Annotated in this window: 50 protein-coding genes (1 of these 50 running past the window's edge); 29 read left to right on the top strand and 21 right to left on the bottom strand. The window is 58.6% G+C overall.

Features of this window, described 5'->3' with window-relative positions:
• The 9 genes from rpsA to DW58_RS07020 form a co-directional block, all read left to right on the top strand.
• A protein-coding gene (gene rpsA / locus DW58_RS07060) for a 30S ribosomal protein S1 (RefSeq protein WP_024548373.1) crosses the window boundary here: on the top strand, positions 1 to 46 show its final stretch. Its footprint begins 1628 nt before the window's first position; 46 of the gene's 1674 nt are visible here — the last part of the coding sequence; the start codon falls outside the window, past its left edge; it ends in the stop codon at positions 44 to 46.
• A gap of 115 nt (positions 47 to 161) precedes the next feature.
• Entirely contained in the window at positions 162 to 446 is a 285-nt protein-coding gene (gene ihfB / locus DW58_RS07055; RefSeq protein WP_024548372.1) for an integration host factor subunit beta, read from the top strand.
• 208 nt (positions 447 to 654) lie between these two features.
• Entirely contained in the window at positions 655 to 2919 is a 2265-nt protein-coding gene (locus tag DW58_RS07050; protein WP_024548371.1) for a ComEC family protein, read from the top strand.
• Between the two features lie 36 nt (positions 2920 to 2955).
• Positions 2956 to 4704, top strand: a complete 1749-nt coding sequence (msbA, locus tag DW58_RS07045; RefSeq protein ID WP_024548370.1) for a lipid A ABC transporter ATP-binding protein/permease MsbA — start codon at positions 2956 to 2958, stop codon at positions 4702 to 4704.
• Positions 4701 to 5678 (top strand): tetraacyldisaccharide 4'-kinase, encoded by a 978-nt coding sequence (lpxK, locus tag DW58_RS07040; RefSeq protein WP_024548369.1) that lies wholly within the window; start codon positions 4701 to 4703, stop codon positions 5676 to 5678. Before msbA ends, lpxK begins: the two co-directional genes overlap by 4 nt.
• Before the next feature lie 47 nt (positions 5679 to 5725).
• Positions 5726 to 6967, top strand: coding sequence for a winged helix-turn-helix domain-containing protein (locus tag DW58_RS07035; RefSeq protein WP_024548368.1), 1242 nt, complete (start codon positions 5726 to 5728; stop codon positions 6965 to 6967).
• 42 nt (positions 6968 to 7009) lie between these two features.
• Positions 7010 to 7192, top strand: coding sequence for a Trm112 family protein (locus DW58_RS07030; RefSeq protein ID WP_024548367.1), 183 nt, complete (start codon positions 7010 to 7012; stop codon positions 7190 to 7192).
• Positions 7189 to 7935 carry a 3-deoxy-manno-octulosonate cytidylyltransferase gene (kdsB, locus tag DW58_RS07025; protein WP_024548366.1) on the top strand — a complete coding sequence of 249 codons (747 nt, stop codon included), beginning with the start codon at positions 7189 to 7191 and terminating at the stop codon, positions 7933 to 7935. The genes DW58_RS07030 and kdsB overlap by 4 nt, the downstream gene beginning before the upstream one ends.
• Before the next feature lie 145 nt (positions 7936 to 8080).
• Positions 8081 to 8974: a YcbJ family phosphotransferase gene (locus tag DW58_RS07020; protein ID WP_024548365.1), complete on the top strand. Its 894-nt coding sequence runs from the start codon at positions 8081 to 8083 to the stop codon at positions 8972 to 8974.
• Here DW58_RS07020 and elyC read toward each other — a convergent pair.
• The gene (elyC, locus tag DW58_RS07015) at positions 8951 to 9730 is read right to left on the bottom strand and encodes an envelope biogenesis factor ElyC (RefSeq protein WP_024548364.1); all 780 of its coding nucleotides are present in this window, start codon (positions 9728 to 9730) and stop codon (positions 8951 to 8953) included. The two genes, DW58_RS07020 and elyC, sit on opposite strands and share 24 nt — an antisense overlap.
• Before the next feature lie 135 nt (positions 9731 to 9865).
• Between elyC and cmoM the strand changes: the two genes are divergently transcribed.
• The 7 genes from cmoM (at position 9866) to DW58_RS06980 (ending at position 20573) form a co-directional block, all read left to right on the top strand.
• Positions 9866 to 10645 (top strand): tRNA uridine 5-oxyacetic acid(34) methyltransferase CmoM, encoded by a 780-nt coding sequence (gene cmoM, locus DW58_RS07010; protein WP_024548363.1) that lies wholly within the window; start codon positions 9866 to 9868, stop codon positions 10643 to 10645.
• Positions 10646 to 10648: 3 nt separating this feature from the next.
• On the top strand, positions 10649 to 11971 hold the full coding sequence (gene mukF / locus DW58_RS07005) for a chromosome partition protein MukF (RefSeq protein WP_024548362.1): 1323 nt from the start codon (positions 10649 to 10651) through the stop codon (positions 11969 to 11971).
• The gene (gene mukE / locus DW58_RS07000) at positions 11952 to 12662 is read left to right on the top strand and encodes a chromosome partition protein MukE (RefSeq protein ID WP_071789235.1); all 711 of its coding nucleotides are present in this window, start codon (positions 11952 to 11954) and stop codon (positions 12660 to 12662) included. Before mukF ends, mukE begins: the two co-directional genes overlap by 20 nt.
• The gene (gene mukB, locus DW58_RS06995) at positions 12655 to 17109 is read left to right on the top strand and encodes a chromosome partition protein MukB (RefSeq protein WP_024548360.1); all 4455 of its coding nucleotides are present in this window, start codon (positions 12655 to 12657) and stop codon (positions 17107 to 17109) included. The genes mukE and mukB overlap by 8 nt, the downstream gene beginning before the upstream one ends.
• 202 nt (positions 17110 to 17311) lie before the next feature.
• Positions 17312 to 19162 (top strand): L,D-transpeptidase, encoded by a 1851-nt coding sequence (ldtD, locus tag DW58_RS06990; protein WP_024562549.1) that lies wholly within the window; start codon positions 17312 to 17314, stop codon positions 19160 to 19162.
• 178 nt (positions 19163 to 19340) lie between these two features.
• Positions 19341 to 19889 carry a YcbK family protein gene (locus DW58_RS06985; RefSeq protein WP_024548704.1) on the top strand — a complete coding sequence of 183 codons (549 nt, stop codon included), beginning with the start codon at positions 19341 to 19343 and terminating at the stop codon, positions 19887 to 19889.
• Between the two features lie 36 nt (positions 19890 to 19925).
• Entirely contained in the window at positions 19926 to 20573 is a 648-nt protein-coding gene (locus DW58_RS06980; protein ID WP_024548705.1) for an MBL fold metallo-hydrolase, read from the top strand.
• A gap of 44 nt (positions 20574 to 20617) precedes the next feature.
• On the opposite strand, the gene DW58_RS06975 is transcribed toward DW58_RS06980, so the two are convergent.
• The 4 genes from DW58_RS06975 to pncB form a co-directional block, all read right to left on the bottom strand.
• Entirely contained in the window at positions 20618 to 21808 is a 1191-nt protein-coding gene (locus DW58_RS06975; protein ID WP_024548706.1) for an amino acid aminotransferase, read from the bottom strand.
• A 174-nt stretch (positions 21809 to 21982) separates the two neighbouring features.
• On the bottom strand, positions 21983 to 23083 hold the full coding sequence (gene ompF, locus DW58_RS06970) for a porin OmpF (RefSeq protein WP_024548707.1): 1101 nt from the start codon (positions 23081 to 23083) through the stop codon (positions 21983 to 21985).
• Between the two features lie 567 nt (positions 23084 to 23650).
• Complete coding sequence (asnS, locus tag DW58_RS06965) at positions 23651 to 25051, bottom strand: asparagine--tRNA ligase (protein ID WP_024548708.1); 1401 nt, start codon at positions 25049 to 25051, stop codon at positions 23651 to 23653.
• Between the two features lie 164 nt (positions 25052 to 25215).
• Positions 25216 to 26418: a nicotinate phosphoribosyltransferase gene (gene pncB / locus DW58_RS06960; protein ID WP_035885537.1), complete on the bottom strand. Its 1203-nt coding sequence runs from the start codon at positions 26416 to 26418 to the stop codon at positions 25216 to 25218.
• Positions 26419 to 26740: 322 nt separating this feature from the next.
• On the opposite strand from pncB, the gene pepN reads away from it, so the two are divergent.
• Entirely contained in the window at positions 26741 to 29353 is a 2613-nt protein-coding gene (gene pepN, locus DW58_RS06955) for an aminopeptidase N (protein ID WP_024548710.1), read from the top strand.
• Positions 29354 to 29405: 52 nt separating this feature from the next.
• Here pepN and ssuB read toward each other — a convergent pair whose 3' ends face one another.
• The 6 genes from ssuB to DW58_RS21120 are packed head-to-tail and all read right to left on the bottom strand — an operon-like array spanning position 29406 to position 33838.
• On the bottom strand, positions 29406 to 30173 hold the full coding sequence (gene ssuB / locus DW58_RS06950; protein WP_024548711.1) for an aliphatic sulfonates ABC transporter ATP-binding protein: 768 nt from the start codon (positions 30171 to 30173) through the stop codon (positions 29406 to 29408).
• A complete protein-coding gene (ssuC, locus tag DW58_RS06945) occupies positions 30170 to 30961 on the bottom strand; it encodes an aliphatic sulfonate ABC transporter permease SsuC (protein WP_024548712.1) in 792 nt (263 codons plus the stop codon). Before ssuC ends, ssuB begins: the two co-directional genes overlap by 4 nt.
• A 9-nt stretch (positions 30962 to 30970) precedes the next feature.
• Positions 30971 to 32116, bottom strand: a complete 1146-nt coding sequence (gene ssuD, locus DW58_RS06940; RefSeq protein ID WP_024548713.1) for an FMNH2-dependent alkanesulfonate monooxygenase — start codon at positions 32114 to 32116, stop codon at positions 30971 to 30973.
• On the bottom strand, positions 32113 to 33090 hold the full coding sequence (locus DW58_RS06935) for a sulfonate ABC transporter substrate-binding protein (protein ID WP_024548714.1): 978 nt from the start codon (positions 33088 to 33090) through the stop codon (positions 32113 to 32115). Before DW58_RS06935 ends, ssuD begins: the two co-directional genes overlap by 4 nt.
• Positions 33083 to 33655, bottom strand: a complete 573-nt coding sequence (gene ssuE, locus DW58_RS06930; RefSeq protein ID WP_024548715.1) for an NADPH-dependent FMN reductase — start codon at positions 33653 to 33655, stop codon at positions 33083 to 33085. Before ssuE ends, DW58_RS06935 begins: the two co-directional genes overlap by 8 nt.
• 9 nt (positions 33656 to 33664) lie before the next feature.
• Positions 33665 to 33838 (bottom strand): hypothetical protein, encoded by a 174-nt coding sequence (locus DW58_RS21120; protein ID WP_155889600.1) that lies wholly within the window; start codon positions 33836 to 33838, stop codon positions 33665 to 33667.
• Positions 33839 to 33904: 66 nt separating this feature from the next.
• On the opposite strand from DW58_RS21120, the gene pyrD reads away from it, so the two are divergent.
• Both pyrD and DW58_RS06920 read left to right on the top strand, forming a co-directional pair.
• On the top strand, positions 33905 to 34915 hold the full coding sequence (gene pyrD / locus DW58_RS06925; RefSeq protein WP_024548716.1) for a quinone-dependent dihydroorotate dehydrogenase: 1011 nt from the start codon (positions 33905 to 33907) through the stop codon (positions 34913 to 34915).
• 325 nt (positions 34916 to 35240) lie between these two features.
• Positions 35241 to 35780 carry a cell division protein ZapC gene (locus DW58_RS06920; RefSeq protein WP_024548717.1) on the top strand — a complete coding sequence of 180 codons (540 nt, stop codon included), beginning with the start codon at positions 35241 to 35243 and terminating at the stop codon, positions 35778 to 35780.
• A gap of 16 nt (positions 35781 to 35796) precedes the next feature.
• Here DW58_RS06920 and DW58_RS06915 read toward each other — a convergent pair whose 3' ends face one another.
• Complete coding sequence (locus DW58_RS06915; protein WP_024548718.1) at positions 35797 to 36909, bottom strand: YcbX family protein; 1113 nt, start codon at positions 36907 to 36909, stop codon at positions 35797 to 35799.
• Positions 36910 to 37011: 102 nt separating this feature from the next.
• Here DW58_RS06915 and rlmKL point away from each other — a divergent pair, with 102 nt between their 5' ends.
• The 6 genes from rlmKL to rmf all read left to right on the top strand — a co-directional run bounded on the left by rlmKL (position 37012) and on the right by rmf (position 44946).
• Entirely contained in the window at positions 37012 to 39129 is a 2118-nt protein-coding gene (gene rlmKL / locus DW58_RS06910; protein ID WP_024548719.1) for a bifunctional 23S rRNA (guanine(2069)-N(7))-methyltransferase RlmK/23S rRNA (guanine(2445)-N(2))-methyltransferase RlmL, read from the top strand.
• A 2-nt stretch (positions 39130 to 39131) separates the two neighbouring features.
• Positions 39132 to 41051 carry an ABC transporter ATP-binding protein gene (locus DW58_RS06905; protein ID WP_024548720.1) on the top strand — a complete coding sequence of 640 codons (1920 nt, stop codon included), beginning with the start codon at positions 39132 to 39134 and terminating at the stop codon, positions 41049 to 41051.
• A 14-nt stretch (positions 41052 to 41065) separates the two neighbouring features.
• Positions 41066 to 42334 carry a membrane integrity-associated transporter subunit PqiA gene (pqiA, locus tag DW58_RS06900; protein ID WP_024562524.1) on the top strand — a complete coding sequence of 423 codons (1269 nt, stop codon included), beginning with the start codon at positions 41066 to 41068 and terminating at the stop codon, positions 42332 to 42334.
• Positions 42324 to 43970, top strand: a complete 1647-nt coding sequence (gene pqiB / locus DW58_RS06895) for an intermembrane transport protein PqiB (protein ID WP_024550538.1) — start codon at positions 42324 to 42326, stop codon at positions 43968 to 43970. The genes pqiA and pqiB overlap by 11 nt, the downstream gene beginning before the upstream one ends.
• Positions 43967 to 44533: a membrane integrity-associated transporter subunit PqiC gene (gene pqiC, locus DW58_RS06890; RefSeq protein WP_024550537.1), complete on the top strand. Its 567-nt coding sequence runs from the start codon at positions 43967 to 43969 to the stop codon at positions 44531 to 44533. The genes pqiB and pqiC overlap by 4 nt, the downstream gene beginning before the upstream one ends.
• Before the next feature lie 245 nt (positions 44534 to 44778).
• Positions 44779 to 44946, top strand: coding sequence for a ribosome modulation factor (gene rmf / locus DW58_RS20005; RefSeq protein WP_071789303.1), 168 nt, complete (start codon positions 44779 to 44781; stop codon positions 44944 to 44946).
• 73 nt (positions 44947 to 45019) lie between these two features.
• Here the strand turns inward: rmf and fabA are convergent, their stop codons facing one another.
• Together fabA and DW58_RS06875 are read right to left on the bottom strand one after the other, a co-directional pair.
• Positions 45020 to 45538 (bottom strand): bifunctional 3-hydroxydecanoyl-ACP dehydratase/trans-2-decenoyl-ACP isomerase, encoded by a 519-nt coding sequence (fabA, locus tag DW58_RS06880; RefSeq protein WP_024550535.1) that lies wholly within the window; start codon positions 45536 to 45538, stop codon positions 45020 to 45022.
• Positions 45539 to 45606: 68 nt separating this feature from the next.
• Positions 45607 to 47364: an AAA family ATPase gene (locus tag DW58_RS06875; RefSeq protein ID WP_024562523.1), complete on the bottom strand. Its 1758-nt coding sequence runs from the start codon at positions 47362 to 47364 to the stop codon at positions 45607 to 45609.
• A 185-nt stretch (positions 47365 to 47549) separates the two neighbouring features.
• Here DW58_RS06875 and matP point away from each other — a divergent pair, with 185 nt between their 5' ends.
• Entirely contained in the window at positions 47550 to 48005 is a 456-nt protein-coding gene (gene matP, locus DW58_RS06870) for a macrodomain Ter protein MatP (RefSeq protein ID WP_024550612.1), read from the top strand.
• An 89-nt stretch (positions 48006 to 48094) separates the two neighbouring features.
• On the opposite strand, the gene ompA is transcribed toward matP, so the two are convergent.
• Together ompA and sulA are read right to left on the bottom strand one after the other, a co-directional pair.
• Entirely contained in the window at positions 48095 to 49171 is a 1077-nt protein-coding gene (gene ompA, locus DW58_RS06865) for a porin OmpA (protein WP_106876149.1), read from the bottom strand.
• Between the two features lie 352 nt (positions 49172 to 49523).
• A complete protein-coding gene (sulA, locus tag DW58_RS06860) occupies positions 49524 to 50027 on the bottom strand; it encodes an SOS-induced cell division inhibitor SulA (protein WP_024550614.1) in 504 nt (167 codons plus the stop codon).
• 219 nt (positions 50028 to 50246) lie between these two features.
• On the opposite strand from sulA, the gene DW58_RS06855 reads away from it, so the two are divergent.
• The gene (locus DW58_RS06855; protein ID WP_024550615.1) at positions 50247 to 50873 is read left to right on the top strand and encodes a TfoX/Sxy family DNA transformation protein; all 627 of its coding nucleotides are present in this window, start codon (positions 50247 to 50249) and stop codon (positions 50871 to 50873) included.
• Here the strand turns inward: DW58_RS06855 and yccS are convergent.
• Both yccS and DW58_RS06845 read right to left on the bottom strand, forming a co-directional pair.
• Positions 50858 to 52993, bottom strand: coding sequence for a YccS family putative transporter (yccS, locus tag DW58_RS06850; protein WP_024550616.1), 2136 nt, complete (start codon positions 52991 to 52993; stop codon positions 50858 to 50860). The genes DW58_RS06855 and yccS overlap by 16 nt on opposite strands.
• A gap of 18 nt (positions 52994 to 53011) precedes the next feature.
• Positions 53012 to 53458: a YccF domain-containing protein gene (locus DW58_RS06845; protein ID WP_024550617.1), complete on the bottom strand. Its 447-nt coding sequence runs from the start codon at positions 53456 to 53458 to the stop codon at positions 53012 to 53014.
• 128 nt (positions 53459 to 53586) lie between these two features.
• On the opposite strand from DW58_RS06845, the gene helD reads away from it, so the two are divergent.
• Entirely contained in the window at positions 53587 to 55641 is a 2055-nt protein-coding gene (helD, locus tag DW58_RS06840) for a DNA helicase IV (RefSeq protein WP_024550618.1), read from the top strand.
• Between the two features lie 15 nt (positions 55642 to 55656).
• Here helD and mgsA read toward each other — a convergent pair whose 3' ends face one another.
• The gene (gene mgsA, locus DW58_RS06835; RefSeq protein ID WP_024562522.1) at positions 55657 to 56115 is read right to left on the bottom strand and encodes a methylglyoxal synthase; all 459 of its coding nucleotides are present in this window, start codon (positions 56113 to 56115) and stop codon (positions 55657 to 55659) included.
• 257 nt (positions 56116 to 56372) lie between these two features.
• Here mgsA and DW58_RS06830 point away from each other — a divergent pair, with 257 nt between their 5' ends.
• On the top strand, positions 56373 to 56789 hold the full coding sequence (locus DW58_RS06830; RefSeq protein WP_024550622.1) for a CoA-binding protein: 417 nt from the start codon (positions 56373 to 56375) through the stop codon (positions 56787 to 56789).
• Positions 56790 to 56814: 25 nt separating this feature from the next.
• Here DW58_RS06830 and hspQ read toward each other — a convergent pair whose 3' ends face one another.
• Complete coding sequence (gene hspQ, locus DW58_RS06825) at positions 56815 to 57132, bottom strand: heat shock protein HspQ (protein WP_024550623.1); 318 nt, start codon at positions 57130 to 57132, stop codon at positions 56815 to 56817.
• Between the two features lie 62 nt (positions 57133 to 57194).
• The coding region (locus DW58_RS21355) for a class I SAM-dependent methyltransferase (protein WP_035894747.1) at positions 57195 to 57671 on the bottom strand (477 nt) is incomplete at its 5' end.

The raw sequence follows: 57671 nt of genomic DNA, 5'->3' as shown, positions 1-57671 counted from the left end.
CTCTAACGCAATGGCTGAAGCGTTCAAAGCAGCTAAAGGCGAATAATCGTCTTGACAGATTAAGGGCTTAGGCCTGTAATCTAGCGCTAAGGGCGGCTCCGGCCGCCCTTGTTCAATCTTAGCTGTACGATAATGTTGCCTTAAAGGATACCGGAGGAATCATGACCAAGTCAGAACTCATTGAAAGACTTGCAAGCCAGCAATCTCACGTTCCCGCGAAAGCGGTTGAAGACGCTGTAAAAGAGATGCTGGAACATATGGCCTCTACCCTTGCCCAGGGCGAGCGTATCGAGATCCGCGGCTTCGGCAGCTTCTCGTTACACTATCGTGCACCTCGCACCGGACGTAACCCAAAAACCGGCGATAAAGTTGATCTGGAAGGGAAGTACGTTCCCCATTTCAAACCGGGTAAAGAGTTGCGTGACCGCGCCAATATTTATGGCTGAGCCCAGCGGGCCCGGTCAGGAAAAACGGTACCTTCGGGTGCCGTTTTTTTTCGCCTGAAGGTTCTCGCTGGAAATCTCCTCGCAAACCGTAATGTAATGCTGTAATCACCTGAACTTCCCTTCGTCGCGCCTCGCATACTGATTAACGCCTTGCAGACATTGTCACCTCTTCAGCGCACGCTTCGCCTGTGCCCAGGGAGGAGGACGAATGACATTACCTGCTTTAGCGCTGTGCGCCATAGTCGGCCTGCTGCCGCTGCGCGTTTTAGCCATGTTGCCACCCGGCGAGTGGATCGCCGGCGGCGCGCTGATGGCTTTGCTGTTGCTGCTGCGTGGGCCGCAGGCGATGCGCTATGGCTGCGTTACGGTTCTTTGTCTGTGCTGGGGCCTGGCGATGGCGCATTTCACCCTGGCGCCGATCGCTGACCTGACAGGACGGCATCAGTCGGTAGAAGCGGTGGTCAGGGCGACGGACGGCGCTACAACGCATACCGTCACGATCGTTAAAGCCGAGGGGAAATGGCTCCCGGGCGGGGTTAATGTGACGCTGTACGGCAGCTACCTGCCGGCGGCGCCCTGTCCGGGGCAGCGCTGGTCACTCTTACTGGCGCTTCGCCCGGTACACGGCCAGCTCAACGAAGGGGGATTTGATAACCAGCGTCATTCGCTCTCACAGGGCAAGGTGCTGACGGGGCGGGTGCTGCGCGCAACGATACTGAATAATCACTGCAGCCTGCGCGGAAAATACATCGCCTCCGTCACCCGGTCGCTCAATGGCTATCCCTGGCGGGATGTCATTCTTGCGCTGGGTTTCGGGGAGCGTCTGAACGTCAGCGACAGCATCAAAAATCTGATGCGCGCTACCGGGACCGCGCACCTGATGGCGATATCGGGCCTGCATATTGCGCTGGCGGGGGCGATTGGCTGGGGGATGGCGCGCCTGACCCAGCGTGTCCTGCCGGCTCAGCGTATTGGTCACTGTTTACCGCTAATGCTGAGCCTGCTCGTGGCAGCAATGTATACCTGGCTTGCTGGCGCTAACCCGCCGGCGGTCAGAACGCTGCTGTCACTGTCGATCTGCGCGGCGATAGGCCTGAGCGGGCGGCGCTGGCACCCGTGGCAGATCTGGCTGTGCTGCATTGGTAGCATCGTCATCGCTGACCCTCTGGCGGTGCTGTCTGATAGCCTGTGGCTATCCGCATTTGCCGTGGCCGCGCTGATTTTCTGGTATCAGTGGATGCCGTTCCGACCGCGCACGCCGTGCCGCCCGCTGCGCATGCTGTACGGCATGGTGCATCTCCAGGCGGGCATCACGCTTCTGCTGCTTCCGCTACAGATAAGCCTGTTTCACGGTATCAGCACCACCTCGCTTGTCGCGAATATGTTTGCCGTTCCGGCGATAACCCTGATAAGCGTCCCGCTGATTCTGGCTGGCATGGTGCTGCATCTTCTGCCGCTGAGCGGCATCGAGCAGGCAGTCTGGTGGCTTGCCGATCGTTCGCTGGCGGTTACCTTTTCGACGCTGGAGGCTTTACCTGACGGGTGGCTTGAGGTTGACCAACGCTGGCAGTGGCTGGCGCTGGTACCCTGGCTTGCCATCGCCTGCTGGCGGCTGCGGCTGCATGTCGTCGTGCCTTTTACGGTAGCAACCATGCTGGCCGCAACGCTGTTTCCCTTTCTTCCGCGACCGGCAGAGAAGGGCTGGGCGGTACACATGCTCGACGTCGGGCATGGGCTCGCTTTGGTGATTGAACGTCATGGACGGGCCATGCTGTACGACACCGGCGGTGCCTGGCCCGGTGGGGACAGCGGGCGGCAGACCATCATCCCCTGGCTACGCTGGCATCATCTGACGCCGGAGGGGGTGATAGTGAGCCATGAGCACCTCGATCACCGCGGCGGGCTGGCGTCTGTCCTTACCGCCTGGCCCGGGCTACCGGTACGCAGCCCGATGGGTTGGGAAGGGCACAGCCCCTGCGAGCGCGGTCAGACGTGGCGCTGGCAGGGGCTGCGTTTTACGGCGCTCTGGCCGTTACCCGGCCATAAGCAGAGCGGCAACAACCGCTCCTGTGTGGTCAGGATCGACGACGGGCACCAGAGTGTCCTGCTTACCGGTGACATTGAAGCTGACGCAGAGTTAGCTATGCTCAAACATCACTGGCAGTTTATGCGCGCCGATGTCATTCAGGTGCCGCATCACGGCAGCAGAACCTCGTCCGGTGGGGCGCTGTTAGGGCAGGTAGCGGGCCGGGTGGCGATAGCCTCGGTGGCGCGCTACAACGCCTGGCACCTGCCGTCCAACAAGGTGGTCGAGCGCTATCGATCCCGGGGTTATCGCTGGTTCGATACGGCGCACGCCGGGCAAATTTCGGTGGTTTTTACGGCGCACGGGTGGCACGTACGGCGCTATCGGGAGCAAATTTTACCTCGCTGGTACCATCAGTGGTTTGGCGTGCCCGCGGATAGCAGGTAGAATATGCGGCTATTTCAACACAAGCTGGTTTTTTGAATGCATAACGATAAAGATCTCTCCACATGGCAGACCTTCCGCCGCCTTTGGCCGATGATTGCCCCTTTTAAAGCAGGTCTGATAGTGGCTGGGGTAGCGTTAATCCTCAATGCGGCCAGCGATACGTTTATGCTGTCGCTTCTGAAACCGTTGCTGGACGATGGGTTCGGGAAAGCCGACCGCTCCGTGCTGATCTGGATGCCGCTGGTGGTGATCGGCCTGATGGTGCTGCGCGGCATTACCAGTTATATCTCAAGTTATTGCATCTCATGGGTCTCCGGCCAGGTTGTGATGAACATGCGCCGTCGGCTGTTTGGCCACATGATGGGCATGCCGGTCGCGTTCTTTGACAAGCAGTCCACCGGCACGCTGCTGTCGCGCATTACCTACGATTCCGAACAGGTGGCGTCCTCCTCTTCCAGCGCGCTGATCACCGTGGTGCGTGAAGGGGCATCGATCATTGGTCTGTTCGCGATGATGTTCTATTACAGCTGGCAGCTGTCGTTAATCCTTATCGTGATCGCGCCGCTGGTCTCCTTTGCTATTCGCTTCGTTTCGAAGCGTTTCCGTAACATCAGCAAAAACATGCAGAACACCATGGGGCAGGTGACCACCAGCGCCGAGCAAATGCTCAAAGGCCATAAGGAAGTGCTGATCTTTGGCGGCCAGGACGTGGAGAACGAGCGCTTTAACAAGGTGAGCAACCGCATGCGTCATCAAGGGATGAAACTGGTGTCAGCCACCTCGATCTCCGATCCGATCATTCAGCTTATTGCCTCCCTGGCGCTGGCGTTTGTGCTCTATGCCGCGAGCTTCCCGAGCGTGATGGAGACGCTGTCAGCCGGTACCATTACCGTGGTGTTCTCGTCGATGATCGCCCTGATGCGTCCGCTGAAATCCTTAACCAACGTCAACGCGCAGTTCCAGCGCGGAATGGCGGCCTGTCAGACGCTGTTCTCGATTCTTGATACCGAGCAGGAGAAGGATGAAGGGACGCGTGTTATTGAGCGTGCCAAAGGCGATCTGGAATTCCGCAATGTGACCTTCACCTACCCGGGTCGTGATATTCCGGCCCTGCGGGATATCAACCTCGCCATCCCGGCCGGTAAGACGGTCGCGTTGGTGGGGCGTTCAGGCTCGGGCAAATCGACCATCGCCAGCCTTATTACGCGCTTTTATGACGTGGACTCCGGTGAGATCACTATGGACGGCCACGACCTGCGGGAGTACACCCTCTCATCGCTGCGTAATCAGGTCGCGCTGGTGTCGCAGAACGTGCATCTGTTTAACGATACCATTGCCAACAACATCGCCTATGCGCGCAATGAGGTGTATACCCGCGAGCAGATCGAGCAGGCGGCCCGTATGGCCTACGCCATGGACTTTATCAATAAAATGGACCACGGCCTCGATACGGTCATCGGTGAAAACGGCGTGCTGCTTTCCGGCGGCCAGCGTCAGCGTATCGCCATTGCTCGTGCCCTGCTGCGTGACAGCCCGATTCTGATACTGGATGAAGCCACTTCCGCGCTGGATACTGAGTCTGAGCGCGCGATTCAGGCGGCGCTGGATGAACTGCAGAAGAACCGTACCTCGCTGGTTATCGCCCATCGTCTCTCCACCATTGAGCAGGCGGATGAAATCGTTGTTGTGGAAGACGGGCGGATCGTTGAGCGCGGCTCCCACAGCGATCTGCTGGCGAAAAGCGGCGTTTACGCGCAGCTTCACAGAATGCAGTTTGGCGAATGATAGACGCCATCTGGTCAGGCAAATCACCGCTCTGGCGGCTGCTGCTGCCGCTCTCCTGGCTCTATGGCCTGGTGAGTGGCCTGATTCGCCTCAGCTATCGGGCGGGCTGGCGGCGCGTCTGGCGCGCACCGGTGCCGGTAGTGGTGGTGGGTAACCTGACCGCCGGCGGCAACGGGAAAACGCCGGTGGTTATCTGGCTGGTCGAGCAGCTTCGGCTGCGCGGCATTAACGCAGGCGTGGTGTCACGCGGCTACGGCGGCAAAGCGGCGCACTATCCGCTGGTGCTGACGCCGCAAACCACCACCGCAGAAGCGGGGGATGAGCCGGTACTGATTTACCAGCGTACCGGTGCGCCGGTTGCGGTCTCTCCCCAGCGCGCGGCGGCGGTGAAGGCGCTTATCGCCGCCAGCGCGCCGGATATCATCATCACCGATGACGGCCTGCAGCATTACGCCCTGGCGCGTGACAAAGAGATCGTGGTGGTAGATGGCGAACGGCGTTTCGGTAACGGCTGGTGGTTACCCGCCGGGCCGATGCGCGAACGCGCCGGGCGTCTGACGAGCGTGGATGCGGTGATCACCAACGGCGGCACGGCACAACCGAATGAGATCGCGATGCGGCTTGAGCCGGGGCTGGCGGTGAATCTGGCTACGGGCGAACAGCGCCCGGTGGCAAGCCTCACCGAGGTGGTGGCGATGGCCGGTATTGGTCATCCACCGCGCTTTTTCGCCACGCTGCGTAACAGTGGCGTTACGCCCGTGAGCTGTATTGGTCTTGCCGATCATCAGGCGCTGACTGAAGCCGACGTCGCTGCGCTGGCACGTGATTCGCAAACGCTGGTGATGACGGAAAAAGACGCCGTGAAATGCCGCGCGTTCGCCCGTCAAAACTGGTGGTATTTGCCGGTCGAGGCGACGCTGAGTCAGCCCCAGGCCGATAGATTAGTAAACGACATCGCGGCGCTGGTTCGCTGAAATCAGGCGGCGCGGCGTAGTCGGACACTCCCTGACAGGATGCTGAAATGACCGTACCGCACCTTTCGCTTCGCGCCGCTCGCCATCTCCACCTCGCCGCCCAGGGCCTGCTTAAAAAACTGCGCCACACCGCGCGTCCTGCTGACATTCTGGCGACCATCACCCGCATGTCGCTCCTGCAAATCGATACCATCAATATTGTGGCGCGCAGCCCTTACCTGGTGTTATTCAGCCGTCTCGGTAGCTATCCACCGCGCTGGCTGGATGAGGCGCTGGCGCACGGTGAGCTGATGGAGTACTGGGCGCACGAAGCCTGTTTTTTACCGCGCAGCGACTTTGCACTGGTGCGCCATCGCATGCTTAACCCGGAACAAATGGGCTGGAAATATCGTGCCGGGTGGATGCGCGAAAACGCAGAGGAGATCGCGCAGCTCATCGCCCACATTACGCAGCATGGTCCGGTGCGTTCGGCGGATTTTGAACATCCGCGTAAAGGCGCCAGCGGCTGGTGGGAGTGGAAGCCCCACAAGCGTCATCTGGAGGGGTTGTTCACCGCCGGCGAGCTGATGGTGGTTGAACGGCGTAACTTTCAACGCGTCTACGATCTCACCTCGCGCGTCATGCCCCACTGGGACGATGCGCTGCACCTGCCGGACGCCGCCGAGGCGCAGCGTGCCATGCTGGAAAACAGCGCCCGCAGTCTGGGGATTTTTCGCCCGGAGTGGCTTGCTGATTACTACCGTCTTAAAAAGGTGGATGTAAAAAGCACCCTGCTTCGCTGGCAGGAGCAGGGCATCGTCCTGCCGGTGACGGTGGAATCGCTCGGCACGATGTGGGTTCATCAGGCCTGGCAGCCGGAGCTGGCGCTGGCCGCGCTGGGTAAACTGAACGCCACCCACAGCGCCGTGCTGTCGCCGTTCGATCCGGTGGTCTGGGACCGACGACGCGCCGAACAGCTATTTAATTTCTCTTATCGTCTCGAATGCTACACCCCGGCGGCAAAGCGTAAATATGGCTACTTTGTCCTGCCGCTGTTGCACCGCGAGGCGCTGGTCGGGCGCATGGATGCCAAAATGCATCGTAAAACGGGCACCCTTGAGGTGATTGCGCTTTACCTGGAAGAGGACGTTGCGGTGACCTCAGGGCTGGCGGCGGGGTTGGAAACCGCGCTCAACGATTTTGCCCGCTGGCAGTCGGCGGGGCGCATTATCTTTCAGCGGCTTCCCGAGGCGCTGGCAGCGCAGTGGGGAGAGGGGTGGGAAATTACATCCCCCGCGAGCGGGTTATGATATTCTCATCCCACTGACTTATCGGGTCCATCCGGAGGATTTATGGATCATCGCTTACTCGAAATCATTGCCTGCCCCGTCTGTACCGGCAAACTCTATTTCAATCAGGAAAACCAGGAACTTATCTGCAAATCCGACGCACTTGCTTTCCCGCTGCGCGATGGCATTCCTGTGCTGCTGGAGAATGAAGCCCGCCCGTTAAACCTGGAAGAGAGCAAGCCATGAGTTTTGTGGTCATTATTCCTGCCCGCTATGCCTCCACCCGTCTACCGGGCAAACCGTTGGTGGATATCAACGGTAAACCGATGGTTGTGCACGTGCTGGAGCGCGCCCGCGAATCGGGTGCCGGACGCATCATCGTTGCCACCGATCACCCTGACGTCGCGCGCGCGGTGGAAGCCGCCGGGGGCGAAGTCTGCATGACCCGCGCCGATCACCAGTCCGGTACTGAACGTCTGGCGGAAGTGATTGAAGCCTGCGGCTTCAGCGATGATACCGTCATCGTTAACGTACAGGGCGATGAGCCAGCCATCCCGCCGGTGATTATTCGCCAGGTCGCGGAAAATCTCACCGCCAGCAAAGCGGGCATGGCAACGCTGGCTGTACCGGTGCACTCGGCGGAGGAGGCGTTCAACCCCAACGCGGTGAAAGTGGTAACCGATGCGAACGGCTATGCGCTCTACTTCTCGCGCGCCACCATTCCCTGGGATCGCGATCGTTTTGCCCAGTCGCGTGACACCATCGGTGACAGCTTCCTGCGCCATATCGGTATCTACGGTTACCGTGCCGGGTTTATCCGTCGCTACGTGACCTGGCAGCCGAGCCAGCTGGAGCAGATTGAGATGCTCGAGCAGCTGCGCGTGCTGTGGTACGGCGAGAAAATCCACGTCGCGGTCGCGAAAGCGGTGCCGGGAACCGGCGTCGATACGCCGGAAGATCTGGAACGTGTCCGTCTCGAAATGCAGTAATACCTTCCGGCACCCCCTCCGCCTGGGGTGCCGCATTTTCCCCGCCGCGCCGCTCGTTTTCTACGTCGATCTTGATCTCCCCGGGTGACATCCCTGCCTGACGCGCTCATAGTAAAGGCATTGTGATTTGTAAGGGTAACGGCAAATGGATCGACTTCGTGCGGAGCTCAGCCATCTGTTAGGCGAAAAGCTCAGTCGCCTTGAGTGCATCAATGAGAAAGCGGATAGCACGCTCTGGTCGCTGTACGACAGCGAAGGGCACGCGATGCCGCTGCTGGCGCGCAGTTTCAGCACCCCGGGGGTGGCGAAGCAGGTGGCGTGGAAAATTTCCATGCTGGCCCGTTCAGGCACGGTGCGCATGCCGGTGGTGTACGGCGTCATGACCCATGAAGATCATCCCGGACAGGACGTGTTGCTGATTGAGCGGCTGCACGGCGTGCCGGTCGAGGCGCCGGCCCGGACGCCGGCGCGCTGGGAGCAGTTGAAAGAGCAGATTGTGGAAGCGCTGCTGGCCTGGCATCGGGTAGACAGCCACGGCTGCGTTGGGGTGGTGGACAGCACACAGGAAAACATCTGGCCGTCATGGTATCGCCAGCGCGTTGAAGTGCTGTGGAGCACGCTGAACCAGTACCATAACACCGGCCTGACGATGCAGGATAAACGCATGCTGTTTCGCACCCGGGAGTGCCTCGACGGACTGTTTGCCGGGTTCAACGATAACAGCGTGCTGGTCCACGGTAATTTTACCCTGCGCAGTATGCTGAAAGACGCGCGCAGCGATCAGCTGGTGGCGGTAGTTAACCCCGGCGTCATGCTCTGGGCGCCGCGTGAGTATGATCTGTTCCGCCTGCTGGACGACGGGCTGGGTGAGAGCCTGTTCTGGTCCTATCTGCAGCGCGCCCCGGTGGCGGAATCCTTTATGTGGCGGCGCTGGCTCTATGTGCTGTGGGATGAGGTGTCGCAGCTGCTTCAGACCGGGCGGATGAACCGCCAGGCCTTCGACAGCGCCTCAAAATCACTGCTTCCCTGGCTCTCCTGACGATCCTTTCAGCCACTGCCAGACGCGTCCCAGCGTCTCATATCCGACCCGGTCGCTGTGCATCAGCCAGTTTGGCGACGGGATCATCCGCTCCCAGAAGTTGAGCGGGGAGTCGATCGCCAGCTGGTTAGCGGGTGCCGGAATCGGGTTAAGCCCCTGCTGACGGAAAAAGATCATCGCCCGCGGCAGGTGCGAGGCTGACGTCACCAGGATAAACGGCTGGGAGCCAATTGTGGCGGCCACTGCCGCCGCTTCCTCTTCGGTATCCTTTGGCGTATCCAGCGTCACGATACGGCTGCGCGGCACGCCGAGGCTTTCCGCCACCCGTGCCCCCGCTTCGGCGGTGCTGACCGGGTTGGTACGGGCCGGCGCACCGGTGAAGATCATCGTCGCCCCAGGGTTAGCCAGCCAGAGGCGGACGCCTTCGGTGACGCGCGGCAGGCTGTTGTTGATAAGATTGGAGCTGGGTGCCCAGTCGGGGTTCCAGGTGTAGCCGCCGCCCAGCACCACGATGTGCTTCACCGGCTCGCTGGTATGCAGTGTCGGATAGCGATCCTCAATCGGTCGGAGCAGCCCGTCTGCCACCGGCTGAAGGCTCAGCAGCAGCAGTATCAGCCAGGAGACCGTCAGCAAGCCTTTCGCGGTTTTCTGAAAACGGCTAAACCAGAGCAGGCAAATAGCCAGACCAATCATAAACAGCAGAAATGGCAACGGCAGCAACATGCCGCCAATCACTTTCTTCAGCGTGAAAAGCATCTTATCCGGTTCCTTTTTTAACCATACGGCGGGTAAACAATGCTGATATTACACCAGATGGGTTCATTCTCCGTCTGGCTGTGCCAAAATAGCGCTTTTGCCATTCTCCCCCCATTACGTTGTGGAGTTGTACCCATGCGGGATCGCAATTTTGATGACATCGCGGAAAAATTTTCGCGCAACATTTACGGTACAACGAAGGGACAGCTGCGCCAGGCCATTCTGTGGCAGGACCTTGATGCGCTGCTGGCAACGCTGCCGGCGGGCCCGCTACGGGTGCTTGACGCCGGCGGTGGAGAAGGGCAAACCGCTTGCCGCATGGCGGAGCGCGGGCATCACGTCACGCTGTGTGACCTCTCCGGTGAAATGATCCTCAGGGCACAGCAGCTCGCTGCCGATAAAGGTGTGAGCGGTAACATGCATTTTATACAATGCGCCGCGCAGGAGATCGGTCAGCATTTGGAAAGACCGGTTGATCTGATATTGTTTCACGCGGTGCTCGAATGGGTCGCCTTGCCGGAAGCGATGCTTGAGGTTCTGTGGCAGCATCTGAACCCCGGCGGCGCGCTGTCGCTGATGTTCTACAACGCCAACGGTCTGCTGATGCACAACATGGTGGCCGGGAACTTCGCCTACGTCGAGCAGGGTATGCCCAAGCGCAAAAAGCGTACGCTGTCGCCGGACTACCCGCGCCAGCCGCAGGATGTGTATCGCTGGCTTGAACAAACAGGCTTTCATATTACGGGCAAAACCGGTGTACGCGTGTTTCATGATTATCTGCGCGAAAAGAATAAGCAGAAAGAGTGCTATGACGATCTGCTGGAGCTGGAAACTCGCTATTGCCGGCAGGCGCCCTGGGTCGATCTCGGGCGCTACATCCACGTCACCGCGTTGAAGCCGCAGAGCCAAGGATAAGTTATGAGTGATTTTTCCCAGACAGTCCCCGAACTGGTTGCCTGGGCCAGAAAGAATGATTTCTCCATCTCGTTGCCGGTCGACCGACTGGCGTTTCTGCTTGCTATCGCCACCCTCAACGGTGAGCGCATGGACGGCGAGATGAGTGAAGGCGAGCTGGTTGACGCGTTTCGTCACGTCAGCGACGGCTTTGAACAGACCAGCGAGACCATCGCGGTGCGCGCCAACAACGCCATTAACGACATGGTGCGTCAGCGTCTGATCAACCGTTTCACCAGCGAGCAGGCGGAAGGCAATGCCATTTACCGCCTGACGCCCCTCGGTATCGGCATTACCGACTACTACATCCGCCAGCGTGAATTCTCGACGCTGCGCCTGTCGATGCAGCTGTCAATTGTGGCAAGCGAACTTAAGCGCGCCGCGGACGCCGCCGACGAAGGCGGGGACGAATTCCACTGGCACCGCAACGTCTTCGCGCCGCTGAAATACTCGGTGGCTGAGATTTTTGACAGCATCGATCTCACCCAGCGCGTGATGGACGAACAGCAGCAGCAGGTGAAAGACGATATCGCCCAGCTGTTGAATAAAGACTGGCGTGCCGCTATCTCCAGCTGCGAAATGCTGCTCTCTGAAACCTCCGGTACGCTGCGTGAACTGCAGGATACGCTCGACGCGGCGGGGGATAAGCTGCAGGCAAACCTGTTACAGATTCAGGAAGCGACGCTTGGGCGCAGCGATCTCGATTTCGTCGACCGGCTGGTGTTTGACCTGCAAAGTAAGCTTGATCGCATCGTGAGCTGGGGTCAGCAGGCGATCGACCTGTGGATTGGCTATGACCGCCACGTACACAAGTTTATTCGTACCGCCATCGATATGGATAAAAACCGCGTCTTCGCTCAGCGTCTGCGGCAGTCGGTACAGACGTACTTCGACGCGCCCTGGACGTTAACCTACACCAGCGCCGAGCGTCTGCTCGATATGCGCGACGAAGAGATGGCGCTGCGCGACGATGAGGTCACCGGTGAACTGCCGCCGGATCTGGAATATGAAGAGTTCAACGAAATCCGTGAACAGCTGGCCTCGATGATCGAAGCCCAGCTGGCGATATTTAAAACGGAACAACGTCCGCTGGATCTCGGCATCGTGGTGCGTGACTATCTGGCGCAGCATCCGCGCGCGCGTCACTTCGACCTCGCGCGTATTGTCATCGACCAGGCCGTGCGCCTCGGGGTGGCAGAAGCAGATTTCTCAGGCCTGCCGGCTAAATGGCAGGCCATTAATGATTACGGAGCCAAGGTACAGGCGCATGTCATTGACAAATATTGAACAAGCGATGCCGGTAAAACTGGCACAGGCGCTGGCAAACCCGCTGTTTCCCGCACTGGATAGCCAGCTGCGCGCCGGGCGCCATATCGGCCTCGACGAGCTGGATAACCACGCGTATCTGATGGATTTCCAGGAGTATCTGGAAGAGTTCTATGCCCGCTATAACGTGGAGCTGATCCGCGCCCCGGAAGGGTTTTTCTATCTGCGTCCGCGCTCAACGACCCTGATCCCGCGCTCGGTGCTCTCCGAGCTGGATATGATGGTCGGTAAAATCCTCTGCTATCTCTACCTCAGCCCGGAACGCCTGGCGAACGAAGGCATCTTTACCCAGCAGGAGCTGTACGATGAGCTGCTGAGCCTGGCCGACGAAAGCAAGCTGCTGAAGCTGGTGAACAACCGCTCCACCGGTTCGGACCTCGACCGGCAGAAGCTGCAGGAAAAAGTACGCTCCTCCCTGACGCGCCTGCGCCGTCTGGGGATGATCTGGTTTATGGGCCACGACAGCAGCAAGTTTCGCATTACCGAGTCGGTGTTCCGCTTCGGTGCCGATGTGCGCGCCGGCGACGATGCGCGTGAAGCGCAGCTGCGCATGATTCGCGATGGCGAAGCGATGCCGGTAGAAAACCATCTGCAGCTCAATGATGAGAGCGATGACCAACAGGCGGAAAACGCGGAGGATGACAATGATTGAACGCGGTAAATTCCGTTCCCTGACGCTGGTCAACTGGAACGGCTTCTTTGCACGCACCTTCGACCTTGATGCGTTGGTGACCACGCTCTCCGGCGGTAACGGGGCAGGGAAGTCCACCACCATGGCGGCCTTCGTCACGGCGCTGATCCCGGATCTGACGCTGCTGCACTTCCGTAACACCACGGAAGCCGGTGCTACCAGCGGCTCACGCGATAAGGGCCTGCACGGTAAGCTGAAAGCGGGCGTATGCTACTCGGTGCTGGATGTGATCAACTCGCGCCATCAGCGCGTGGTGGTTGGGGTGCGCCTGCAGCAGGTCGCCGGTCGCGATCGCAAAGTGGACATCAAACCCTTCGCCATTCAGGGGCTGCCGACGGCCATTTTGCCGACCGAGCTGTTGACCGAGACGCTGAACGAGCGCCAGGCGCGCGTGCTGTCGCTGCAGGAGCTGAAAGACAAGCTCGACACCATGGAAGGCGTACAGTTTAAGCAATTCAACTCCATCACCGACTACCACTCGCTGATGTTCGATCTCGGCGTGGTGGCGCGTCGTCTGCGTACCGCCTCCGACCGTAGCAAATACTATCGCCTGATCGAGGCCTCGCTGTACGGCGGGATCTCCAGCGCCATTACCCGCTCGCTGCGCGACTATTTGCTGCCGGAAAACAGTGGCGTGCGCAAGGCGTTCCAGGACATGGAAGCGGCGCTGCGCGAAAACCGCATGACGCTGGAGGCGATTCGCGTCACCCAGTCTGACCGCGACCTGTTCAAGCATCTGATCTCCGAAGCCACCAACTATGTGGCCGCGGACTATATGCGCCATGCTAACGAGCGCCGTATCCACCTTGATAAAGCGCTGGAGTACCGTCGCGATCTGTTTACCAGCCGTCAGCAGCTGGCCGCCGAGCAGTTTAAGCATGTCGATATGGCGCGCGAACTGAGCGAGCACGCCGGTGCGGAAGGGGATCTGGAAGCCGATTATCAGGCGGCAAGCGATCACCTGAATCTGGTGCAAACCGCCCTGCGCCAGCAGGAAAAAATCGAACGCTATGAAGCGGATCTCGACGAGTTGCAGATCCGTCTCGAAGAGCAAAACGAGGTCGTTGCCGAAGCCTCCGAGCTGCAGCATGAGAACGAAGCCCGCGCGGAAGCCGCGGAGCTGGAAGTGGACGAGCTGAAAAACCAGCTGGCCGACTACCAGCAGGCGCTCGACGTGCAGCAGACCCGCGCGATTCAGTATCAGCAGGCGATTCAGGCGCTGGAACGCGCGCGTGAACTCTGCCACATCGCCGATCTGACCGCAGACAGCGCCGAAGGCTGGCTCGACACCTTCCAGGCGAAAGAGCAGGAAGCGACGGAACGACTGCTGTCGCTTGAGCAAAAAATGAGCGTCGCCCAGACTGCGCACAGCCAGTTTGAACAGGCGTATCAGCTGGTGGCCGCGATTAACGGGCCGGTGAGCCGCAGCGAAGCCTGGAGCGTCGCCCGGGAACTGCTGCGCGATGCCAGCAACCAGCGCCATCAGGCCGACCAGGTCGCCTCGCTGCGCGGTCGTCTGAACGAGCTTGAACAGCGCTTGCGCGAGCAGCAGGAAGCAGAACGCCTGCTCTCCGAATTCTGTAAGCGTCAGGGCAAACAGATCGATCCTGAGATGCTGGAAGCGCTGCAGCAGGAGTACGAAGAGCGTATCGCCTCGCTCTCTGACAGCGTGGCGAAGGCCGGCGAGCAGCGCGTGGCGCTGCGTCAGGAGCTGGAGCAGGTACAGGCCACGATTAAAACCCTGACCCAGCGCGCGCCGGTATGGCTGGCGGCGCAGAGCAGCCTGTCACAGCTTAGCGAACAGAGCGGGGAAACCTTCGAATCCTCTCAGGACGTCACCGAATACCTGCAGCAGCTGCTGGAGCGCGAGCGCGAAGCCATCGTTGAGCGAGACGAAGTCGGGACGCTCAAACGCGCCGTCGATGAAGAGATCGAGCGCTTAAGCCAGCCGGGCGGCTCGGAAGATCAGCGTCTCAACGCGCTGGCCGAACGTTTTGGCGGCGTGCTGCTCTCTGAAATTTACGACGACGTCAGCTTCGAAGACGCCCCGTACTTCTCCGCCCTCTACGGTCCGTCGCGTCATGCGATCGTGGTGCCGGATCTGTCGCGGGTGCGCGATCTGCTCGACGGTCTGGACGAATGCCCGGAAGATCTCTATCTCATCGAAGGGGATCCGCAGTCGTTCGATGACAGCGTGTTTGCCGCCGAAGAGCTAGAAAAAGCCGTAGTGGTGAAAGTGGCCGACCGCCAGTGGCGCTACTCCCGTTTCCCGGCGGTACCGCTGTTTGGCCGTGCGGCGCGTGAAAGCCGCATCGAAAGCCTGCACAGCGAACGTGAAGCACTCTCGGAACGCTTTGCCACGCTCGCCTTTGACGTTCAGAAAACCCAGCGTCTGCATCAGGCGTTCAGCCGCTTTATCGGCAGCCATCTGGCCGTCGCCTTTGATGCGGATCCGGAAGCGGAAATCCGTACCCTGTCGGCCCGCCGCGGGGAGATTGAACGCGCCATCAGCAACCACGAAAATGATAATCAGCAGCAGCGTACCCAGTACGATCAGGCGAAAGAAGCGGTCGCACAGCTTAACCGCCTGCTGCCGCGTCTCAATCTGCTGACCGACGACACCCTGGCCGACCGCGTTGACGAAATCCAGGAGCGACTGGACGAGGCGCAGGAAGCCGCGCGCTTTATCCAGCAGCATGGCAACCAGCTGGCGAAGCTGGAGCCGATGGTGTCGGTACTGCAAAGCGACCCTGAGCAGTATGAGCAGCTGAAAGCCGACTACGAGCAGGCGCGTGTGACCCAGCGCGAAGCGCGCCAGCAGTCCTTCGCGCTGAGCGAAGTGGTACAGCGCCGCGCGCACTTCAGCTATACCGACTCGGCGGAGATGCTCAATGGCAACAGCGACCTTAACGAGAAGCTACGCCAGCGTCTGGAGCAGGCCGAAACCGAACGCGCCCGCGCCCGTGATGCGCTGCGTACCCATGCGGCACAGCTTGGGCAGTACAACCAGGTGCTGGCATCGCTGAAAAGCTCCTTCGATACCAAGAAAGAGCTGCTCAACGATCTGCATAAAGAGCTGCAGGATATCGGCGTGCGCGCCGACAGCGGGGCGGAAGAGCGTGCCCGTCAGCGTCGCGACGAGCTGCACACCCAGCTCTCCGGCAACCGCAGCCGCCGCAATCAGCTGGAAAAACAGCTGACCTACTGCGAAGCGGAGATGGATAACCTGACCCGTAAGCTTAAACGCCTGGAGCGCGATTACCACGAGATGCGCGAGCAGGTGGTAACGGCGAAAGCGGGATGGTGCGCGGTAATGCGCATGGTGAAAGACAACGGCGTCGAGCGCCGTCTGCATCGCCGTGAACTGGCCTATCTCTCCGGCGACGAGCTGCGCTCGATGTCGGATAAGGCGCTGGGGGCGCTGCGCCTGGCGGTGGCGGACAACGAACACCTGCGCGATGTGCTGCGCCTGTCTGAAGATCCGAAACGGCCGGAGCGTAAGATTCAGTTCTTCGTCGCGGTCTATCAGCATCTGCGCGAGCGTATTCGTCAGGACATCATTCGTACCGACGATCCGGTCGAAGCCATCGAGCAGATGGAGATCGAGCTGGGCCGTCTCACCGAAGAGCTGACCTCCCGCGAGCAGAAGCTGGCGATAAGCTCCCGCAGCGTGGCGAACATCATTCGCAAAACCATTCAGCGCGAGCAGAACCGTATCCGCATGCTGAACCAGGGCCTGCAGAGCGTCTCCTTCGGCCAGGTCAACAGCGTGCGCCTCAACGTGAACGTGCGTGAAAGCCATGCCACGCTGCTCGACGTGCTCTCCGAGCAGCATGAGCAGCATCAGGATCTGTTCAACAGCAACCGCCTGACCTTCTCCGAGGCGCTGGCGAAGCTGTATCAGCGCCTGAATCCGCAGGTGGATATGGGGCAGCGTACGCCGCAGACCATCGGTGAGGAGCTGCTCGACTACCGCAACTATCTGGAAATGGAAGTGGAAGTTAACCGTGGCTCCGACGGCTGGCTGCGTGCGGAGAGCGGCGCGCTCTCCACCGGTGAGGCGATCGGTACCGGGATGTCTATCCTGGTAATGGTGGTTCAGAGCTGGGAAGACGAGTCCCGTCGCCTGCGCGGCAAGGATATCTCACCGTGCCGTCTGCTGTTCCTTGATGAAGCAGCGCGTCTGGATGCCCGTTCTATCGCCACGCTGTTCGAGCTGTGCGAACGTCTGGATATGCAGCTCATCATCGCGGCGCCGGAAAACATCAGTCCGGAGAAAGGCACCACCTACAAACTGGTGCGTAAAGTGTTCCAGAACACCGAGCATGTGCACGTGGTCGGCCTGCGCGGTTTTGCCACCCCGCAGCCTCAGCCACAGGCGTTGCCCGGCGAGGCGGAAGTCTCCTGACCGACACCAGTGACAACAAGCGCGGCATGGCCGCGCTTTTTTTTGCCTGCTCTCCAGATTCCCTGACGGCAGGCCGATAACCTTCACCGTGCTGCTTGAACTTTCTTTACACAAGGTAAAGCAAAGGGCGTGCAGAATTTATATACTGGAGAAGCGTTCCGCGTTAAACGGACACCATACTATGAAGAACAGGGGGCAAGGGATGTTGCTTAAGAATTTACAGGGTCGCCAACTGCTGGCCGTCAGCATGTGCCTGGCGCTTGGTGTTGCTCCGCTGTTTACCGTACAGGCCGACGAGCCTGAAGCTGTGCCGATGGACAGCTCTGCGCAAAGCGTTGAGCAGCCCGCCGTGCTGGTGCAGCCGCTGGCGTCCTCGACGGCCATGGTGGCGCTCTCCGGCGCCGAACCGGTGCAGAACAGCGACGCCGCTCAGCATCGCGGCGACCTGACCGCACTTCTGCCTGCGGGCTACACGCCGGTCTATATGAACGCGCTGGTGGCGCTGTACGGCGAACGAGAGCTGAAGCCGATGTGGGAGAGCCGCGAAGCGGTGCAGGCGTTCCAGCAGCAGCTGGCGGAAGTGGCGATCGCTGGCTTCCAGCCGCAGTTTACCCGCTGGGTTGAGTTACTGACCGATCCGGCCGTCAGCGGCATGTCGCGCGACGTGGTGCTCTCGGACGCCATGCTCGGCTATCTGCACTACGTCTCCGGCCTTGCCACCAAAGGCACCACCTGGCTCTACAGCAGCAAACCCTACAAGCTGGTGACGCCGCCGCTCTCGGTCATCAACCAGTGGCAGGTCGCCCTTGATAACGGCAGTCTCGCTGCGTTCGTGACATCGCTGGCCCCTGCGCACCCGCAGTATGAGGCGATGCACGCCTCGCTGCTCCAGCTGGTGGCGGATAATCGCCCGTGGCCTGAGCTGAAAGAGAGCGCGAAGCTGCGTCCCGGCCAGTACAGCAACGATATTGGCGCGCTGCGCGAGGTGTTGCAGCGTACCGGCATGATGGAGAGTACGCCGGACATCGTGTTGCCTGATGCCACCGTCTCTCGCGCCCGCGACGAGGTGGTGAGCCCATCGGCAGCCATCGTTACCCCACGCGACACGCCGCGCGCCGCGCCTAAAGCGAAAACTGCGGCCACCCGTGGCATCTATGACCGCGAGCTGGTGGCCGCCGTGAAGCGCTTCCAGAAGTGGCAGGGGCTGACGGCAGACGGCGTCATCGGCACCTCAACCCGGGAGTGGCTGAACGTCACTCCGGCGCAGCGCGCCGCGCTGCTGGCGCTGAATATTCAGCGTCTGCGTCTGCTGCCCGGCAAGGTTAACACCGGCATTATGGTAAACATCCCGGAATACTCGCTGGTCTACTATCTCAACGGCAGCCAGGCGCTGGCTTCCCGCGTTATCGTTGGTCGCCCGGACCGCAAAACGCCGCTGATGAGCAGCGCGCTGAATAACGTGGTGGTCAATCCGCCGTGGAACGTGCCGCCGACCCTTGCGCGTAAGGATATTCTGCCTAAAGTGTGGAACGACCCCGGCTATCTGGAGCGCCACGGCTATACCGTGCTGCGTGGCTGGAACAGCGCCGAAACGATCGATCCGTGGAGAGTGGACTGGGCCACGATTACCGCTTCCAACCTGCCGTTCCGCTTCCAGCAGGCACCCGGCGCGCACAACTCGCTGGGACGCTATAAATTCAACATGCCGAGTTCAGATGCCATCTATCTGCACGACACGCCAAACCACACGCTGTTCCAGAAGGACGAGCGGGCGCTCAGTTCGGGCTGTGTCAGGGTGAATAAGGCGTCGGAGCTGGCGAATATGCTGCTGCAGGACGCAGGCTGGAACGACACGCGGATTTCCGATGCGCTCAAGGAAGGGAATACCCGCTATGTGAATATTCCGCAGAATATCCCGGTGAACCTCTACTACCTGACGGCGTTCGTGGGTGAGGATGGGCGTACGCAATATCGTACCGATATTTACAATTATGATCTGACCGCACGCAGCGGGGCACAAATCCTCGAAAAAGCGGAAAAGCTGATCCGGTAAATACAACATTTCTAATGTATTAGCGGAAAACGCGTGATGACAGCACAGGCTCGATCAATCGATCGGGCCTGTTTGTTTTGTGAGCGCCGTGCCTTGACTCACCGGAGAGGGGCAGTTAATGTGCCTGGGTCGCGCCAGACGCGCATCTTGTTTTCACTTACCAGTAGACCTGAATATTATGGACCAATTTAATGCTACTCGCCGCAAACTGCTGGCGTTAGGCGGTGCTGCTCTGGGCGCGTCTATGCTCCCCGGCACGGCATTCGCCACTCTCTCAACGCCGCGCCCACGTATTTTGACGCTCAGCAATCTGAATACCGGTGAATCCATTAAAGCCCAGTTTTTTGATGGCAAAGGCTATATTCAGGAAGAGTTAGCAAAGCTTAATCATTTTTTCAGGGATTATCGTTCTAATAAAATTAAAACGATTGATACGTCACTTTTCGATCAGCTGTATCGCCTGCAAGGCCTGTTAGGCACCCGAAAACCCGTCCAGTTGATTTCCGGTTATCGCTCCGTTGATACCAATAAAGAGCTGCGTGCGCACAGCCGCGGTGTGGCCAAAAACAGCTACCACACCAAAGGCCAGGCGATGGACTTTCATATCGAAGGCATCTCTTTAAGCAATGTTCGCAAAGCGGCGTTATCTATGCGCGCCGGTGGTGTAGGATACTATCCCAGCAGCAACTTTGTGCATATTGATACCGGGCCTGTTCGGCACTGGTAAGTACGGTATCCTGCTCAGGCAGGCTAAAGGAGTGGCATGAATTACCATCTTATTCCCGTCACGGCGTTCGCCCAGAACTGCTCGTTGATTTGGTGTGAAGAAACCCTTCAGGCGGCGCTTGTGGATCCCGGCGGTGATGCGGCACGCATTAAGCAGGAGGTTGCCAGTAAAGCGGTAACGGTTACGCAGATCCTGCTGACCCACGGGCACCTCGATCACGTTGGTGCGGCCGCGGAGCTGGCGCAGCATTATGGCGTGCCGGTGATTGGCCCGCAGAAAGAAGACGAGTTCTGGTTGCAGGGTCTGCCAGAGCAGAGCCGGATGTTCGGCCTCGCCGAATGCCAGCCTCTGACGCCGGATCGCTGGCTGGAAGAGGGCGACCAGGTGGAGCTTGGCAACATCAGGCTACAGATCCTGCACTGTCCGGGCCATACGCCGGGCCATATCGTGTTCTTCGATGAGGCATCGCGGCTGCTGGTGTCGGGTGACGTGGTGTTTAAAGGCGGCGTGGGGCGCAGCGACTTCCCGCGTGGCGACCACGGTCAGCTGATTGACAGCATCAAGCGCAAGCTGTTGCCGCTTGGCGACGACGTTACCTTCATCCCCGGTCACGGCCCGATGTCTACCCTGGGCTACGAGCGGCTGCATAATCCGTTCTTGCAGGATGAACAACCCGTCTGGTAATAAAAAAGGGCCGCTCAGAGCGGCCCTTGTTGTATCTGCACCTGTTACAGCACAGCGACAATCGCTTCGCACAGCGGTGACATATTATCCGGCGTCATACCCGCCACGTTAACACGGCCTGAGGCGACCGCGTAAACGCCAAACTCTTCGCGCAAACGCAGCACCTGCTCTTTCGTCAGGCCGCTGAAAGAGAACATGCCGTTCTGACGAATAATAAAGCTGAAGTCGCGGTTAGCGCCTTTCTCTGCCAGCGTGTTAACGAACAGCTGACGCATACGCTGAATGCGCTGACGCATGTCATTCAGCTCCTGCTCCCAGATTGCGCGCAGGGCGTCATTGCTGAGGATAGTCGCGACCACCGCCGCACCGTGGGCCGGTGGGTTGGAGTAGTTGGCGCGAATGCAGGATTTCATCTGGCTGAAGGCGCGATCGGCGGCGTCGGCGTCGGCGGCGACCAGGGTGCAGGCCCCAACGCGCTCGTTGTAGAGACCGAAGTTTTTCGAGTATGAACTGGCGACAATCAGCTCCTGATGCAGCGCGGCGAAGGCACGCAGGCCTTCTGCATCCTCTTCCAGACCGCGGGCAAAGCCCTGATAGGCGAAGTCGAACAGCGGCAGCCAGCCTTTCTCAACCGACAGCTTCGCCAGCTGTTCCCACTGGTCGAGCGTTGGATCGATACCGGTCGGGTTGTGGCAGCAGCCGTGGAACAGAACAACATCGCCCGCCTGGGCGTCGTTCAGGCTCTTCACCAGCCCATCAAAGTCCAGCGCGTGGTTTTCGGCGTCGTAGTATGCATACTCGCGCACTTCCAGACCGGCGGAATTGAACACGCCTTTGTGGTTCGGCCAGCTTGGGTTAGAGACCCAGACGCGCTTCACATCGGTGTTTTTAGCAAGGAAATCTGCTGCAACGCGCAGGGCACCGGTACCGCCTGGGGTTTGTGCGGTGCGGGCACGCTTCGCCTCAATCAGCGCGCTGCCTTTGCCAAACAGCAGCTCCTGGGTGCAGCGTCCAAATTCAGGGATACCGTCGATGCCGAGGTAGTTTTTGGTGGTTTCATTTTCCAGCAAATATTGTTCTGCTTTTTTTACGCTGGTGAGCACCGGCGTTTTACCGGTTTCATCTTTATAAACCCCAATACCCAGGTTGATTTTGGTCGGGCGATCGTCGGCACGAAACAGATCGGCCAGACCCAGGATAGGATCGGCCGGCGCGGCAGTTATGTTCTCAAACATGACGAGGTTCCATTGTGATTGCAGAAGGGAATTCCGCTATCAGGTTAACGGGTGTAACAACAAATGCCAACCGTTTGCCACGAAAAGAGCGGGATTCATCATCATTCAAATTTCAGGCGTAAAAAAACAGGGCCGAAGCCCTGTTTCTTAGTATCAACTATCGAGGGATAGTGATTAGAACTGGTAGGTCAGACCTACAGCAGCCTGGTCGTCAGTACCGATACCGTAGGAATCGCTGTAATCGTTAGTGTCGAGCAGGTTGAAGCGGTAATCGAAGAACACGTTCATGTTCTTGTTGAAGTAGTAAGTCACGCCAGCCTGGATGTATTTAGCCAGGTCTGCGCTGCTGTCAGCGCCATTCAGGCTCTTGCCTTTGCTCTGAACATAAGAGATTGCCGGGCGCAGACCGAAATCGAACTGGTACTGAGCAGCAACTTCGAAGTTCTGAGTTTTGTTAGCCATCTCAGTAGTATCAGTCGCTGAGTTATCAACGATAGTCATGTTGCGGGTTTCAGAGTATACGGTTGCCAGGTAGATATTGTTGGCATCGTATTTAGCACCTACAGCCCATACTTCTGCACGCGGACCATTGCCATCACGACGTTCCTGATCATCAGTACGATCGGAGTTACTGTACGCAGCGGTAACACCGAAGCCTTCAGCGAAATCGTATGCCATGGTGTAACCTACGCCATCGCCGTTCTGAGCATTGATGCTGTGTTTAGACTCGTTTTTACCCTGGTACTGAATACCAAATGACAGACCATCAACCAGACCAAAGAAGTCGGTGTTGCGGTAAGTCAGCAGGCCACCGGCACGGCTGGTCATGAAGTTATCAGTGTAAGCGCCACCCCAGGTTTCACCTGAGAAGTACGGGGCCATATCGGTGTAAGCTTCTACGTCGTAAACCACGCCATAGTTACGGCCGTAATCGATGGAACCCGCGTCAGCAACTTTCAGACCCGCGAATGCGAGACGAGTTACATTAGAGTCCTGCTGTTCGCCTTCTGCACGATCAGCCTTGGTACGGTATTCCCACTGACCGAAACCAGTCAGGTCGCTGTTGATCTGAGTTTCGCCTTTAAAACCGATCTGAGCGTAAGTGGCATCACCATTGGAGGTGTTATCGCCAGAAGTTGTCCATACGTGACGGCCAACAGCTTTACCGTACAGGTCCAGTTTGTTGCCGTCTTTGTTATAGATTTCAGCAGCGTTTACGGAACCTGCAGCCAGCAGTGCAGGGATAACCACTGCCAGAATATTGCGCTTCATCATTATTTATTACCCTCATTGGTTTTTATGAACACCTGCCACTGCCGCCAATGAATTCCGTCAATAAAAGTTTACGGAACTATTGATGAAAGTTTGGTGTCTTTCTGTGTCTGAGAGGCATCTTTCCATTCAAAACTCTGTTCCGCTACCATGAAAGTGCTACAAATGTCTAAAACAGGTAACCAAAAGCAATAATGTGTAACATTGTGTGAATTTTAGGGAACTTTGTGAACCACCTCAAATTTCGCTACTCCGCTGCGTATAAATCGCTCGAACCATTCTTATATATATGAATTGCTTATGATTAATTTCGCTAACCCCTTTTCTTATGCTCCAGTGGGTCACCGGTCGGGTTTTCTTATATTGTAAATTTCGCGCCAGCACGCATCAGTGAAAGTTAGTCAAAATGTGCTAAGTCAACACCGACGCGCAACACGCAACAGGAACCAGTCTGAAAGCAGGTGACAGGAGAATTATCAGAAGGAAAGGGCCAGAAAGGCGTCAGGATTTTTTGACGGGCAGGTGAGCCCGTTAAATAAAAAAGGCCAGCGCTATGCTGGCCTTTTGCTATCAGAAGCTCGCGTTGCGCGGCGTTCTCGGGAACGGAATCACGTCACGTACGTTTTGTACGCCGGTGACGTAAGCGATAAGGCGTTCAAAGCCAAGACCAAAGCCGGCGTGTGGTACGGTGCCGTAACGGCGCAGATCGCGATACCACCAATAGTCTTCTTTATTGAGGCCCATCTCGGCCATACGCGCATCCAGCACGTCCAGACGCTCTTCACGCTGGGAGCCGCCGATGATCTCGCCGATACCCGGTGCCAGCACGTCCATCGCCGCCACGGTTTTGCCGTCATCGTTAAGGCGCATATAGAACGCCTTAATGTCTTTAGGATAGTTTTTGACCACCACCGGCGCTTTGAAGTGTTTCTCGGCCAGGTAGCGCTCGTGCTCGGAAGAGAGATCGACGCCCCAGTAGACCGGGTTTTCAAACTTCTCACCGCATTTCTCAAGGATGGCCACCGCATCGGTGTAATCCACCTGGGCGAAATCGGCGGAGATAAAGCGCTCCAGACGCTCAATCGCCTCTTTGTCCACGCGCTGGGCGAAGAACTGCATATCGTCCATACGCTCTTCCAGCACCGCTTTGAACACGTATTTGAGCATCGCTTCTGCCAGGCCCGCGGCGTCGTTCAGATCGGCAAACGCCACCTCCGGTTCCAGCATCCAGAATTCCGCCAGGTGGCGGCTGGTGTTGGAGTTTTCCGCGCGGAAGGTCGGACCGAAGGTGTAGACCTTCGACAGCGCGCAGGCGTAGGTTTCGCCGTTAAGCTGGCCGGAAACCGTCAGGAAGGCTTCTTTGCCGAAGAAATCCTGATCGTAATCCACTTTGCCCTGGTCGTTACGCGGCAGGTTTTCCATGTCGAGCGTGGAGACGCGGAACATCTCGCCGGCGCCTTCGGTATCGGAAGCAGTGATCAGCGGAGTGGAGACCCAGAAGTAACCCTGCTCGTGGAAGAAGCGATGCAGCGCCTGAGCCAGCGTGTGACGCACGCGGGCGACGGCACCGATCATGTTGGTGCGCGGACGCAGGTGAGCCACCTCACGCAGGTACTCGATGCTGTGGCGCTTGGCCGCCATCGGGTAGGTGTCCGGATCTTCCACCCAGCCCGCCACCTCGACAGAGGTAGCCTGCAGTTCAAAGCTCTGGCCTTCGCCCGGCGACTCCACCACTTTACCGGTGACGATGACCGAGCAGCCGGTGGTCAGACGCAGAATTTCATCATTGTAATTAGGCAGAGAATTATTGATGACAGCCTGTACAGGATCAAAGCAGGAACCGTCATAGACGGCGAGGAAGGAGATGCCAGCTTTTGAATCTCGGCGAGTACGTACCCATCCGCGCACGGTGACTTCACTGTCAACGGCTACGCGGCCCTGGAGTACGTCGGCTACAGGCACAACGCTCATAATTTTCTCTCTGTGTAATGGTGAAATATAGATTCGTTTTCCCACCGGGTAAGGGGGGTTATCTATGTTACCTGGCATGCGCCATCAGACAAGCAGAATTCGTTATCTGGCGGGAAGAAAATTTTTACCGGAAAGGAGGCGGGAGCGCAGGGCTCCCACCGGGGTCAGCTGGCTTTTTTTACCTGGGGGAGATCGAAGGCTTCGCGCAGCGCGCGCACGAAGGCTTTATCGTGGCAGATGGTTTTACCGGGGCTGTCGGAAAGCTTCGCCACCGGCCTGCCGTTGCACTCCACCAGTTTGATAACGATATTGAGCGGCTTCACGCCAGGAATATCGCAGGTCAGGCGCGTACCAATGCCAAAGCCGAGATTTACGCGCTCGGCAAAGTGGCGATAGAGATCGATGGCTTTGGTGAGATCGAGGTTATCCGAGAACACGAGAGTTTTGCTCATCGGATCGATACCAAGCGACTCGTAGTGGGCGATCGCTTTCTCGCCCCACTGCACCGGATCCCCGGAGTCGTGACGCAGCCCCTGATAACGGGAGGCAAATTCCGGGCCGAAATCGCGCAGGAAGGCATCCATCGTGATGCAGTCGGTGAGCGCAATCCCCAGCATGGCCGGATACTCATCCAGCCAGGCCTGGAGCGCGGCGCGCTGGCTGGAGGCAAGGCTCGGGCTAATCTGCTGATGCGCCTGGAACCACTCATGCGCCTGGGTGCCCATGGGGGTCAGGTTGAGGCGGCGGGCGAGATCGTAATTGCTGGTGCCCACGAACCAGGGCTCCTGCTGCAGTCGTTCGACAATCGCCTGCTGGACGTCGCGCGAGAAGCGGCGGCGCGTGCCGAAATCCATCAGGCGAAACGCGCTGAGATCGACATCCGCCGTGTAGTGGGCCAGTTGCTCAAGCTTCACATCCAGATGGCTCAGCGCGCGCTCCACCGTGGCTTCCGGCGAACGGTAGTGGTGTACCAGCTCGCTTATCACCGCCAGCAGCGGCACTTCCCACATAATCACCTCCCGCCACGGGCCGGAAAGCCGGATATCCAGCTTGCCGTTCACGTTGCGCACGGTGACCTGCGAGGCGTCGTAGCGGAAGTCGCGCAGCCAGTCGAGATAGTCCTGGCGGAAGAAGGGCAGGGAGGCGAGCCACTGGTATTCGCTTTCGCTCAGGGCGAGCTGCTGCATCGCCTCGAGCTGTTCGCGGATCGCGTCAGCATAAATACCCAGCAGATCGTCACCGCGGCAGCGGAACTCGGCCGCAACATGCACATCCGCGTAGCGATGAAAAACCGCCTGCTGCATATGCAGTTTATAGGCGTCGGTATCCAGCATCGAATGTAAAACAGGGGAAGCGTATGGTGTCATGGTGCGTACTGGCATCCTCTAACAGGAGCGTTTCCATCGGTTGCGAAAGCAGATAAAGACGCAGGAGTATACCCTGATTATCGGTTTATTGAAGCAGGATCACAACATAACCCTGCCGAGGGGTCGAGGGCAATTTGTGCCGCATTGAGGCGCAATGCAGGCCAGCCGCGCCGCCGGGCCTAAAAGTTAATTATTCTGCATGGCAACATTGTTGCAACAGGAATAGACTGGAGTGCTAAGCCCTTCATCTTCCGGCGTAACGCTCAGGGCGCGCCGTGAGAACAATCGGGTTCACTCTTACGGATGATGTAAAAGGTTTTCTATGACTCAACAGCCACAAGCCAAATACCGCCACGACTATCGTGCGCCGGATTACCAGATCAGCGATATTGACTTGACCTTTGAACTCGATGCCGCTGCGACCCGTGTGACCGCAGTAAGCCAGGTGACGCGTCAGGGCGCTGCCGATGCCCCGTTACGCCTTGACGGCGAAGACCTTACCCTGGTCTCTTTAGCAGTGAACGATGCGCCCTGGCAGGCCTACCGCCTGGAAGAGGGCGCTCTGGTACTGGAGAACCTGCCGGAGCGTTTCACGCTGCGCATTGTCACCGACATCAGCCCGGCTACCAACACCGCCCTGGAAGGGCTGTACCAGTCCGGCGACGCGCTGTGCACCCAGTGTGAGGCTGAAGGTTTCCGCCATATCACCTGGTATCTGGACCGCCCGGACGTGCTGGCCCGCTTCACCACGAAACTGATTGCCGATAAGACTAAGTATCCTTACCTGCTGGCTAACGGCAACCGCATCGCCCAGGGTGAGCTGGATAACGGCCGCCACTGGGTGCAGTGGGAAGATCCGTTCCCGAAACCCTGCTACCTGTTTGCGCTGGTGGCCGGTGACTTCGACGTGCTGCGCGACAGCTTCGTGACCCGCTCCGGGCGCGAGGTGGCGCTGGAGCTCTACGTTGACCGCGGCAACCTCGATCGCGCCTCCTGGGCGATGACCTCCCTGAAGAACTCCATGAAGTGGGATGAAGACCGCTTCGGCCTCGAGTACGATCTCGACATCTATATGATCGTCGCCGTCGACTTCTTTAATATGGGTGCCATGGAGAACAAAGGTCTCAACATCTTTAACTCCAAATTCGTACTGGCCCGCGCCCAGACCGCTACCGATAAAGACTATCTCGATATCGAACGCGTCATCGGGCACGAGTATTTCCATAACTGGACCGGCAACCGCGTCACCTGCCGCGACTGGTTCCAGCTCAGCCTGAAAGAGGGCTTAACGGTGTTCCGCGATCAAGAGTTCAGCTCAGACCTCGGCTCGCGGGCGGTCAATCGCATCAATAACGTGCGCATCATGCGCGGGATGCAGTTCGCCGAAGACGCCAGCCCGATGGCGCACCCGATCCGCCCGGATATGGTCATCGAGATGAACAACTTCTATACCCTGACGGTATACGAAAAGGGTTCCGAAGTGATTCGTATGCTGCACACCCTGCTCGGCGAAGAGAATTTCCAGAAAGGGATGCAGCTCTATTTCGAACGCCACGACGGCAGCGCGGCCACCTGTGACGACTTCGTCCAGGCGATGGAAGACGCCTCCAACGTCGATCTCTCCCATTTCCGTCGCTGGTACAGCCAGTCCGGCACCCCGGTTGTCAGCGTGCGCGACGACTACAATCCGGAAACCGAGCAGTACACCTTAACCCTCAGCCAGCATACGCCGCCGACGGCCGACCAGACCGAGAAGCTGCCGCTGCACATTCCGTTTGATATCGAACTGTATGACAACGAAGGCAAGGTGATCCCGCTGCAGAAAGGGGGCCATCCGGTGCACCACGTGCTGAACCTGACCCAGGCGGAGCAGACCTTTGTCTTTGACAACGTCTACTTCCAGCCGGTGCCGTCCCTGCTGCGTAACTTCTCCGCGCCGGTGAAGCTCGAATACAAATGGAGCGATCAGCAGCTGACGTTCCTGATGCGTCACGCGCGCAACGAGTTCTCCCGCTGGGACGCCGCCCAGAGCCTGCTCAACACCTACATCCGTCTGAACGTTGCCCGCCACCAGCAGGGGCTGCCGCTGTCGCTGCCGCTGCACGTGGCGGATGCGTTCCGCGCTATCCTGCTTGATGAGACGGTGAGCCCGGCGCTGGCGGCGGAGATCCTCACGCTGCCATCGGCAAACGAAATGGCGGAGCTGTTCCAGATTATCGATCCGGTGGCGATTGCCGCAGTACGTGAAGCGCTGACCCGCACCCTGGCTAACGAGCTGGCGGATGAGTGTCTGGCGGTTTACAACGCCAATAAGCTTGACGAGTACCGCGTCGATCACGCCGACATCGGCAAGCGCGCCCTGCGCAACACCTGCCTGCGTTATCTGGCCTTCGGCGATGCGCAGCTGGCCGACAAGCTGGTGAGCGCGCAGTATCACGACGCGGATAACATGACCGATGCGATGGCCGCGCTCTCCGCCGCGGTCGCCGCGCAGCTGCCGTGCCGCGAAGCGCTGCTCGCCGCCTACGACGAGCAGTGGCATCAGGATGGTCTGGTAATGGATAAATGGTTCATGCTGCAGGCCACCAGCCCGGCTCAGGACGTGCTGACCACTGTCCGTGCGCTGCTCAACCACCGCTCGTTCACCTTCGGCAACCCGAACCGCGTGCGTGCGCTGATTGGCGCCTTCGCCAGCAGCAACCCGGCGGCGTTCCACGCCGCAGACGGCAGCGGCTATCAGTTTATGGTGGAGATGCTCAGCGAGCTGAACAGCCGTAACCCGCAGGTGGCGTCGCGTCTGATTGAGCCGCTGATCCGCCTGAAACGCTACGACGAAAAACGTCAGGCGCTGATGCGTGCTGCGCTGGAACAGCTCAAAGCGCTGCCGAACCTCTCCGGGGATCTGTACGAGAAAATCAGCAAAGCGCTGGCGTAATCGGTCACATAGTCAGCCTGAAGGCGGGTGCAGTGCGCACCCGCCTTTTTTATTATCCCGCTTTCACTGCCCGGGTCACCGCCTGAGGCGTGCGCATCACCCGATCCAGCACGTCGGCCTCCAGCTCGGCCAGCCGCGGCGAACCGTGGCGACGCGGACGGGGGATATCCACCGACAGATCCAGACCGATCTTCCCCTCTTCAATCAGCAGCACCCGATCCGCCAGCGCCACCGCCTCGCTCACGTCGTGGGTGACCAGCACAACCGTAAAGCCGTGTTCCTGCCACAGGGAAGCAATCAGCGACTGCATCTCCAGACGGGTGAGCGCATCCAGGGCGCCAAGCGGCTCGTCGAGCAGCAGCAGGCGCGGACGGTGGATCAGCGCCCTGGCCAGCGCCACGCGCTGCTTCTGACCGCCGGACAGCGCCGCGGGCCACTCGCTGGCGCGATGCTCCAGCCCCACGGCCGCCAGCGCCGCATGGGCATCCTGACGCCAGTTCCCCCTGAGTCCCAGCCCGACGTTATCGATCACCTTTTTCCACGGCAGCAGCCGCGCATCCTGAAACATCAGCCGCGTGTCATCCTGACTGCGGGCCAGCGGCGTCGTGCCTGCCAGCAGTTCGCCGTCGTTCGGTTTTTCCAGCCCTGCCAGCAGGCGCAGCAGGGTACTTTTCCCGCAGCCGCTGCGGCCGACCACCGCCACAAACTGGCCGGCGGGAATGTGCAGATCGAGGCGATCCAGAATGGTTTTCGATCCGTAGCGGCGTGAGACGCCGCTGACCAGCACCGGCGTGCCGGGGGTAAGACGTGCGGTATTCATACGCTTTCCTCTTTCTTCTGCCATGCCGGATGCCAGCGCAGCCAGACACGCTCCAGCAGCTGCGCGCTGACGTCAGCCACCTTGCCCAGCAGGGCGTAAAGTATGATGGCGACCACCACCACATCGGTCTGCAAAAATTCCCGGGCGTTCATCGCCAGATAGCCAATCCCGGCGTTAGCCGAGATGGTTTCGGCGACGATCAGCGTCAGCCACATCAGCCCCAGCGCGAAGCGCACCCCAACCATGATCGACGGCAGCGCGCCGGGAAGAATGACGTGAATAAACAGGCTGACGCCCGACAGCCCGTAGCTGCGGGCCATCTCCAGCAGCCCCTGGTCGATGTTGCGGATGCCGTGCCAGGTATTGATGTACACCGGGAACAGCGTGCCGAGCGCCACCAGAAAAATCTTCGCGCTCTCGTCGATACCAAACCAGAGAATCACCAGCGGAATCAGCGCCAGATGCGGCACGTTGCGCAGCATCTGAATCGAGGTATCCAGTAGCCGCTCGCCCCAGCGGGAGAGGCCGCTTATCAGCCCGAGCAGCAGCCCGAGCGAACCGCCGATGGAAAAGCCGATCAGCGCCCGCCACGAGCTGATGGTCAGGTGCTGCCACAGCTCGCCGCTGGCCGACAGGCTCCAGAATGCTTTTACCACGCCCTCGGGGGAGGGCAGGATACGCGTGGAGAGCCAGCCGGTCTGGGAGGCCACCTGCCAGACGACGATAATCGTCAGCGGCAGCAGCCACGGGGTAAGGCGCAGCAGAACAGCGCGCGAGGTGTGTGCCATAGCGCCTCCTTAACTCTGCGCGACGTTGCGCGGGATAAACTCATTGGCGATCGCCTCGCCCTGCTGCTGCAACGGTCGCGGCTGCGGCACCTCGGGAATAGCGACATCCAGATGCGGGAACAGCAGCTCGCCGACCCGCCAGGCCTCTTCGAGATGCGGGTAGCCGGAGAGAATAAAGCTGTCGATACCCAGATCCGCATACTCATTGATGCGCGCCGCAACGGTGGGCCCGTCGCCGACCAGCGCCGTGCCTGCACCGCCGCGCACCAGCCCGACGCCCGCCCACAGGTTAGGACTGATCTCCAGCCCTTCGCGGCTGCCGTTGTGCAGCGCGGCCATACGCTGCTGACCAACGGAGTCCTGGCGGGCAAACGCCGCCTGCGCTTTGGCGATGGTGTCATCATCAAGATGCGCAATCAGCCGGTCGGCGGCCTGCCAGGCCTCCTCGGTGGTTTCGCGCACAATGACGTGCAGACGAATGCCGAAGCGCACCGTGCGTCCCAGCGCCGCCGCCTTCGCCCGCACGTGGTCAATTTTTTCCTTAACGCGCTCCGGCGGCTCGCCCCAGGTGAGGTAGAGATCGACCTGCTCGGCGGCCAGATCCTGCGCTACGTCTGACGATCCGCCAAAGTAGAGCGGCGGGCGCGGCTGCTGCACCGGCGGGAACAGCAGCTTTGCCCCGCGCACCTGAATATGCTTGCCGTGGAAATCCACGGTTTCCCCTTCCAGCAGGCGGCGCCACACCCGGGTAAACTCTGCCGACACCTCGTAGCGCTCGGTGTGATCGAGGAACACGCCGTCGGCGGCCAATTCCTGCGGATCGCTGCCGGTCACCAGGTTGAACAGCGCGCGTCCATTGGAGAGGCGATCGAGGGTGGCGGCCTGGCGCGCGGCCACGGTGGGAGAGATGACGCTCGGACGCAGGGCCACCAGGAATTTCAGCCGCTGGGTCACTGGGATCAGCGACGCCGCCACCAGCCAGGCATCTTCGCAGGAGCGCCCCGTCGGGATCAGCACGCCGGTAAAGCCAAAGCGGTCGGCGGTCTGGGCGATCTGCTGCAAATAGCCGTGATCGACGGCGCGTGCGCCCTCGTCGCTGCCAAGATAGTGCCCGTCGCCGTGGGTGGGTAAGAACCAGAACAGATTCAGACTCATGATTTCGCTCCTGTGGTGAGGGTGGGGTGCCAGATGCGGTCGCGGATATCGAGCTGCTTCGGCACCAGACGGTTTTCATAGAACAGATCGGCGGTCTGCTGCTGGCGCACGGCGGTCTCTTCATTTACCGGGGTAATCGAGGTGGGGGGACGATGATCGAGATAGGTGGCGATCACCTTTTCCGGCAGCCCCATGCTGGTGGCCAGCAGGGTGATGCTCTGCTGACGCTGGGACAGGGTCAGGGCATCGGCATCACTGAAGGTTTGTAACACCCCAAGCAGGAACGGGCCGTTTGCTTCCGCATAGGGGCGGGCGGCCAGATAGAAGGAGCCGGTTTGCTTGAGGCCTTCGCCGTCTTTCAGCACCCGCACGCCGCCGTGCAGCAGCGCCGCGGAGTAGTAGGGGTCCCAGATGGCCCAGGCATCGACATTGCCCTGCTGGAACGCGGCGCGCGCGTCGGCCGGGGTGAGGTAGATCGGCTGGATATCCTTAAACGTCAGCCCGGCCTGCTGCAGGGCGCGCAGCACCAGGTTGTGCGAGCTGGAGCCTTTCTGGAATGCCACTTTGCGTCCTTTCAGGTCCGCCACGCTTTTCAGAGGGCTGTTTTCAGGTACCAGAATCACTTCCGCTTTCGGCTTGGCCGGTTCGGCACCGATATAGACCAGGTCCGCGCCCGCCGCCTGGGCAAAGATCGGCGGGATATCCCCGGTGCTGCCGAGATCGATGCTGCCGACGTTCAGCGCCTCCAGCATCTGCGGCCCGGCCGGGAACTCAACCCAGGAGATGCGGGTGTGCGGATAGCGCTGCTCAAGGAACCGGTGGCTTTTCGCCAGCACCATGCTGACGCTTCCTTTCTGATAACCAATGCGCAGCGCCTCGGGGGCGGCGGGCTCTGCCGCGTGCGCGGTGGCGCTGAGGCTCAGCAGCCCGCTAAGCGCGATCCCGGCGAGGCGGGCGGAAAAGGCATTAAACATGAACGGCTCCTTGCAGTGTCAGGGGAGGGATAGCGGGCTGCGGGCGGTGCAGCGCCTGCCAGAAGGTTTCCAGCGCGTGGTCAAGGCGGTGCTGCAATACAGGGGTGAACGCCGGTCGGTGGTGATAGTCGGCGATCTGACTGTCGTCGGCGTACACGCCGTGCAGGATCTCCTGAGCCTTGAGCGCGTTGAGCACCGGTTTCAGGGCATAGTCCACCGCCAGCAGATGGGCGATGGTGCCGCCGGTCGCCAGGGGAAGCACCACTTTGTGCTCCAGCGCGCGCTCCGGCAGCAGATCGAGCAGGGTTTTCAGCGCCCCGGAAAAGGAGGCTTTATAGACGGGCGTGGCAACGATCAGACCATCGGCCTCGCTCAGCTGGTCGATAAGCGTCAACAGCGCCGGACTGTCGAACCGGGCATAGAGCAGATCCTCTGGGGCAAAGTTTTGCAGGTGCCAGTGGCACACTTCCACATCGCGGGCGCTGAGCTTGTCTCGGGCATACTCCAGAAGGGCGCTGGAGCGGGAGGGGAAGCGGGGACTACCCGCCAGGGTAACGATGCGCATAGCGGCTCCTTATAACCAAAAGTTTGCTTCTGATACATATTGATAACAATTGATATTATCCTGGCAGAGGGCGTGGCTGACGCTAAATGATTTATACGGCGCATTAATGCCGGATTTTGGATAAGGAAGCCGCGGACGAGGTAAACGATTGCGCTGCGAGGGCGTTTTTTGCCGATCGGCCATTCCCTTCGCTCCCGCGATAGCCGATAATACCGCCCCGGTTTGCACACCGGGAATCCAGGAGAGTTCATGTACTATCCCTTCGTTCGTAAAGCCCTGTTCCAGCTCGACCCCGAGCGCGCACATGAAATGACGTTTTCTCAGCTTCGTCGCATCAGCGGCACCCCGTTAGCGCGTCTGATTCGTCAGACGGTGCCCGCGAAGCCCGTGACCTGCATGGGGCTGAATTTTAAAAATCCGCTTGGTCTGGCCGCGGGGCTGGATAAGAACGGCGAGTGTATTGACGCCTTTGGTGCTATGGGCTTCGGTTCGATTGAGATCGGCACCGTGACGCCGCGCCCTCAGCCGGGGAACGACAAGCCGCGGATCTTCCGTCTGGTGGATGCCGAGGGGCTGATCAACCGCATGGGATTCAACAATCTCGGGGTGGACAACCTGGTTGAGAACGTCAAAAAGGCGCATTTCGACGGCGTGCTGGGGATTAATATCGGCAAGAATAAGGACACCCCGGTAGAGCAGGGCAAAGAGGATTATCTGATCTGTATGGAAAAGATCTATGCCTACGCTGGTTATATTGCCATCAATATCTCCTCACCCAACACGCCGGGATTACGTACGCTGCAATATGGCGAGGCGCTGGACGATCTGCTGATCGCGATTAAAAATAAGCAGCAGGCGCTGCGCGAAAAGCACCATAAATATGTCCCGGTGGCGGTTAAGATCGCACCGGATCTGAGCGAAGAGGAATTGATCCAGGTAGCCGATAGCCTGGTTCGCCATAATATTGATGGCGTTATCGCCACCAATACCACCCTCGATCGTTCCCTGGTTCAGGGAATGGCATACAGTAACGAAGCCGGTGGATTAAGCGGTCGACCGCTGCAATTAAAAAGCACCGAGATAATACGTCGTCTCTCTACGGAGCTGGCAGGGCGCCTGCCGATTATCGGCGTCGGCGGAATTGACTCAGCGATCGCGGCACGCGAGAAAATGGCCGCGGGAGCAAGCCTGGTACAAATTTATTCCGGGTTTATATTTAAAGGTCCGCCGCTGGTAAAAGAGATCGTCACCCACCTCTGATATATCACACGTCTGCAGTCACTATTATACGGCCCGTCCGGGCCGTAATATCCCCAAAGTAAATCGGACAATACCGGCTTTTTGCCGTTCGGCTGTTACATTTGTTTACCGGTTTGTCAATTTACCGCTACGTTACCCCGATATGCTTTCTATTTAGCGCCTGAATTATCACTCAGGCTATTGAGTCCTTTATTTTTATATCTGGTTGTTTTATATTCCGTCGATGTTGCTAATTTGAGCACAGTAAGCTTTATTTATTTACGCAGTAAACGAAGCGGCAGCAGGGACGATAATTAGCTGACGATGTGGCGGTGGAGAGAACGTAATGCGAATTAAACCGGACGATAACTGGCGCTGGTATTTTGATGAAGAGCACCAGCGAATGATGCTTGATCTTGCCAATGGCATGGTCTTCCGTTCCCGTTTTGCTCGCAAAATGTTGACCCCGGACGCCTTCAGTCCGACAGGGTTTTGCGTCGATGATGCGGCGCTCTACTACGCCTTTGACGAGCGCTGCCGTGAAATGCCGTTAAGCAACGAGCAGCGTGCCGAACTGGTGCTTAACGCGCTGGTGGCTATCCGCTTCCTCAAGCCGCAGATGCCGAAAAGCTGGCACTTTACCTCCCACGACGATCGCTGGCAGCCGGCGTGCGCCGATGCGGCCGCGGTATGGCTGAGCGACAGCCTGGAGCAGGTCAACCTGCTGGTGGTGGAAGCGGGGGATAACGCCACGCTCTGCCTGGTGGCACAGCCCACGCTGGTGCTGGCCGGCCGCGCGATGCAGCTTGGCGACGCCATTAAAATCATGAACGATCGTCTGCGCCCGTTGCGCCTGCAAAGCGTGGCGCTCGACCAGGCGGTATAACCGCCCGGTTTGCCTCTCAGACCACGTCTACCCGAATTTTCCCCGTTGGCACACAGCTGCAGCTCAGTACGGTGCCGTCCTTGCCGATGGCGCTTTGCTTAAGCGGCGTGACCTCTCCCTCAACCAGGCGCACCCGGCAGCTGCCGCAGATCCCCGCCCGGCACGAGTAGGGAATACGAATCCCCTGTTGCTCAAGCTGTTCGAGCAGGATTTGCTGATTGTTGCCGCGGAACGTCTGCGACTGCCAGGTAATCTCCACCGCGCTTTCCGGCTGCTGCTCGACGGCGAGGGTGTCGCTCTCCGGCCCGGCACCGTAGACCCGCGCCGGTTTACGCGCCAGCACTTCGACGCTGTCGCCGGTGCGGATAACGCCGCTGGTGCGGGCAATCAGGTTCTGGCCGAAATCCACGTCGCCGTTATCCTGGGCGGTACGAAAACGTTGCAGCGTCGCCAGCGGTTCGCCGGAGGGGTGTTTACGCCCTTTTTCCGGGCTGACGGTGGTGAAGATGCAGCGGCTACACGGCTTAGCGACGTCAAAAATCACCTCACCGATGCGAATCACCTGCCAGGTATCCTCATCCCAGGCGCTGGCACCAGATACCACCAGGTTGGGGCGGAACTGGTCCATGCGCACGCTGGCCGGGCAGCGCTGCTGCAGATCGCGCAGCGAGGCCTCGTTGGTCAGCAGATAGGGATAGCCATCAGCGAACGACAGCGGCACCGCCTCATGATTTTTTACCCGGCGGGTCAGCTCCGGGCCGACCCAGCGCAGCTGCACGTCACGCCCGAAGAAACCGCTCAGCCAGCGGTTAATCGCCTCTGGCGCAATCAGGGCGGTAAAGTGGTTGCCCCAGACTTCGGTTGCAGCGGCGGCGGGATTGAAATCGGCGAAGCGCACCACGGCGCTGCTGCCGTCCGGCGCGGTGAGATGCAGTCCGTCATGGAGCGGCGCGGGTGTGAACAGCACCATCTGCGGATACTGGCGCGCAGTAATAAAGGTGCCATCCGTTTCGGTCACCATAAAAATGCGATCGAAGGCGAAACCGCTGTGGGTTGCCAGCGCGTGCGACTGCTGAATACCGCGCATGGATTTAACCGGATGGACGTAAAGACGGGTCAGGGTGAGCACAGCGGCCTCCGTGCGATAAGAAATAAGCAGGGCAACTTTATGACATGCGTTGCGGATTAGCTATAATGCGCAAAAATTTTCTTTCCCTAAGTAAGTGACGATATGAATTCTCTGTTTGCCAGTACAGCGCGTGGCCTGGAAGAGCTGTTAAAAACTGAACTTGAAAACCTGGGGGCAACGCAGTGCCAGGTGGTTCAGGGTGGTGTGCATTTTGAAGGTGATGCGCATCTGCTCTACCAGAGCCTGATGTGGAGCCGGCTCGCGTCACGAATCTTACTCCCGCTCAGCGAGTGCAACGTCTATAGCGATCTCGATCTCTATCTCGGCGTGCAGGCGATCAACTGGCCGGAGATCTTCGGCCCGGACGCCACCTTTGCGGTGCACTTCAGCGGCCTGAACGACACCATCCGCAACAGCCAGTACGGGGCGATGAAGGTCAAAGACGCCATCGTTGATGCCTTTACCCGTAAAAACCTGCCGCGGCCCAACGTCGATCGCGAACTGCCGGATCTGCGCATTAACGTCTGGCTGAATAAAGACGTTGCCAGCATCGCCATTGATCTGAGCGGCGAGGGGCTGCATCAGCGCGGCTACCGCGATCGCACCGGTCAGGCACCGATTAAAGAAAACCTCGCCGCCGCCATTGTGATGCGCTCCGGCTGGCAGCCGGGCACACCGCTGCTCGATCCGATGTGCGGCTCCGGTACGCTGCTGATTGAGGCGGCGATGATCGCCACCGATCGTGCGCCGGGCCTGCACCGCACCCGTTGGGGATTCAACGGCTGGGCGCAGCACGACGAGAGCGTGTGGAAAAGCGTCAAAACCGAAGCCCAGCTGCGCGCCCGTCGCGGCCTGAGCGAGTACCCGTCCCGCTTCTACGGGTCGGATAACGATGCGCGCGTGATTGAACGCGCCCGCACCAACGCCCGTCGCGCCGGTCTTGACGAGCTCATCACCTTCGCCACCAGCGATGTCGCCAGCCTGCGCAACCCGCTGCCGGAAGGGCCGCACGGTACCGTTATCAGCAACCCGCCTTACGGTGAGCGACTGGAGAGCGAGCCGGCGCTGATTGCGTTGCACAGCATTCTCGGACGCATCATGAAAAGCCAGTTCGGCGGCTGGAACCTGTCGCTGTTTAGCGCCTCGCCGGAGCTGCTGAGCTGCCTGCAGCTGCGCGCCGACCGCCAGTTCAAAGCGAAGAACGGCCCGCTCGACTGCGTGCAGAAGAACTATCAGCTGGCGGAGAACACCAGCGGTGCGCAACCCGCCCAGCTGGCCGAAGACTACGCCAACCGTCTACGTAAAAACATCAAGAAGCTCGACAAGTGGGCGCGTCAGGAGGGGATCGAGTGCTATCGCCTCTATGATGCCGACCTGCCGGAGTACAACGTGGCGGTTGACCGCTACGCCGACTGGGTGGTGATTCAGGAGTACGCCCCGCCGAAAACCGTCGATCCGGCGAAAGCACGCCAGCGCCTGTTTGATATCATCGCCGCAACCCTGTCCGTGCTGAACCTGCCGACCAACAAGCTGGTGCTGAAGACCCGCGAGCGCCAGAAGGGCAGCAGCCAGTATCAGAAGATGGGCGAGAAGGGAGAATTCATGGAAGTGCGTGAGTACAACGCGCGTCTGTGGGTGAACCTGACCGACTATCTCGACACCGGCTTGTTCCTCGATCACCGTATCGCACGCCGTATGCTGGGCCAGATGAGCAAAGGGAAGGACTTCCTGAATCTGTTCTCCTACACCGGCAGCGCCAGCGTTCACGCCGGGCTCGGCGGCGCTATCAGCACCACCACCGTGGATATGTCACGCACCTATCTGGAGTGGGCAGAGCGCAACCTGCGTCTCAACGGCCTGAGCGGACGGGCGCACCGTCTGATCCACGCCGACTGCCTGACCTGGCTGCGTGAATCCACCGAACAGTTCGATCTCATTTTTATCGATCCGCCGACCTTCTCTAACTCCAAGCGGATGGAAGAGTCGTTCGACGTGCAGCGCGATCACCTGGCGCTGATGACCGATCTGAAACGCCTGCTGAAACGCGGCGGCACCATTATGTTCTCCAACAATAAGCGCGGCTTCAAGCTGGATCATGACGGCATGGCGGCGCTTGGGCTACAGGCCCAGGAGATCACCCAGAAAACTCTGTCACCGGATTTTGCCCGCAACCGCCAGATCCATAACTGCTGGCTCGTTACCCATGCCGGGAAGGAATAAGAATGTCTTTAATTAGTATGCACGGCGCCTGGCTCTCATTCAGCGATTCGCCGCTTCTGGATAACACCGAACTCCACATCGAAAACAACGAGCGTGTGTGTCTGGTTGGGCGCAACGGCGCCGGTAAATCGACGCTGATGAAAATCCTCAACCGCGAACTGGGGCTGGACGACGGGCGTATCGTCTACGAGCAGGATCTGGTTGTGGCACGACTGCAGCAGGACCCGCCGCGCAACGTCGCCGGCAGCGTGTACGATTTTGTCGCCGAAGGCATTGAAGAGCAGGCGGTCTATCTCAAGCGTTACCACGAGGTATCGCACATCGTGATGAGCGATCCGAGCGAGCGTAACCTCAACGAACTGGCGAAGATTCAGGAACAGCTCGACCACCACAATCTGTGGCAGCTTGAGAGCCGCATTAATGAAGTGCTGCTCCAGCTTGGGCTGGAAGCGGACACCGCGCTGGCGTCGCTCTCCGGCGGCTGGCTGCGTAAAGCGGCGCTGGGCCGTGCGCTGGTGAGCAATCCGAAGGTGCTGCTGCTCGACGAGCCGACTAACCACCTGGATATTGAAACCATCGACTGGCTGGAAGGCTTCCTGAAAACCTTCCAGGGAACGATCATTTTTATCTCCCATGACCGTTCCTTTATCCGCAACATGGCGACCCGCATCGTCGATCTCGACCGCGGTAAGCTGGTCTCCTATCCGGGAGATTACGATCAGTATCTGCTGGCAAAAGAGGAGGCGCTGCGCGTTGAAGAGCTGCAAAACGCCGAATTTGACCGCAAGCTGGCCCAGGAAGAGGTGTGGATCCGCCAGGGCATCAAAGCGCGTCGTACCCGTAACGAAGGGCGCGTGCGTGCGCTGAAAGCGATGCGTCGCGAGCGCGGCGAGCGCCGTGAGGTAATGGGCAGCGCGAAGATGCAGGTCGAGGAAGCCACCCGCTCAGGCAAAATCGTCTTCGAGATGGAGCACGTCGACTATGCGATGGCCGGCAAGCAGCTGATTAAAGATCTGTCTGCCCAGGTGCAGCGCAGCGACAAGATTGCGCTGGTGGGGCCGAACGGCTGCGGTAAAACCACGCTGCTGAAGCTGATGCTCGGTCAACTGAAAGCCGACCACGGTCGCGTTCACGTGGGCACCAAGCTGGAAGTGGCCTACTTCGATCAGCACCGTGCCGAGCTGGACCCGGACCGCACCGTGATGGACAACCTGGCAGAAGGCAAGCAGGAGGTGATGGTCAACGGTAAACCGCGCCACGTGCTGGGCTACCTGCAGGACTTCCTGTTCCACCCGAAACGGGCGATGACGCCGGTGCGGGCGCTGTCGGGCGGGGAGCGTAACCGTCTGCTGCTGGCGCGTCTGTTCCTCAAGCCCAGCAACCTGCTGATTCTCGATGAACCGACCAACGACCTGGATGTAGAAACCCTCGAACTGCTGGAAGAGCTGATCGACGGCTATCAGGGCACCGTGCTGCTGGTAAGCCACGACCGTGAATTCGTCGATAACACCGTTACCGAATGCTGGATCTTTGAAGGCGAAGGGCACATCGGTCAGTACGTCGGCGGCTATCACGATGCGCGCGGACAGCAGGCGGCATCCCGCTCGGTTCGTCAGAGCCAGCCCGCGGGCACAGCGAAAAATCCAGATAATGACGCAGCGAGTAAACCACAAATTGTAAAACGCGCTGGCAACAAACTAAGCTATAACATGCAGCGCGAATTAGACCAGCTGCCGAAACGGCTGGAGACGCTGGAGGCCGAGCTTGAGGCGCTGCAGTCGCAGGTCAGCGATCCGGCGTTTTTCAGTCAGCCACACGACGTCACGCAAGCCATGCTGGATAAACTCGCAGCCACCGAAGCGGAACTGGAAGCCGCATTTGAGCGCTGGGAGGAACTTGAGTCCCTCAAAAACGGTAGCTAATAACGGAGACGGGCATGTGTGAACACCACCACGCCGCACAGCATATTTTGTGCCCACAATGCGACATGATGGTGGCCCTGCCGTCGCTGCCGCAGGGACATAAAGCGAATTGCCCGCGCTGCGGCACCACGCTCACGACCAATTGGGAGGCGCCGCGACAGCGCCCCACCGCCTGGGCGCTGGCGGCGTTGTTCATGCTGCTGCTGGCCAACCTGTTTCCCTTCGTCAATATGAAGGTAGGCGGGATGGTCAGCGAAGTCACGCTGCTGGAGATTCCCGGCGTGATGTTCTCCGAGGATTACGCCAGTCTCGGCACGTTCTTTATTCTGTTCGTTCAGTGCGTGCCGGTGTTCTGTCTTATCACCATCCTGCTGCTGGTTAATCGCGTTGCGCTCCCGCACGGCGTGAAGATGTTTCTTGCTCGCTCACTGTTCGCCCTGAAAAGCTGGGGCATGGCGGAGATTTTCCTCGCCGGGGTACTGGTGAGCTTCGTCAAGCTGATGGCCTATGGCGATATCGGCGTTGGCAGCAGCTTTGTGCCCTGGTGTCTGTTCTGCTTTGCCCAACTCCGGGCGATGCAGTGCGTGGATCGCCGCTGGCTGTGGGACGATCTCGAACCGATGACGGCGCTGACGCAGCCGTTTCGTGTGGGCGTGCCGGGTATCCAGCAAGGGCTACGCTCATGCCGCTGCTGCACGGCTATTCTTCCCGCCGAACAGCAGCGCTGCCCGCGTTGCGGTGTGAAAGGTGAAGCGCGGCGCAAGAACAGCCTGCAGTGGACCATGGCGCTGCTGGTGACCTCGATCATGCTCTACTTCCCCGCCAATATTCTCCCCATCATGATTACCAGCCTGCTGGGGGACGACATGCCGTCAACCATCATCGCCGGGGTAGTGCTGCTGTGGAGTGATGGCTCGTACCCCGTCGCACTGGTGATCTTCATCGCCAGCATTATGGTTCCGACGCTGAAGATGATCGCCATTGCCTGGCTGTGCTGGGATGCAAAAGGGCACGGCAAACGCGACAGTGAAAGGATGCACCTGATATATGAAGTGGTGGAGTTTGTTGGCCGCTGGTCAATGATTGACGTTTTTGTAATCGCCGTGCTGTCTGCCCTGGTTCGTATGGGCGGGCTGATGAACATCTACCCGGCCATCGGCGCGGTGATGTTTGCACTGGTGGTAATTTTGACAATGTTTGCAGCGATGACGTTTGATCCGCGCCTGTCATGGGACCGTGCGACAGACTCAAGCCATGAGGAACCTTATCAACATGGAAAATAACCGCGGGGAAGCCAACGTCCAGAAGGTGCGCAACTGGTCGCCGGTCTGGATTTTCCCCATCGTAACGGCGCTCATCGGTGCCTGGATCCTGTTTTATCACTACAGCAATCAGGGCCCGGAAGTGACCCTGATTACCACCAACGCGGAAGGCATTGAGGGGGGGAAAACCACCATCAAAAGCCGCAGCGTGGACGTGGGCGTGGTAGAGAGCGCGGTGCTGACCGACGATCTGCTGCACGTAGAGATTAAAGCGCGCCTCAATTCCGGTATGGAAAAGCTGCTGCACGGCGATTCGGTGTTCTGGGTGGTGAAGCCGCAGATTGGCCGCGAAGGGGTCTCGGGCCTCAATACGCTGCTTTCCGGGGCCTACATTGAACTGCAACCGGGCAAGAAAGGCTCGCCGCCGGAGCAGTACAAGCTGCTGGATTCCCCGCCGCTGGCGCCGCCGGATGCCAAGGGCATTCGCGTGGTGCTCGACAGCGCCAAGGCCGGGCAGCTTACCCCGGGGGACCCGGTGCTGTTCCGCGGCTACCGCGTCGGTTCGGTTGAAACCAGTACCTTCGATACGCAAAAGCGTGCCATGAGCTATCAGCTGTTTATCAATGCGCCTAACGATCGTCTGGTCACCAGCAACGTGCGCTTCTGGAAGGACAGCGGCATCGCCGTCGATCTCTCCTCGGCGGGTATGCGCGTCGAAATGGGATCGTTAACAACGCTCTTCTCGGGCGGCGTGACCTTCGACGTGCCGGAAGGCATGGATCTCGGCCAGCCGGTGGCGGAAAAAACCGCCTTTACGCTCTATGACGATCAGAAAAGCATTCAGGACTCGCTCTATACCGACCACGTCGACTACCTGCTGTTCTTCAAGGATTCGATTCGCGGGCTCCAGCCTGGCGCACCGGTTGAGTTCCGTGGCATACGGCTGGGTACCGTAGGTAAAGTGCCGTTCTTCGTGCCGGGCCTGCGTCAGGCGCTGCACGGCGACTACCGTATTCCGGTGCAGATCCGCATCGAGCCGGGCCGGCTTAAGCAGGAACTGGGTGAAAATCCGGAAGTGAATAAACACATTCAGCAGCTGCTTAAACAGGGCCTGCGCGCCTCGCTGAAAACCGGTAACCTGGTCACCGGCGCGCTGTATGTGGATCTGGACTTCTATCCAAATGACAAAGTGAAGCTGAAAGACGAGCTCACCAGCTTTGATGGCTATACCGTGATCCCAACGGTCAGCAGCGGGCTGGCGCAGATCCAGCAGCGTCTGATGGATACGCTCGACAAGATTAATAATCTGCCGCTCAATCCGATGATCGAGCAGGCGACCAGTTCACTGTCGGAGACCCAGCGCACCATGCAGCGTCTGCAGCAGACGCTCGATAACCTCAATAAGATCACCGCCAGTCAGTCGGCGCAGCAGCTGCCGCAGGATATGCAGTCTACGCTGCGCGAGTTGAACCGCAGCATGCAGGGCTTCCAGCCAGGCTCAGCGGCGTACAACAAGATGGTGGGCGATATGCAGCGGCTGGATCAGGTGTTGCGCGAGCTGCAACCGGTGCTGCGTACGCTGAATGAGAAGAGTAACGCGCTGGTGTTTGAAGCGAAGGATAAAAAAGATCCGCAGCCGAAGAGGGCGAAAGAATGAAAAAGTGGTTACCCGTAATCGTTGCCGCCCTGCTGAGCGCCTGTAGCAGCAGCGAACAGGATACAACCTGGTATCAGCTACCTTCGGCTCCCCAGAGCTATGCTGCTAATCAGACTGCGCAAAACAGCCGCCTGCTGTGGGTGGAGCAGGTCACGGTCCCGGACTACCTCGCCGGGAGTGGCGTGGTCTATCAGACCACCGACGTGCAGTACGTCATTGCCAACAGCAATCTGTGGGCCAGCCCGCTGGACCAGCAGCTGCGCAATACGCTGGTGGCGAACCTGAGCAGCGCGCTGCCGGGCTGGGTGGTGTCGTCTCAGCCGCTCGGCGCGACCCAGGATACGCTTAACGTCAACGTGACCGGTTTTCATGGTCGCTATGACGGGCGCGTGATTGTCAGCGGCGAATGGCTGCTGCGTCATCAGGGCGATCTGATCAAACGTCCGTTTCACGTGGAGCTGACGCAGCGGGAAGATGGCTATGATGCCATGGTAAAACAGCTTGCCGCGGCCTGGCAGCAGGAAGCGCAGGCGATAGCCGGGGAGTTAACCCGGCTGCCATAAGCAAAGGGTATCGTCAAAAAAGCCGCGGCCTTCAGGTCGCGGCTTTTCTTTTATGGGCAGAGAGTTAGCCAAAACTAAGGCACGTTTCCGGTTACGCCGTCCTGGACATACTTCACATTTATGACATTGGCGTGAATTTTGCGCATTGACGATCCGGTTCTTTGAGCGTAATCCTTAACGGTGATTGCATACTTTGTAATCACTGTTTTCATTTCCACCAGATCAAAGAATGAGGGAAACGAGGCATGAAGAGACAAAAACGAGATCGCCTGGAACGGGCTCATCACCGTGGTTACCAGGCCGGGATAACCGGTCGCTCGAAAGAGATGTGTCCGTACCAGACTCTGAATCAAAGATCTTACTGGATGGGAGGCTGGCGAGAAGCCATGGAGGACAGGGCTCAAATCGCCTGACTCAGTCTCTTTAAAAAAGAAACCTCCGCACTGCGGAGGTTTCGCCTTTCTGGAGCCTGAAACGTTCGACGAATCAGAACGCGGAGGTATCTTTAAACAGACCCACTTTCAAATCGTTGGCGGTATAGATGAGGTTGCCATCTACCAGCACTTCGCCATCGGCTACGCCCATGATCAGGCGGCGGTTTACCACACGCTTGAAGTGAATACGGTAGGTGACTTTTTTCGCGGTCGGCAGAACCTGACCGGTGAATTTCACTTCGCCCACGCCCAGCGCGCGGCCTTTGCCTTCGCCGCCGAGCCAGCCCAGGTAAAAGCCAACCAGCTGCCACATGGCATCAAGGCCGAGGCAGCCAGGCATAACCGGGTCGCCAATGAAGTGGCAGCCAAAGAACCACAAATCCGGATTGATATCCAGCTCGGCTTCCACATAGCCCTTATCGAAGTTACCGCCGGTTTCGGTCATTTTGACCACGCGGTCCATCATCAGCATGTTTGGAGCGGGCAGCTGCGGGCCTTCAGCACCGAACAGTTCGCCACGAGCAGAAGCCAGAAGATCTTCTTTTGTATAGGATTCGCGTTTATCTACCATGTTTAAAGTATGCCTTATTTTAGTGAAGGACGCAGGTTAGCTAACACGTGTACGCTGAACAAGTCCGATCAGTTGTGGTTGAACCAGTTTAGCCAGCGTAACGGCCAGGGGCGCATACGTGCATCATGCTGCGTAGCCTGTGCGATTCGCTCCTGAATAGCCTGGAGAAGGGTGGTCTCGCCCTCGCCATCCCACTGAAGTGTTGTCAGTAAAGGTAGCGCATCACGCACGTCCTCTACTGCCCAGATAAAGAATTTTTCCTCTTTCACCGCCTCAAGCACGTTGCGCTGTAGGCAGAGGTGGCGAACGTTGGCAGCGGGAACGATCACACCCTGTTGACCATTGAGGCCGCGTGCATCGCACACCGCGAAAAATCCTTCGATTTTTTCATTCAGTCCGCCGACCGGCTGTGCACGACCGAACTGATCCACCGACCCGGTGATGGCCACGTTCTGGCTGACCGGCACTTCTGCCAGGGCGCTAATCAGCGCGCAGAGTTCCGCCATGGAGGCGCTATCGCCGTCAACTTCGCTGTAGGACTGCTCAAAGGTCAGCGAGGCAGAGAAGGGGATCTGCTGCTCAAGCTGCAGTTCGGTCATCAAAAAGGCCTGCATAATCATCATGCCTTTTGCATGAATATTGCCGCCCAGTTCAGCTTTGCGTTCAATATCAACGAACTCACCGTCGCCAATGTGTACCACGCAGCTGATGCGCGACGGCTCGCCAAAGGCGCGCGGGTGGCCTGGAAATTCCACCACCGAGAGGGCGTTAATCTGCCCGACGCGTTCCCCTTCGGTTTCAATCAGGATCTGATCGAGCAGGATTTCATCCTGCATCCGTTCAGCAAGATAGCCTTCGCGCCACTCGCGGGTCGCCAGCATCTCTTCAAGCTGGGCGGCGGTGAACTGCGCGTCCTCGGTGAACGCCGCCACTTCCCGCAGCTGGCGCAACAGCCATACCGGGCACAGCGGCAGCGTCTGGCGATCGCCGGTATAGCGCACCGCTTCATGAATCAGTACCGGCCAGCTATCTTCTGCCGGCACCGGCAGCTGGCTTGCACGCGCGGAGGCCGTAACCCAGCCAACCCACTGCGTCATATCGCTGTCGTCATCGATTTGCAGGGTGTCTTCATATTCACTATAGATGGCCTGCTCGGCGAGCATCGATTCCATCTCCTGAAAATCTGCCAGCGACTCACGGTCGCCGACCAGAATCACTTTCAGGCTCAGCGGCAGAGAGGGGATGGCAACTGGCAGCGGGCGACTCTCATCAGCCGGCAGCCAGTCGAAGCGACGTTGGATCACCATCTGCTTAAGACGCAGCCACAGCAGCGGCTGAGCCAGCACCGAGCGCAGGGCCAGCACCAGCGTGCCGCCGTTAGCGCGGTGAATCAGACCGGGTTGCAGCGACAGGGTCGCGCCAAACTGACGCACGCAGCCAAAGAGCTGTTCGCTCTCAATCCAGTCTGCGCTGACGACCTCGCCGCGCGGCGCAAAATCGTCGTCCGCGGAGAGTGCCGGTTGCAGCGTGATCTGTTGACCTTCGATAACGTAGCGGCCGCCGATGTTCTCAAGCCCCACGGCAGGCGCCGCCTGACGAGCAAGCTGCGTAATAAGCGTCAGGTATTCGGGTGCTTCCAGCGCTTTCACCAGCATCCAGGATGAGGAGGCCGCGGGTTGATGAAGCTGTTCGAGCCCGTAACATAAACGGGGCTGCAGAGAGGAGAAATCAACGTCATCGCTATGCGTTTCGGACGTCGTGAACACCTCAGCGAAACTGTCGGTGTCTGGCTTAAGTGCGTGCCACGCTAATCGGGTAATGGTCAAAGTCGATGTTTTTTCAGTCGGATTTCAAAAGCGAGATTATACCGGAACCGGCGAGGCTTCACAGCGCAAAAGCGTAAATCGGGCTGAAGATTCTTACCCGGCATCACATCCAGACGATTTCTGCTCAGCGAAACAGTAAAAAACTGATATTCTGAAATGAGTTACGCGGTCACACTGAGATTATGATGAAATATCAACAACTAGAAAATCTCGAAAGCGGCTGGAAGTGGAAATACCTGGTGAAGAAACACCGGGAGGGTGAGCTTATCACCCGCTATATTGAATCCAGCGCGGCAAAAGAGGCGGTTGATCTGTTACTCAGCATGGAAAACGATCCGGTGCAGGTGTTGGGATGGATCGAAAAGCACATGAATGCGCAACTCGCGAACCGTATGAAACAGACGATTCGTGCACGCCGCAAACGTCACTTCAATGCCGAGCATCAGCACACCCGTAAAAAGTCTATCGATCTGGAGTTTATGGTCTGGCAACGCCTTGCCGGTCTGGCTCAGCGCAGGGGCATTACGCTCTCGGAGACGATTGTGCAATTGATTGAAGATGCGGAGCGCAAAGAGAAGTACGCCAGCCAGATGTCGACCCTGAAACAGGATCTTAAAGCGATGCTGGATAAGGATAAATAGCGTCTGGTTCAGGCGTTATCTCTGTCGCGCTAGTTTACGACAGCCAATAAAAAACCCCGCCGAAGCGGGGTTTTTTGTAGACGATAAACTTAAGCCTGCGGCTGAGTTACAACGTCTTTGATGCCTTTAACTTCGATTTCTACGCGACGGTCCGGCGCCAGGCAATCGATCAGCGCAGCGCGCGCTTTCACGTTGTCACAGGTGTTGCCAGTAACCGGGTTGGATTCGCCCATACCACGTGCAGAGATCTTGTTAGACGGGATGCCTTTTGATACGAGGTAGTCAACAACAGACTGTGCACGTTTCTCAGACAGACCCTGGTTGTAAGCATCAGAACCGATGCGGTCAGTGAAGCCCAGAACCACTACGGAACCGTCTTTCGGATCCAGGTTGCTCAGCTGGCTGTACATCTGATCCAGCGCCTGTTGGCCTTCCGGCTTCAGGGTTGCTTTGTTGAAGTTGAACAGAACGTCAGACTTCAGAGTGAAGTGCTTGGTCTGTACTTCCGGAGCCGGAGCCGGAGCCGGAGCTACAACTGGAGCCGGCGCTTCTTCCTGACCGAAACGGTAGGAAACACCAACGCTTAGCATGCCGTTGTCCGGACGGGTACCAACGGTGTTGCGATCACCGATGTTGTTGGTCCACTGGTATTCCAGACGGGTAGCGATGTCACGGGTTACGGCCCACTCAACACCACCAGCAGCCAGCGGAGATACGCCAGTGTCGTGATCTTTCAGACGAACGCCTTCCGCGTTAACAGCGGTAGCGTCTGCACGCCATACCATACCACCCAGACGGGTATAAACGTCCAGATCGTCAGTAACCGGGTAGCTGAGTTTAGTGGTCAGCTGGATGCCCTGAGCTTTCAGAGCGCCGTTTTCTGGCTGGCCTTTATACTCCATACGTCCTAACCAGTCATAACCGATTTCGAAACCAACATACGGGTTAACCTGGTAACCGGCGAACGCACCAGCGCCCAGCTGGTTTTCGTGGGTCGGACCACTACCGATACCATTGTCGTAGCCGTTACCGTCGAAACCGGTGTCGTGGTACTGGGACCAACCCAGCTTAGCACCAGTGTACCAGGTGTTATCTTTCGGTGCGGCTTGCGCTACGGTAGCGAAGCCAGCCAGTGCCACTGCAATCGCGATAGCTGTCTTTTTCATTTTTTGCGCCTCGTTATCATCCAAAATGGCCATGAACGCTTTAAGAGCTCACGGTTAAATCCTTACACCGGGGTTATTGGCTCATTTATAACTCTACCGAAAAGTTCAGTTTATGATGAGCAACCCTGGCGATGTAAAGTCTACAACGTAGTTGGAAACTTACAAGTGTGAACCCCGTCAGGCATATGAAAAAAAACAGATTGCAAACATATTTTTTAACATTTATGCCTTTTTTTTCATCATCTCATTTTGGTCGAGAAGGCGCCAAACCCACGCGGGCAGGGAACTATTACTGATTTGTTAACCACATGGCGCAGAGCAAAAAATATCCTGAGAATTTTCTTAAATTTACTTAATGATACAAACTTGAATGAATTTTTAAGCCAGAGAGTGGTCGTTGGGTAAGCGATCCACTCTGCATGGGGCGCATAATAAAGCCTATTGCACTGCCCATTTCCGCCGCTTCCGTCAGAAGCTGCTGTTCTTCACGGCTCAATTCATGGGGCAGCCAGCCGATAACCACGCTGTAGTTGCCGGTACGTAATGCCCGCGCCATGGTTTCAACCGTAAATTCCGGTGCCATCTGGCTCACCTGCATTACTTTCGTTAAAGGAAGGCCGGCGGTTTCCACCCAGGCACGACTGAGCTTTTGCTGCGGCGTAAGCCACAGCTGCCAGCGAGACTGTTTGCCCAATTGCTGAAGCAGCGGCAGCAGCACCATCTGTGTCACCCACGGCTGGTCTTCACGATATACGACTTCACTGATCATGCCCCGGATATCATCGCTGGAAGATGCGCGATCCTGCGAAAGGGATTGAGTGCGATCGACGTGTTTTTCATAACCAGATAAGTACATAATGAATCCCGCCCTGATGGGTTACTGTATGCATATACAGTAATGCTGCTGCGCATAAAGATCAATCAAAAATTTCCGAAGCGCCTCGCAAAATTCACCAGATGTAACCCGCTCAACGAAATACCAGTTGCTGTTATTCCCTAAGTTGAATATTTTCCTGGTAGAGGCTCTACTAACAGAATGGTATTGCCTTAATTAATGATATATAAGGAAATTATCATGAAATCTGTATCTTATGAAAAAATCAATAAATCTCGGGAATACCTGAAACCGCTGGGGCAAATAGACTGCCGGGCGCTGTTTGGTGGCTACAGTCTGGCCGTGGATAACACCGTCTTCGCGATGGTATGTGATGGTGAACTCTACCTGCGGGCAAACGAAGCCTGCGCGGAATACAGCACCGGCAAACCGCCTGTACTGCTCTGCGTGCCGAAACGTGGGCGTACCGTATTACTGAATTATGTTCTGGTTGAAGAGCCGCTCTGGCAGGAGCCTGCGACGCTGCTGCATCTCTCTACGGAAGCCTTGAGGGCGGCGCAGCGAGAAAAGCGCGCGCGGGAATCGGCAAAGCGGTTAAAAGACCTGCCCAATATCACCTTTCAGCTTGAGGTTCAGCTGTGCGCGGCAAATATTCGCGATGTCGAGACGCTTCAGGCATACGGACCACGTAAAGCCTGGCTGCACATTCGTAAAGTGAATAAGCACGCCGGCCTGCGCGCGCTGATGGCGCTGGCCGGCGCGGTAGAAGGGCTGCATGCCGCCGCGCTACCCTCTCAAACCCGTAATGAACTATACGAGTGGTATCACCGTATGGCTCGCCGTACGGAGCCTTACTCCGGCGACTGATTCACCTGTTGCTGCAGCGAACTGATCTCAGGAAGAAGTGAAATCAGCAGGCCGACCTGCTGGAGCACCAGCGGTTCTTTACTCTCCGCGCGTGGCTCAAGCTGGCTGATGCGCTGCGCCAGTTCCGTCAGAGCATGCTGCACACGCTGCTCGTCGGCAGGCGTATGGTGGAGCGCATCGTCCACATAGCACACCGCGTCATCCAGCAGCTGGAGAATCGCCGGATTAGAGAGCTTTTCACGGTGTGCACCCAGGGCCGAAATATAGCTGGTAAAAGTGTGGTTCAGGCAGAGCAGACGAAACGCGTTTTCACGCAGTTTTGGATTGGCCTGAGGCTCCGACGCCATATTTGACACCACCGAAGCCAGCTCGGCATCCCGGTTATGGGCATCGCGACGCGCTATACGGTAGGCGAGACGGTTATCACGCCCCTGATGATACTGTTCAAGAATAGCGTCGAGGTAGCGGCAGTTGGCATTCAGTGCCTGCTCAGTGACCCGCGGCAAACGGCGAAAACGCCAGTCCGGCCAGATAAAACTTACCGCGGCCCAGGCGATGGCGCAGCCGACCAGAGTATCAAAGATACGAGGCATCGCGACCACAAAGCCTTCACCAAGCAGGTTAAAGCACAGCAGTACCAGCAGGGTGATAAACATGGTGGCGTGCGCGTACTGCACGTTACGGAAGGCAAAGAACATTACGCCGGTAATGACGATCAGTATCAGCTGCCCCTCAAGCGACGGCACAAAGTAGAGCACCGGGATGCCGATTGCGACGCCCACCAGCGTCCCCAGCACGCGCAGCCTTAAACGATGCCGGGTAGCATTGTAGTTGGGCTGACACACGAACAGGCTGGTAAGCAGTATCCAGTAGCCGTGCTGCAGGCCGGTCACCTGGATAAAGGCATAGCCAACGCACAGTACGATGGACATGCGCACCGCGTGGCGGAACAGCGCAGACTCGGGGGAGAAGTTGCGGCTCAGGCGCAGCCAGATGTCGCTGAACCCGTTCAGGCGGTCATCGGCGAGCTGATGCTCGGATTCCACACGCGGTGCGTTCATCGCCTGCTCGGATTCAATGGTGGCGAGCTGCGCGTCAATCGCCTTCAGGTTATTGATGAGATACCCCACCGCTTTCATCTCCGCCTCGGAGGTGCCGCTGGCGCGAATGCGATCGAGGGCGGCATCAAGATGGCTGAACACCCGCTCAAAGCGCGGATTATGCTGGTAGGGCGTGCGCAGCAAAATGGCCCGGGAAAGTTGGGCGCAGGCCTGCGACTGCATTGAGAGCAGGCGCTGGAAGCGAAACATCACATCGCTGTAGCGAAACTTTTCCCGCAGCGCCTGATACTGAACGTGCGATGAGCTGGCACGCTCGTGAATGTCCTGGGCAACAAAATAGTAGTGCAGGGTTTGTCGCGTACCGCGCTGGCCGCGATCGCCGCGCAGGCGGGTAAGCAACGACGCTTTTGTCTGGTTGAGGATCTGCACCAGCTTGCTGTTCGCCAGCGCCAGCTCAACGACCGGGGCATCACGCTCTTCTTCGATATCCGGATCGAACAGATGCGATTTCAGCTCCAGATAGTTTGCCAGCGCCTCAAAGCAGCGGGCCAGATTGTCCTGCAAGGGGCGAATGGGAAAAATAAGATGCCCGGCCAGGGTGAGCAGGTTATACCAGACGGCGCCGGCAATCAGCAGCAGCGGCTGCTGGTACCAGTGGTCATAGAGCGTCACGCCGAGCATGGTGTAGATGGCAATCAGCAGCGCGCCAAACGCGATAGTCGCATAGCGCTGCCCCAGCCCTCCAAGCAGGATAAAACCACTGGTCGAGAGCGTCAGACCGAGGGCGAACATCCACGGCCAGTCAAACAGCAGTTCGACCGAAGCCGAGGCAATAAAAAAGCTGACCAGGGTAATCAGCAGGTTGCGTAATCGCCCGCTCAGCCGGTCATCGAGGTCCGTCAACGCTGCGGCGACCACGCCCAGCGTCAGCGGAATAGTGAGCTTCACGTCGCCCAGCCACCAGGGCAGTGCGGCAGTGCCGCTGAGCGCAATGAAGATCCTCAGGTTATAAAGCCAGACGCTGTTCCATGTATAGCGACGTAGCAGGGGGCTTAGCATAGTCGGTGTCGTCCTGTGTTACCCGAAACGACGGCGGGCGTTGGCTTCACGCGCGGCGCGTGCCGTCTCGACGCTGACCACGCGGCGTCCTACCGGCCAGAGCGCAATGCCGGCAATTTTGAAATTGGCGATGCCCACCGGAATACCAATGATAGTCACGCACTGCGCAATACCCACCACGATATGCATGACGCACAGCCACCAGCCGAAGAAAATTACCCATAAAATATTCAGCAGCGTACCGCCGGTATTGAGCAGGGCGTTCTTATTTGACGGATCGAGTTCGTCAACGTGAATCGGCTCGTTGCCGTAGGGCACCAGCGACAGTTTGGTGATTTCCCAGCAGGAGCGGGTCAACGGCAGCGTGACGATACAGATAATGCTGACCAGCGTTGCCAGCAGCCATGACAGGGTGGTGGCGAATCCACCCAGAACAAAATTCAGAATATTAAGAACGGTGCGCATATTGCCTCCAGGCGTGCTATCACTAAGCCAAATCACTAACCGCAGCAATTGTAACGCGTTTTTACTCTGGAGCGTGATCTCTGTGACGGGTAAACTGACTACCCATTTGCGTTTACTCTGGCATCGACATGGAACTCAAAGCAACTTCACTTGGCAAACGTCTGGCGCAGCACCCTTACGATCGCGTCACGCTGCTTACCGCCGGGGTGAAAGTCGCCGGCGACAAGCATGAGTATCTGATCCCTTTTAATCAACTGCTGGCGATCAACTGCAAACGCGGCCTGGTGTGGGGCGAGCTGGAGTTTGTCCTGCCTGATGACAAAGTGGTGCGCCTGCACGGCACCGAATGGGCCGACACCCAGCGCTTCTGGCAGCAGCTTTCGCTGCAGTGGAATGGCTGGAGCGAGGAGATGAGTGAAATCTCGGCCGGGGTGCTGGGCGAGGCGCTTAACGCCGTTGAGCAATTGGCCGACGCCAGCAAATGGCTGCGTCGGCGCGATATGCAGGCGATACGGCAGCGCATCCTCGACGCTTACAGCGCTTTGCCGCTTCCACAGGCGCGTCTCAACGATTTCGACCGCTGCCGCGAGCTGTGGCAGGCGTGCGAAGCCTGGCTTAACGACACCGAAAAACGCCGTGCGACGCACAATCAGGCTTACACCGACGCCATGCTGACCCGCTACGCCGACTTCTTTAACGGCGTAGAGAGCGCCGCGCTCAACCCCTCCCAGGCACGGGCGGTGGTGAACGGCGAGGATGCGCTGCTGGTACTTGCCGGGGCGGGAAGCGGCAAAACATCGGTGCTGGTAGCGCGGGCAGGGTGGCTTTTGCTGCGTCAGGAGGCCAGCGCTGAGCAGATCCTGCTGCTGGCGTTCGGGCGCAAGGCGGCGCAGGAGATGGATGAACGTATCGCCCAGCGCCTGCATACCGATGAGATCACGGCGCGCACCTTCCACTCGCTTGCGCTCTATATTATCTCCCAGGGCAGCCGAAAGGCGCCGACGCTTACCGCGCTCGAAAACGATACTGCTGCCCGCCACGCGTTGCTTATTGAGGCCTGGCAGACCCAGTGCCGCGAGAAAAAGGCGCAGCTTAAAGGCTGGCGCCAGTGGCTCAGTGAAGAACTGGCGTGGACGCTCCCCGAGGGCGAGTTCTGGCAGGACCCGGGCGTGGTACGCCGGCTTGCCCCGCGGCTTGACCGCTGGCTTGGCCTGATGCGGATGCATGGTGGGGCGCAGGCACAGATGGTTGCCGATGCGCCTGACGAGGTCCGCGAGCTGTTCAGCAAGCGGATAAAACTGCTGGCCCCGGTGCTGAAAGCCTGGAAAGCGGCACTGAAGGCCGAGGATGCCGTCGACTTTGCGGGGCTGATTCATCAGGCGATCAACGTGCTGGATAAAGGGCGTTTCGTCAGTCCCTGGAAGCATATTCTGGTGGATGAGTTTCAGGATATCTCTCCGCAGCGCGCGGCCCTGCTTGCAGCACTGCGGCGCCAGAATGCCCATACCACGCTGTTTGCGGTTGGCGACGACTGGCAGGCTATCTATCGCTTTAGCGGGGCGCAGATGTCGCTGACCACCGCCTTCCACCACCATTTCGGCGAGGGCGACCGGATGGCCCTCGATACGACCTACCGCTTTAACGCCCGGATTGGCGAGGTGGCAAACCGTTTCATCCAGCAAAACCCGCACCAGCTGGCCAAGCCGCTCAACAGCCTGAGCGCCGGGGATAAAAAAGCGGTGACCCTGCTGACCGAGGATCGCTTTGAAGCGCTGCTGGACAAGCTCAGCGGCTACGCGAAGCCCGAGGAGCGCATTCTGGTGATGGCGCGCTATCACCATTTACGTCCGTCGGTGCTCGATAAAGCCCACACCCGCTGGCCCAAACTGAATATCGACTTTATGACCATCCACGCCAGCAAAGGGCAGCAGGCGGATTACGCAATCATTCTTGGGCTGAATGAGGGCAGGGACGGTTTTCCGGCTGAGGCGCGGGAATCCATTATGGAGCAGGCGTTGCTGCCTGCCCCGGAGGATTTTCCGGATGCGGAAGAGCGCCGTTTGCTCTATGTGGCGCTAACCCGTGCCCGGCAAAAAGTATGGTTGCTGTTTGATAAGGCACAGCCGTCGGTGTTTGTGGATGCGCTGAAAGCACTGGATGTTCCCGTCGCCTGTAAACCCTGAGGGCGACAGGAGGCATTACTTCAGGCGTTCCGCCAGATAGCGCTGATAGTCAGGGATGCCGATCTCAATGCTCTGGTTAAACTGCGCGGACTCAATCAGCAGGTCGGCGGTGGAGACATTGGTCGCCACCGGAATGTTCCAGACGGTGGCGAGGCGCAGTAACGCTTTCACATCCGGATCGTGCGGCACTGCGTTGAGCGGATCCCAGAAAAAGATCAGCACATCAATTTTGCCTTCGGAGATCATCGCGCCCACCTGCTGGTCGCCGCCCATCGGGCCGCTCAGCATGGCGTGAACGCTGAGATCGCAGTTACGCTGTATCAGATTGCCGGTCGTACCGGTGGCGTAAAGCGTGTGCTGGGCCAGGATAGCGTGATGACGCTCGACCCATTTCATCAGCAGGGCTTTACAGTGATCGTGCGCAACAAGCGCAATATGTTTGTGGGGAGCCAGCGTCCGGGTGGTCAGTTCCATATTTATTTCCTGAATAGAAGCCTGACAGCAGCTTACTGGAAGCAACTGCCGTCGCAAGGGGTTACAGGAAAAAACGCGACGCGAAACGGTTACAGGGTATTGGCGTCAGTGAACAAAAGCGGAGCCGGGCGGGGTGCCTTCCGGGATGGCGCTAACGAGCGTAATATCGGGCGCGCTTTCGGATGCCGACGCAGGGGAAATCGCGTAAAACAGCTACGCTTTAACGTAGGCTTGATAAGTTATCGCGGGAGGAAAGGATGAAAGAGACTGATATTGCAGAGATTTTAACCAGTACGAATACCATCGCTTTAGTGGGGGCCAGTGACAAACCGGATCGCCCAAGCTATCGGGTCATGGCGTGGCTGCTTGAGCAGGGCTATCACGTTATACCGGTGTCACCCAAAGTGGCGGGTAAAACGCTGCTCGGCCAGAAAGGGTACGCCACGCTGGCGGAGATCCCTGAGAGGGTCGATATGGTGGACGTGTTCAGAAACTCAGAGGCGGCCTGGGAAGTGGCTCAGGAAGCGATCGCCATTGGCGCGAAAACGCTGTGGCTGCAGCTGGGGGTCATCAACGAGCAGGCGGCGGTGCTGGCGCGCGATGCGGGTCTGAACGTCGTGATGGACAAGTGTCCGGCGATCGAGATCCCTCGCCTGGGCCTGAGCCGCAAATAAAAAACCCGGCGTCAGCCGGGTTTTACTAGTTACGCAAGCGCGGAGCCTGTAACTGTTGACGTATGGTGCGAGCAAGCTCGTCGAGTGAAGGTTGCTCAGGATGTTCGTCCTGAGGTTCACCACTCAGCTGCACTTCGGCCAGGTAAGTATGGACGGGATCCCCGTCGTCATCTTCCATCACGACGTGATACCACGGCGCAGCGCGGAGGTCAGTATTGACCGCCAGATCGTCTTCGTCTGGCTCATCAAGGGAGTACTCGGGGTCAATATCAACCACCACGCCCAGATAACCCAACAGCGAATGACGCACCTGCTGACCAATACCAAATTTGCTGGCAATCATAGTCACCTCCCAGGGAAACATTGCACTGCATAAGATATGCGGGCAATTTTCCTCATTTCAAGTTACATGACGCGACAGGCAAACCCTTTCAGATACAGCCCTTCCGGGTAGGGCGCGATCACCGGGTGATCGGCAGCCTGACGGAACTGCTCTATAAATTGTACATCACGACCAGCATCTACAGCGGCGTCAGCGATGATTTTCTGGAACAAATCGGTGGTCATCAGCCCGGAGCAGGAGAAGGTCATCAGCACGCCGCCGGGGTTAAGCAGCTGAATGGCCAGCATATTAATGTCTTTATAGCCGCGACAGGCGCCCATCAACTGATTCTTGTTTTCGACAAATTTTGGCGGGTCCATGATGATGACGTCGAACGTTTCACCCGCGTCGCGGTACTTGCGCAGCAGTTTGAACACGTCGTCACGCACAAAATCGGCCTTGCTGAGATCGAGCTGGTTCAGCTCCACATTTTTACGCGCGATATCCAGCGCTTCCTGGGAGGTGTCGACGCTCACCACTTCCCGGCAACCGCCCATCAG

Source organism: Siccibacter turicensis LMG 23730, assembly GCF_000463155.2.
Lineage (GTDB): Bacteria > Pseudomonadota > Gammaproteobacteria > Enterobacterales > Enterobacteriaceae > Siccibacter > Siccibacter turicensis.
This window is presented reverse-complemented; position numbering and strand designations above follow the sequence as displayed.

Bases quoted from the DNA above. Each gene is read 5' to 3' on its own strand.
- pqiB (WP_024550538.1), top strand. From the start codon at position 42,324: ATGGAAAATAACCGCGGGGAAGCCAACGTCCAGAAGGTGCGCAACTGG.
- pqiC (WP_024550537.1), top strand. From the start codon at position 43,967: ATGAAAAAGTGGTTACCCGTAATCGTTGCCGCCCTGCTGAGCGCCTGT.
- ssuE (WP_024548715.1), bottom strand. From the start codon at position 33,655: ATGCGCATCGTTACCCTGGCGGGTAGTCCCCGCTTCCCCTCCCGCTCC.
- DW58_RS06855 (WP_024550615.1), top strand. From the start codon at position 50,247: ATGAAATCTGTATCTTATGAAAAAATCAATAAATCTCGGGAATACCTG.
- rmf (WP_071789303.1), top strand. From the start codon at position 44,779: ATGAAGAGACAAAAACGAGATCGCCTGGAACGGGCTCATCACCGTGGT.
- DW58_RS06845 (WP_024550617.1), bottom strand. From the start codon at position 53,458: ATGCGCACCGTTCTTAATATTCTGAATTTTGTTCTGGGTGGATTCGCC.
- DW58_RS06830 (WP_024550622.1), top strand. From the start codon at position 56,373: ATGAAAGAGACTGATATTGCAGAGATTTTAACCAGTACGAATACCATC.
- DW58_RS06935 (WP_024548714.1), bottom strand. From the start codon at position 33,090: ATGTTTAATGCCTTTTCCGCCCGCCTCGCCGGGATCGCGCTTAGCGGG.
- ldtD (WP_024562549.1), top strand. From the start codon at position 17,312: ATGTTGCTTAAGAATTTACAGGGTCGCCAACTGCTGGCCGTCAGCATG.
- pqiA (WP_024562524.1), top strand. From the start codon at position 41,066: ATGTGTGAACACCACCACGCCGCACAGCATATTTTGTGCCCACAATGC.
- yccS (WP_024550616.1), bottom strand. From the start codon at position 52,993: ATGCTAAGCCCCCTGCTACGTCGCTATACATGGAACAGCGTCTGGCTT.
- ompF (WP_024548707.1), bottom strand. From the start codon at position 23,083: ATGATGAAGCGCAATATTCTGGCAGTGGTTATCCCTGCACTGCTGGCT.
- asnS (WP_024548708.1), bottom strand. From the start codon at position 25,051: ATGAGCGTTGTGCCTGTAGCCGACGTACTCCAGGGCCGCGTAGCCGTT.
- ssuC (WP_024548712.1), bottom strand. From the start codon at position 30,961: ATGGCACACACCTCGCGCGCTGTTCTGCTGCGCCTTACCCCGTGGCTG.
- ssuB (WP_024548711.1), bottom strand. From the start codon at position 30,173: ATGAATACCGCACGTCTTACCCCCGGCACGCCGGTGCTGGTCAGCGGC.
- DW58_RS07035 (WP_024548368.1), top strand. From the start codon at position 5,726: ATGACCGTACCGCACCTTTCGCTTCGCGCCGCTCGCCATCTCCACCTC.
- DW58_RS06985 (WP_024548704.1), top strand. From the start codon at position 19,341: ATGGACCAATTTAATGCTACTCGCCGCAAACTGCTGGCGTTAGGCGGT.
- mukF (WP_024548362.1), top strand. From the start codon at position 10,649: ATGAGTGATTTTTCCCAGACAGTCCCCGAACTGGTTGCCTGGGCCAGA.
- DW58_RS07050 (WP_024548371.1), top strand. From the start codon at position 655: ATGACATTACCTGCTTTAGCGCTGTGCGCCATAGTCGGCCTGCTGCCG.
- pyrD (WP_024548716.1), top strand. From the start codon at position 33,905: ATGTACTATCCCTTCGTTCGTAAAGCCCTGTTCCAGCTCGACCCCGAG.
- DW58_RS06975 (WP_024548706.1), bottom strand. From the start codon at position 21,808: ATGTTTGAGAACATAACTGCCGCGCCGGCCGATCCTATCCTGGGTCTG.
- fabA (WP_024550535.1), bottom strand. From the start codon at position 45,538: ATGGTAGATAAACGCGAATCCTATACAAAAGAAGATCTTCTGGCTTCT.
- msbA (WP_024548370.1), top strand. From the start codon at position 2,956: ATGCATAACGATAAAGATCTCTCCACATGGCAGACCTTCCGCCGCCTT.
- matP (WP_024550612.1), top strand. From the start codon at position 47,550: ATGAAATATCAACAACTAGAAAATCTCGAAAGCGGCTGGAAGTGGAAA.
- DW58_RS07030 (WP_024548367.1), top strand. From the start codon at position 7,010: ATGGATCATCGCTTACTCGAAATCATTGCCTGCCCCGTCTGTACCGGC.
- DW58_RS07020 (WP_024548365.1), top strand. From the start codon at position 8,081: ATGGATCGACTTCGTGCGGAGCTCAGCCATCTGTTAGGCGAAAAGCTC.
- ssuD (WP_024548713.1), bottom strand. From the start codon at position 32,116: ATGAGTCTGAATCTGTTCTGGTTCTTACCCACCCACGGCGACGGGCAC.
- mukB (WP_024548360.1), top strand. From the start codon at position 12,655: ATGATTGAACGCGGTAAATTCCGTTCCCTGACGCTGGTCAACTGGAAC.
- sulA (WP_024550614.1), bottom strand. From the start codon at position 50,027: ATGTACTTATCTGGTTATGAAAAACACGTCGATCGCACTCAATCCCTT.
- ompA (WP_106876149.1), bottom strand. From the start codon at position 49,171: ATGAAAAAGACAGCTATCGCGATTGCAGTGGCACTGGCTGGCTTCGCT.
- DW58_RS06980 (WP_024548705.1), top strand. From the start codon at position 19,926: ATGAATTACCATCTTATTCCCGTCACGGCGTTCGCCCAGAACTGCTCG.
- DW58_RS21120 (WP_155889600.1), bottom strand. From the start codon at position 33,838: ATGGCCGATCGGCAAAAAACGCCCTCGCAGCGCAATCGTTTACCTCGT.
- hspQ (WP_024550623.1), bottom strand. From the start codon at position 57,132: ATGATTGCCAGCAAATTTGGTATTGGTCAGCAGGTGCGTCATTCGCTG.
- mukE (WP_071789235.1), top strand. From the start codon at position 11,952: ATGTCATTGACAAATATTGAACAAGCGATGCCGGTAAAACTGGCACAG.
- ihfB (WP_024548372.1), top strand. From the start codon at position 162: ATGACCAAGTCAGAACTCATTGAAAGACTTGCAAGCCAGCAATCTCAC.
- mgsA (WP_024562522.1), bottom strand. From the start codon at position 56,115: ATGGAACTGACCACCCGGACGCTGGCTCCCCACAAACATATTGCGCTT.
- lpxK (WP_024548369.1), top strand. From the start codon at position 4,701: ATGATAGACGCCATCTGGTCAGGCAAATCACCGCTCTGGCGGCTGCTG.
- kdsB (WP_024548366.1), top strand. From the start codon at position 7,189: ATGAGTTTTGTGGTCATTATTCCTGCCCGCTATGCCTCCACCCGTCTA.
- elyC (WP_024548364.1), bottom strand. From the start codon at position 9,730: ATGCTTTTCACGCTGAAGAAAGTGATTGGCGGCATGTTGCTGCCGTTG.
- pncB (WP_035885537.1), bottom strand. From the start codon at position 26,418: ATGACACCATACGCTTCCCCTGTTTTACATTCGATGCTGGATACCGAC.
- pepN (WP_024548710.1), top strand. From the start codon at position 26,741: ATGACTCAACAGCCACAAGCCAAATACCGCCACGACTATCGTGCGCCG.
- DW58_RS06905 (WP_024548720.1), top strand. From the start codon at position 39,132: ATGTCTTTAATTAGTATGCACGGCGCCTGGCTCTCATTCAGCGATTCG.
- DW58_RS06920 (WP_024548717.1), top strand. From the start codon at position 35,241: ATGCGAATTAAACCGGACGATAACTGGCGCTGGTATTTTGATGAAGAG.
- cmoM (WP_024548363.1), top strand. From the start codon at position 9,866: ATGCGGGATCGCAATTTTGATGACATCGCGGAAAAATTTTCGCGCAAC.
- helD (WP_024550618.1), top strand. From the start codon at position 53,587: ATGGAACTCAAAGCAACTTCACTTGGCAAACGTCTGGCGCAGCACCCT.
- rlmKL (WP_024548719.1), top strand. From the start codon at position 37,012: ATGAATTCTCTGTTTGCCAGTACAGCGCGTGGCCTGGAAGAGCTGTTA.